The 54,075-nt window shown below is 66.4% G+C and carries 56 protein-coding genes and 1 tRNA gene (1 of these 57 cut by a window edge); 33 read left to right on the plus strand and 24 right to left on the minus strand.

Annotation, left to right across the window (positions count from 1 at the left end; translation table 11 throughout):
- Positions 1-41: 41 nt before the first annotated feature.
- From ACQKLX_RS14325 to ACQKLX_RS14335, 3 genes are all read left to right on the plus strand, one after another.
- Positions 42-1,721, plus strand: a complete 1,680-nt coding sequence (locus tag ACQKLX_RS14325; RefSeq protein ID WP_427362237.1) for an electron transfer flavoprotein-ubiquinone oxidoreductase — start codon at positions 42-44, stop codon at positions 1,719-1,721.
- Between the two features lie 462 nt (positions 1,722-2,183).
- Positions 2,184-3,944, plus strand: a complete 1,761-nt coding sequence (locus ACQKLX_RS14330) for a tetratricopeptide repeat protein (RefSeq protein ID WP_427362238.1) — start codon at positions 2,184-2,186, stop codon at positions 3,942-3,944.
- A 3-nt stretch (positions 3,945-3,947) separates the two neighbouring features.
- Entirely contained in the window at positions 3,948-4,832 is an 885-nt protein-coding gene (locus ACQKLX_RS14335) for a 4-(cytidine 5'-diphospho)-2-C-methyl-D-erythritol kinase (protein ID WP_427362239.1), read from the plus strand.
- A gap of 15 nt (positions 4,833-4,847) precedes the next feature.
- Here ACQKLX_RS14335 and ACQKLX_RS14340 read toward each other — a convergent pair whose 3' ends face one another.
- The 3 genes from ACQKLX_RS14340 to ACQKLX_RS14350 all read right to left on the minus strand — a co-directional run bounded on the left by ACQKLX_RS14340 (position 4,848) and on the right by ACQKLX_RS14350 (position 6,487).
- Positions 4,848-5,132, minus strand: a complete 285-nt coding sequence (locus ACQKLX_RS14340) for a type II toxin-antitoxin system RelE/ParE family toxin (RefSeq protein ID WP_427362240.1) — start codon at positions 5,130-5,132, stop codon at positions 4,848-4,850.
- The gene (locus ACQKLX_RS14345; RefSeq protein ID WP_427362241.1) at positions 5,129-5,398 is read right to left on the minus strand and encodes a type II toxin-antitoxin system ParD family antitoxin; all 270 of its coding nucleotides are present in this window, start codon (positions 5,396-5,398) and stop codon (positions 5,129-5,131) included. The genes ACQKLX_RS14340 and ACQKLX_RS14345 overlap by 4 nt, the downstream gene beginning before the upstream one ends.
- Before the next feature lie 72 nt (positions 5,399-5,470).
- Positions 5,471-6,487, minus strand: a complete 1,017-nt coding sequence (locus ACQKLX_RS14350; RefSeq protein WP_427362242.1) for a polyprenyl synthetase family protein — start codon at positions 6,485-6,487, stop codon at positions 5,471-5,473.
- Positions 6,488-6,588: 101 nt separating this feature from the next.
- Between ACQKLX_RS14350 and ACQKLX_RS14355 the strand changes: the two genes are divergently transcribed.
- Positions 6,589-6,903 carry a putative signal transducing protein gene (locus ACQKLX_RS14355; RefSeq protein ID WP_427362243.1) on the plus strand — a complete coding sequence of 105 codons (315 nt, stop codon included), beginning with the start codon at positions 6,589-6,591 and terminating at the stop codon, positions 6,901-6,903.
- A gap of 11 nt (positions 6,904-6,914) precedes the next feature.
- Complete coding sequence (locus ACQKLX_RS14360) at positions 6,915-7,682, plus strand: tRNA1(Val) (adenine(37)-N6)-methyltransferase (RefSeq protein WP_427362244.1); 768 nt, start codon at positions 6,915-6,917, stop codon at positions 7,680-7,682.
- Between the two features lie 7 nt (positions 7,683-7,689).
- Here the strand turns inward: ACQKLX_RS14360 and ACQKLX_RS14365 are convergent, their stop codons facing one another.
- Positions 7,690-7,965 (minus strand): hypothetical protein, encoded by a 276-nt coding sequence (locus ACQKLX_RS14365; protein WP_427362245.1) that lies wholly within the window; start codon positions 7,963-7,965, stop codon positions 7,690-7,692.
- A 240-nt stretch (positions 7,966-8,205) separates the two neighbouring features.
- Here ACQKLX_RS14365 and ACQKLX_RS14370 point away from each other — a divergent pair, with 240 nt between their 5' ends.
- The 8 genes from ACQKLX_RS14370 (at position 8,206) to ACQKLX_RS14405 (ending at position 16,380) form a co-directional block, all read left to right on the plus strand.
- Positions 8,206-9,123, plus strand: a complete 918-nt coding sequence (locus ACQKLX_RS14370; protein ID WP_427362346.1) for a glycine--tRNA ligase subunit alpha — start codon at positions 8,206-8,208, stop codon at positions 9,121-9,123.
- Positions 9,123-11,588, plus strand: a complete 2,466-nt coding sequence (glyS, locus tag ACQKLX_RS14375) for a glycine--tRNA ligase subunit beta (RefSeq protein WP_427362246.1) — start codon at positions 9,123-9,125, stop codon at positions 11,586-11,588. Before ACQKLX_RS14370 ends, glyS begins: the two co-directional genes overlap by 1 nt.
- Positions 11,589-11,895: 307 nt before the next feature.
- Positions 11,896-12,057 carry a Thivi_2564 family membrane protein gene (locus tag ACQKLX_RS14380; RefSeq protein ID WP_427362247.1) on the plus strand — a complete coding sequence of 54 codons (162 nt, stop codon included), beginning with the start codon at positions 11,896-11,898 and terminating at the stop codon, positions 12,055-12,057.
- Between the two features lie 229 nt (positions 12,058-12,286).
- Positions 12,287-13,549, plus strand: coding sequence for a GTP cyclohydrolase II (locus ACQKLX_RS14385; protein ID WP_427362248.1), 1,263 nt, complete (start codon positions 12,287-12,289; stop codon positions 13,547-13,549).
- A 7-nt stretch (positions 13,550-13,556) separates the two neighbouring features.
- Positions 13,557-14,774: a URC4/urg3 family protein gene (locus tag ACQKLX_RS14390; protein ID WP_427362249.1), complete on the plus strand. Its 1,218-nt coding sequence runs from the start codon at positions 13,557-13,559 to the stop codon at positions 14,772-14,774.
- 34 nt (positions 14,775-14,808) lie between these two features.
- Entirely contained in the window at positions 14,809-15,450 is a 642-nt protein-coding gene (gene upp, locus ACQKLX_RS14395) for a uracil phosphoribosyltransferase (protein WP_427362250.1), read from the plus strand.
- Positions 15,451-15,517: 67 nt separating this feature from the next.
- Complete coding sequence (gene parS, locus ACQKLX_RS14400) at positions 15,518-15,946, plus strand: type II RES/Xre toxin-antitoxin system antitoxin (RefSeq protein WP_427362251.1); 429 nt, start codon at positions 15,518-15,520, stop codon at positions 15,944-15,946.
- Positions 15,946-16,380 (plus strand): RES family NAD+ phosphorylase, encoded by a 435-nt coding sequence (locus ACQKLX_RS14405; RefSeq protein WP_427362252.1) that lies wholly within the window; start codon positions 15,946-15,948, stop codon positions 16,378-16,380. The genes parS and ACQKLX_RS14405 overlap by 1 nt, the downstream gene beginning before the upstream one ends.
- Positions 16,381-16,478: 98 nt before the next feature.
- On the opposite strand, the gene ACQKLX_RS14410 is transcribed toward ACQKLX_RS14405, so the two are convergent.
- From ACQKLX_RS14410 to ACQKLX_RS14455, 10 genes are all read right to left on the minus strand, one after another.
- Positions 16,479-17,285, minus strand: a complete 807-nt coding sequence (locus ACQKLX_RS14410) for a class I SAM-dependent methyltransferase (protein WP_427362253.1) — start codon at positions 17,283-17,285, stop codon at positions 16,479-16,481.
- Between the two features lie 271 nt (positions 17,286-17,556).
- Positions 17,557-18,003 carry a DUF1236 domain-containing protein gene (locus ACQKLX_RS14415; protein WP_427362254.1) on the minus strand — a complete coding sequence of 149 codons (447 nt, stop codon included), beginning with the start codon at positions 18,001-18,003 and terminating at the stop codon, positions 17,557-17,559.
- Between the two features lie 103 nt (positions 18,004-18,106).
- Entirely contained in the window at positions 18,107-18,652 is a 546-nt protein-coding gene (locus ACQKLX_RS14420) for an ureidoglycolate lyase (RefSeq protein WP_427362255.1), read from the minus strand.
- 77 nt (positions 18,653-18,729) lie between these two features.
- On the minus strand, positions 18,730-19,701 hold the full coding sequence (locus ACQKLX_RS14425) for a tripartite tricarboxylate transporter substrate-binding protein (RefSeq protein WP_427362256.1): 972 nt from the start codon (positions 19,699-19,701) through the stop codon (positions 18,730-18,732).
- Positions 19,702-19,762: 61 nt separating this feature from the next.
- Complete coding sequence (locus ACQKLX_RS14430; RefSeq protein WP_427362257.1) at positions 19,763-21,265, minus strand: tripartite tricarboxylate transporter permease; 1,503 nt, start codon at positions 21,263-21,265, stop codon at positions 19,763-19,765.
- Positions 21,266-21,268: 3 nt separating this feature from the next.
- Positions 21,269-21,787 (minus strand): tripartite tricarboxylate transporter TctB family protein, encoded by a 519-nt coding sequence (locus ACQKLX_RS14435; protein ID WP_427362258.1) that lies wholly within the window; start codon positions 21,785-21,787, stop codon positions 21,269-21,271.
- Positions 21,787-22,776, minus strand: coding sequence for a LysR family transcriptional regulator (locus tag ACQKLX_RS14440; protein WP_427362259.1), 990 nt, complete (start codon positions 22,774-22,776; stop codon positions 21,787-21,789). Before ACQKLX_RS14440 ends, ACQKLX_RS14435 begins: the two co-directional genes overlap by 1 nt.
- A gap of 231 nt (positions 22,777-23,007) precedes the next feature.
- Positions 23,008-23,949 carry a DMT family transporter gene (locus ACQKLX_RS14445; RefSeq protein WP_427362260.1) on the minus strand — a complete coding sequence of 314 codons (942 nt, stop codon included), beginning with the start codon at positions 23,947-23,949 and terminating at the stop codon, positions 23,008-23,010.
- 197 nt (positions 23,950-24,146) lie between these two features.
- Entirely contained in the window at positions 24,147-24,809 is a 663-nt protein-coding gene (locus ACQKLX_RS14450; protein ID WP_427362261.1) for a glutathione S-transferase family protein, read from the minus strand.
- Positions 24,810-24,960: 151 nt separating this feature from the next.
- Positions 24,961-26,118, minus strand: a complete 1,158-nt coding sequence (locus tag ACQKLX_RS14455; RefSeq protein ID WP_427362262.1) for an acyl-CoA dehydrogenase family protein — start codon at positions 26,116-26,118, stop codon at positions 24,961-24,963.
- Between the two features lie 65 nt (positions 26,119-26,183).
- On the opposite strand from ACQKLX_RS14455, the gene ACQKLX_RS14460 reads away from it, so the two are divergent.
- Entirely contained in the window at positions 26,184-26,738 is a 555-nt protein-coding gene (locus ACQKLX_RS14460) for a GNAT family N-acetyltransferase (RefSeq protein ID WP_427362263.1), read from the plus strand.
- Positions 26,739-26,741: 3 nt separating this feature from the next.
- Here ACQKLX_RS14460 and ACQKLX_RS14465 read toward each other — a convergent pair whose 3' ends face one another.
- Positions 26,742-29,732 (minus strand): PAS domain-containing sensor histidine kinase, encoded by a 2,991-nt coding sequence (locus ACQKLX_RS14465; protein ID WP_427362264.1) that lies wholly within the window; start codon positions 29,730-29,732, stop codon positions 26,742-26,744.
- Between the two features lie 255 nt (positions 29,733-29,987).
- Here ACQKLX_RS14465 and ACQKLX_RS14470 point away from each other — a divergent pair, with 255 nt between their 5' ends.
- The 6 genes from ACQKLX_RS14470 (at position 29,988) to ACQKLX_RS14495 (ending at position 33,085) form a co-directional block, all read left to right on the plus strand.
- Complete coding sequence (locus ACQKLX_RS14470) at positions 29,988-30,383, plus strand: phasin (protein ID WP_427362265.1); 396 nt, start codon at positions 29,988-29,990, stop codon at positions 30,381-30,383.
- Positions 30,384-30,545: 162 nt separating this feature from the next.
- Positions 30,546-31,445, plus strand: coding sequence for a hypothetical protein (locus ACQKLX_RS14475; RefSeq protein ID WP_427362266.1), 900 nt, complete (start codon positions 30,546-30,548; stop codon positions 31,443-31,445).
- Between the two features lie 127 nt (positions 31,446-31,572).
- A tRNA-His gene (locus tag ACQKLX_RS14480) sits at positions 31,573-31,649 on the plus strand.
- A 99-nt stretch (positions 31,650-31,748) separates the two neighbouring features.
- Entirely contained in the window at positions 31,749-32,153 is a 405-nt protein-coding gene (locus ACQKLX_RS14485; RefSeq protein ID WP_427362267.1) for a RidA family protein, read from the plus strand.
- A gap of 138 nt (positions 32,154-32,291) precedes the next feature.
- Entirely contained in the window at positions 32,292-32,720 is a 429-nt protein-coding gene (locus tag ACQKLX_RS14490) for an Hsp20 family protein (RefSeq protein WP_091831716.1), read from the plus strand.
- A 110-nt stretch (positions 32,721-32,830) separates the two neighbouring features.
- Positions 32,831-33,085 carry a BQ00720 family protein gene (locus tag ACQKLX_RS14495; RefSeq protein WP_091831714.1) on the plus strand — a complete coding sequence of 85 codons (255 nt, stop codon included), beginning with the start codon at positions 32,831-32,833 and terminating at the stop codon, positions 33,083-33,085.
- 10 nt (positions 33,086-33,095) lie between these two features.
- On the opposite strand, the gene ACQKLX_RS14500 is transcribed toward ACQKLX_RS14495, so the two are convergent.
- Complete coding sequence (locus tag ACQKLX_RS14500) at positions 33,096-33,878, minus strand: alpha/beta hydrolase (RefSeq protein WP_427362347.1); 783 nt, start codon at positions 33,876-33,878, stop codon at positions 33,096-33,098.
- 126 nt (positions 33,879-34,004) lie between these two features.
- Here ACQKLX_RS14500 and ACQKLX_RS14505 point away from each other — a divergent pair, with 126 nt between their 5' ends.
- On the plus strand, positions 34,005-35,228 hold the full coding sequence (locus ACQKLX_RS14505; protein WP_427362268.1) for a glycosyltransferase family 4 protein: 1,224 nt from the start codon (positions 34,005-34,007) through the stop codon (positions 35,226-35,228).
- Positions 35,229-35,317: 89 nt separating this feature from the next.
- Entirely contained in the window at positions 35,318-35,860 is a 543-nt protein-coding gene (gene infC, locus ACQKLX_RS14510) for a translation initiation factor IF-3 (protein ID WP_092155826.1), read from the plus strand.
- Between the two features lie 57 nt (positions 35,861-35,917).
- On the opposite strand, the gene ACQKLX_RS14515 is transcribed toward infC, so the two are convergent.
- The 5 genes from ACQKLX_RS14515 to ACQKLX_RS14535 all read right to left on the minus strand — a co-directional run bounded on the left by ACQKLX_RS14515 (position 35,918) and on the right by ACQKLX_RS14535 (position 40,557).
- Positions 35,918-36,547, minus strand: coding sequence for an aspartate/glutamate racemase family protein (locus ACQKLX_RS14515; protein WP_427362269.1), 630 nt, complete (start codon positions 36,545-36,547; stop codon positions 35,918-35,920).
- Positions 36,547-37,569, minus strand: coding sequence for an amino acid ABC transporter substrate-binding protein (locus ACQKLX_RS14520; RefSeq protein ID WP_427362270.1), 1,023 nt, complete (start codon positions 37,567-37,569; stop codon positions 36,547-36,549). Before ACQKLX_RS14520 ends, ACQKLX_RS14515 begins: the two co-directional genes overlap by 1 nt.
- A 58-nt stretch (positions 37,570-37,627) precedes the next feature.
- The gene (locus ACQKLX_RS14525) at positions 37,628-38,965 is read right to left on the minus strand and encodes an aspartate aminotransferase family protein (RefSeq protein WP_427362271.1); all 1,338 of its coding nucleotides are present in this window, start codon (positions 38,963-38,965) and stop codon (positions 37,628-37,630) included.
- Positions 38,962-39,855, minus strand: a complete 894-nt coding sequence (locus ACQKLX_RS14530) for a MurR/RpiR family transcriptional regulator (RefSeq protein WP_427362272.1) — start codon at positions 39,853-39,855, stop codon at positions 38,962-38,964. The genes ACQKLX_RS14525 and ACQKLX_RS14530 overlap by 4 nt, the downstream gene beginning before the upstream one ends.
- 111 nt (positions 39,856-39,966) lie before the next feature.
- The gene (locus ACQKLX_RS14535; RefSeq protein WP_427362273.1) at positions 39,967-40,557 is read right to left on the minus strand and encodes a TetR/AcrR family transcriptional regulator; all 591 of its coding nucleotides are present in this window, start codon (positions 40,555-40,557) and stop codon (positions 39,967-39,969) included.
- Between the two features lie 129 nt (positions 40,558-40,686).
- Between ACQKLX_RS14535 and ACQKLX_RS14540 the strand changes: the two genes are divergently transcribed.
- The 3 genes from ACQKLX_RS14540 (at position 40,687) to rplT (ending at position 42,657) form a co-directional block, all read left to right on the plus strand.
- Positions 40,687-41,892 (plus strand): MFS transporter, encoded by a 1,206-nt coding sequence (locus ACQKLX_RS14540; protein ID WP_427362274.1) that lies wholly within the window; start codon positions 40,687-40,689, stop codon positions 41,890-41,892.
- A 161-nt stretch (positions 41,893-42,053) separates the two neighbouring features.
- Positions 42,054-42,254 carry a 50S ribosomal protein L35 gene (gene rpmI / locus ACQKLX_RS14545; RefSeq protein ID WP_091831700.1) on the plus strand — a complete coding sequence of 67 codons (201 nt, stop codon included), beginning with the start codon at positions 42,054-42,056 and terminating at the stop codon, positions 42,252-42,254.
- A 28-nt stretch (positions 42,255-42,282) separates the two neighbouring features.
- Positions 42,283-42,657 carry a 50S ribosomal protein L20 gene (rplT, locus tag ACQKLX_RS14550; protein ID WP_057187775.1) on the plus strand — a complete coding sequence of 125 codons (375 nt, stop codon included), beginning with the start codon at positions 42,283-42,285 and terminating at the stop codon, positions 42,655-42,657.
- Between the two features lie 214 nt (positions 42,658-42,871).
- On the opposite strand, the gene ACQKLX_RS14555 is transcribed toward rplT, so the two are convergent.
- Positions 42,872-43,633 carry an LOG family protein gene (locus tag ACQKLX_RS14555; protein WP_427362275.1) on the minus strand — a complete coding sequence of 254 codons (762 nt, stop codon included), beginning with the start codon at positions 43,631-43,633 and terminating at the stop codon, positions 42,872-42,874.
- Positions 43,634-43,855: 222 nt separating this feature from the next.
- Here ACQKLX_RS14555 and pheS point away from each other — a divergent pair, with 222 nt between their 5' ends.
- From pheS to pheT, 3 genes are read left to right on the plus strand one after another with little or no spacing between them, the layout of a single operon-like run.
- The gene (pheS, locus tag ACQKLX_RS14560; protein WP_427362276.1) at positions 43,856-44,938 is read left to right on the plus strand and encodes a phenylalanine--tRNA ligase subunit alpha; all 1,083 of its coding nucleotides are present in this window, start codon (positions 43,856-43,858) and stop codon (positions 44,936-44,938) included.
- 29 nt (positions 44,939-44,967) lie between these two features.
- The gene (locus ACQKLX_RS14565) at positions 44,968-46,155 is read left to right on the plus strand and encodes a glycosyltransferase (RefSeq protein ID WP_427362277.1); all 1,188 of its coding nucleotides are present in this window, start codon (positions 44,968-44,970) and stop codon (positions 46,153-46,155) included.
- Positions 46,152-48,575, plus strand: coding sequence for a phenylalanine--tRNA ligase subunit beta (gene pheT, locus ACQKLX_RS14570; protein ID WP_427362278.1), 2,424 nt, complete (start codon positions 46,152-46,154; stop codon positions 48,573-48,575). The genes ACQKLX_RS14565 and pheT overlap by 4 nt, the downstream gene beginning before the upstream one ends.
- A gap of 3 nt (positions 48,576-48,578) precedes the next feature.
- On the opposite strand, the gene ACQKLX_RS14575 is transcribed toward pheT, so the two are convergent.
- Complete coding sequence (locus ACQKLX_RS14575; protein WP_427362279.1) at positions 48,579-49,157, minus strand: hypothetical protein; 579 nt, start codon at positions 49,155-49,157, stop codon at positions 48,579-48,581.
- A 124-nt stretch (positions 49,158-49,281) separates the two neighbouring features.
- On the opposite strand from ACQKLX_RS14575, the gene ACQKLX_RS14580 reads away from it, so the two are divergent.
- From ACQKLX_RS14580 to ACQKLX_RS14595, 4 genes are all read left to right on the plus strand, one after another.
- Positions 49,282-50,184 (plus strand): alpha/beta fold hydrolase, encoded by a 903-nt coding sequence (locus ACQKLX_RS14580; RefSeq protein ID WP_427362280.1) that lies wholly within the window; start codon positions 49,282-49,284, stop codon positions 50,182-50,184.
- A complete protein-coding gene (locus tag ACQKLX_RS14585) occupies positions 50,181-51,260 on the plus strand; it encodes a tartrate dehydrogenase (protein ID WP_427362281.1) in 1,080 nt (359 codons plus the stop codon). Before ACQKLX_RS14580 ends, ACQKLX_RS14585 begins: the two co-directional genes overlap by 4 nt.
- A 71-nt stretch (positions 51,261-51,331) precedes the next feature.
- Positions 51,332-52,036, plus strand: a complete 705-nt coding sequence (locus ACQKLX_RS14590; protein WP_427362282.1) for a TerC family protein — start codon at positions 51,332-51,334, stop codon at positions 52,034-52,036.
- A 21-nt stretch (positions 52,037-52,057) separates the two neighbouring features.
- A complete protein-coding gene (locus ACQKLX_RS14595) occupies positions 52,058-52,801 on the plus strand; it encodes a TerC family protein (protein WP_427362283.1) in 744 nt (247 codons plus the stop codon).
- A 4-nt stretch (positions 52,802-52,805) separates the two neighbouring features.
- Here ACQKLX_RS14595 and ACQKLX_RS14600 read toward each other — a convergent pair whose 3' ends face one another.
- On the minus strand, positions 52,806-53,420 hold the full coding sequence (locus ACQKLX_RS14600; protein WP_427362284.1) for a 4'-phosphopantetheinyl transferase family protein: 615 nt from the start codon (positions 53,418-53,420) through the stop codon (positions 52,806-52,808).
- Between the two features lie 127 nt (positions 53,421-53,547).
- On the opposite strand from ACQKLX_RS14600, the gene ACQKLX_RS14605 reads away from it, so the two are divergent.
- A protein-coding gene (locus ACQKLX_RS14605) for an AzlC family ABC transporter permease (protein ID WP_427362285.1) crosses the window boundary here: on the plus strand, positions 53,548-54,075 show its 5' portion. The gene runs 201 nt beyond the window's last position; 528 of the gene's 729 nt are visible here — the first part of the coding sequence; its start codon is at positions 53,548-53,550; its stop codon lies beyond the right edge, outside the window.

The raw sequence follows: 54,075 nt of genomic DNA on the forward strand, positions 1-54,075 counted from the left end.
ATAAACTATCTAACGACGAAAACGCGCGGGTGGAGGGCAGCATGGATCTGAAGGAAGCGCAGAGCACGCCGCGCGAGAGCATGGACTATGACGTCGTCATCGTCGGTGCCGGTCCTGCCGGGCTTGCCGCCGCGATCCGGCTGAAGCAGCTCGACGAGAGCATCTCGGTCGTTGTGGTCGAGAAGGGCTCCGAGGTCGGCGCGCATATCCTCTCCGGCGCCGTGATCGATCCGATCGGCCTCGACAAGTTGCTTCCCGACTGGCGTGAGGACGAGGCCCGTCCGCTGCATACACAGGTGAGCGAGGACGTCTTCTACTTCCTCGGTCCGGCCGGCGGGGCGCGACTGCCCAATTTCGCCATGCCGAAGCTGATGAACAATCACGGCAATTTCGTCGGTTCGCTCGGCCTTGTCGCAAAATATCTCGCGGCGCAGGCCGAGGCGCTCGGCGTCGAGATCTATCCCGGCTTCGCCGCTGCCGAACTGCTCTACAACGAGAATGGCTCGGTCGCCGGTATCGCCACCGGCGACATGGGCATCGCCAAGGACGGCACCGTCTCGGACCGTTTCACCCGGGGCATGGAACTGCGCGGCCGCTACACCCTGCTCGGTGAGGGCGCCCGCGGCTCGCTCTCGAAGATCGCGATCAAGCGCTTTGCCCTGGATGAAGGCCGCGAGCCGCAGAAATACGGCATCGGCCTCAAGGAAATCTGGCAGGTCAAGCCGGAGAAGTTCAAGAAGGGGCTGGTCCAGCACTCCTTCGGCTGGCCGCTCGATATGGGCACCGGCGGCGGCTCCTTCCTCTATCATTTCGACGACAACCTGGTCTCGGTCGGCTTCGTCGTCCATCTCAACTACACGAACCCGACACTCTCGCCCTTCGACGAATTCCAGCGCTTCAAGACGCACCCGATGATCCGCGACGTCTTCGAGGGCGCCAAGCGCCTCTCCTATGGCTCGCGCGCCATCACCGAAGGCGGCTGGCAGTCGGTGCCGAAGCTGACCTTCCCGGGCGGGGCGCTGATCGGCTGCTCGGCCGGCTTCGTCAACGTGCCGCGCATCAAGGGCAGCCACAACGCCATCCTGTCGGGCATGCTGGCGGCCGAGCATCTCGTGCCGGCGCTGGCGGCGGGCAGGTCCCATGACGTGGTCGACGGGATCGAGGAGAGCTGGCGCTCCTCCGAGATCGGGCGCGACCTCAAGCCGGTGCGCAACGTCAAGCCGCTCTGGTCGAAGCTCGGCACGATCGGCGGCGTCATGCTCGGCGGCATCGACATGTGGCTGAACCAGCTCTTCGGCTGGTCGCCCTTCGGCACGCTGAAGCACGGCAAGCCCGACTACGCCACGCTGAAGCCGATAGGCATGGTCACGCCGATCGTCTACCCCAAGCCCGACGGCAAGATTTCCTTCGACAAGCTCTCCTCGGTCTTCCTCTCGGCGACGAATCACGAGGAGGACCAGCCGGCGCATCTGAAGCTGACCGACCCGAACGTGCCGGTGCTGCAGAACCTGCCGATCTATGGCGAGCCGGCGCGGCTCTATTGTCCCGCGGGCGTCTACGAGGTGGTCTATGCGGACCCGGAGAAGCAGTCGCTGCCGCGCTTCGTGATCAACGCGCAGAACTGCGTGCACTGCAAGACCTGCGACATCAAGGACCCCGCCCAGAACATCACCTGGACGGTGCCGGAGGGCGCGGGTGGCCCGAATTATTCGAACATGTGACAGTGTTCGGTAGCAACGCTGAATAATAAAGGCCGCGCCGGTCTGTCCGGCGCGGCCTTTGTCTTGGTGCCGGATCAGGCGACGAATCAGCCCTTGCGGACGATCGGAGCGGGCTTCTCCGGCTCCTTGGTGGCGCAGCCACCGGCGATGCCGGCGAGAGTCAGGACCGCAGCGAGCGCGAGCGAGACCTTCTTCATTTGAAGTGTCCTAAACGAATCGTCGCGAATATCCGCGACGGCCAAATTCTATGCCGATTTGCTTTGCGGAAAGCTAATGTTTCGACTGCTGTTCCAGGCAGTCGATGGCGCTTTTCACGTCAGCGTGACGCTGACGCACAGTGGCCGCGGTGCACTTGTCGGCAGGCCCGGAAACGGCCATGTTGAAGACCTAATCGTTCAGGTCACGGTCCCGTCCACGGACCAGTCCCCGGCGGCCGGGGCGGACCGAGGGAGAAAGTCGAACGTGACGTTTCAGATCAACGGCCGTAGCGCCGCTTTGGCGCTGGCATTTGTCGCAGGTTTGCATGTCGGCATGCCGGCGCTCGCGCAGGCGCGCCCGGTCGAGAAGTTCGAGCCGGCCGAGAGTCTCGAAGGCAACTATCTGGCCGCGGTCGTGGCCGGCTCTGCGCGTGATCTCGGCGCAGCCTCGATCTATCTGCGCGAGGCGATCAGGAACGATCCCCAGAACAGCGAATTGCTCGAGCGCGGCTTCGTCGCCTTCCTCGCCGACGGCGCGATGAGCGAGACTTTCCGTGCCGCCGAGAAGCTGATCCAGCGCGACGCCACCAACGGCCTCGCCCAGCTCGCCCTCGGTGTGCGGGCGTTGAAGCAGAAGAATTATGGTGCCGCTCGCAGCCAGTTGCAGCGCGGTGGCCGTGGCCGCTCTGCCGACATCACCGCGACCCTGCTCGCTGCCTGGGCTTATTCCGGCTCCGGCGAGACCAATCGTGCGCTCGACACGCTGGAGCGTCTCAAGGGCGAAGCGACCTTCGATCGTTTCCGTGATTTCCATGCCGGGCTGATCCTCGACATCGCCGGCCGCCGCAACGACGCGAATCGCCGGCTCAAGGCGGCCTATGACGCCGAGAAGACCAATCTGCGCCTGGTCGATCTCTGGGCCCGCCAGCAGGCACGCGCCGGCGACAGCGAGGCGGCTCTGGCGACGCTGAACGATTTCGAGCAGCGCGTGCGCCCGAACCACCCGGTGGTGCGCGACGCCATCGCCAAGATCAGCAGCAAGGAGCCGCTGCAGCGCATCGTCGGCAACACCCAGCAGGGTGCGGCCGAAGTGCTCTACGGCCTCGCCAGCGCCGGAATCCTGCAAGGGGACGAGGCGACCGCGCTCCTTTACCTGCGCTTCGCGGTCTACCTGGACCCCGGCCATGACCTCGCCGTGCTGACTCTGGCCGACATCCTGGAGCGCGCCAAGCAGACCGAGGATGCGGTCCAGGTCTATCGGCGCATGCCGGAGAACTCGCCGCTGCGGCCGGTCGCCGACATCCAGATCGGCCTCGGCCTCGAACAGCTCGGCAAGACCGACGAGGCGGTCAAGTATCTTGAGGGGATCATCGCCGCGCGCCCGGAGGATATCGACGCGATCTCCGCGCTCGGCAACATTTATCGTTCGCGCAAGCGCTTCGAGGAGGCGGCGGCGACCTATGACAAGGCGGTCGCCAAGCTCGGCACGGCCAGCCGCTCCAACTGGGATCTCTTCTACTCGCGCGGCATCGCCTATGAGCGCATCAAGAAATGGCCGCAGGCTGAGGCCGATCTGCGCAAGGCGCTGGAGCTGATGCCGGAGGCGCTCGGCCGCGAGCGCGCCCTCGTGCTCAACTATCTCGGCTATTCGCTGGTCGACCAGAACCTCAAGCTCGAAGAGGCGCTCGGCATGCTGCGCCGCGCCGTCGAGCTTCGCCCGCGCGACGGCTACATCATCGACTCGCTCGGCTGGGCGCATTACCGGCTCGGCCGCTATGACGAGGCATCGACGGAGCTCGAAAAGGCGATGGAGCTGCGTCCCTCCGATCCGGTGATCAACGACCATCTCGGCGACGTCTACTGGAAGACCGGACGCTATCTCGAGGCTCGTTACCAGTGGAACTATGCTCGCGATCTCGGGCCGGAGCCGGAAGATCTGGTCCGGATTCAGCGCAAGATCGAGAAGGGGCTGGAAGACCCGGCGCCATCGGCCAATGCGGCCGAGCCGAAGAAGGATGGCGGCTGATCCTTGCCTGCCAAGCTGGCGACCCGCGCCCCGGCCAAGGTCAATCTCACCTTACGCGTCCTCGGCCGCCGGGCCGACGGCTATCATGAACTCGACAGCCTCGTCGCCTTCGCCGGTGTCGGCGACGAGCTGAGTCTGATGCCTGGTGAGGCTGGCGGTCTCCAGCTCTCCGGTCCCTTCGCCGAAGGGCTGTCGACTGGTCCCGACAATCTCGTCCTCAAGGCCGAGCGCATCCTGCGCGAGGAGATCGCCGGCCTGCGCTCCGGCCGTTTCCATCTCATCAAGCGCCTGCCGGTCGCCTCGGGGATCGGCGGCGGCTCGGCCGATGCGGCTGCCGCCTTGCGGCTACTGGCGCGGCTGAACAAGCTGCCGCTTTCGCATCCGGCACTGCTCGCCGCTGCCGGCCGGATCGGCGCCGACGTCCCGGTCTGCCTTGAGGCGCGTGCCCGCGTGATGCGCGGCATCGGTGAGCAACTCGGCCCACCCTTGCGCTTGCCGCGGCTGTTCGCGCTGCTGGTCAATCCCGGTATCGCGGTCGAGACGGCGCCTGTGTTCCGCGCGCTGGGTCTGCAGGCAGGGCAGGGGCATGCGGGTGGTGTCGAGGCGTTCAAGGCGAACGACCCATCGCCAGCGACCTCAGCGTCGCTGATCGCCGCCCTTGCTGCCGCCGGCAACGACCTCGAAGCGCCGGCTCGTGCGGTCGCCCCGGTCGTCAGCGAGGTTTTGTCAGTGCTGTCGGCTTTGCCGGGCTGCCGGCTGGCGCGCATGTCCGGCTCGGGCGCGACCTGCTTCGCCCTCTTCGACGATTGCCGCGCCAGCGCTGCGGCCGCCAAGCTTCTGGCACATGGCCGGCCGGATTGGTGGGGGAAGCCGACCGTGCTGAAGTGATCTGTCAGAGCCGGATCAGAGCAAGTCCTGCCATCTGCGGCGGCTGTCCAGCACGCGCACGACCTCGATGCCGTCGCTGCCTCTCCGATAGAGAATGACATAATTGCCCGCTGGCATCATCCGCAGGCCTAGCCGGATTTCATCCCTCGCAACACCAATCTCCGGCATGTCCGCAAGCCGTTCGCATTGAATAAAGATCATCTCCGCCCACCGATGGGCTGCGGCCTTGCTGTCATAAGCGATGTAAACGGAGATCTCGGCGATATCGGATTCGGCTTGGGGGAGAAGCCGAAAGCTCATCGGGTCGCCGCAGCGTCGATCTTGGCCTTGATCCGGGCGAAGGCATCTTCGCTTTTCACGGGCTCACCGCTGGCAAGCCCCTCGTCCCAGAGCCTACGCAGCTCTGCGACGGCCTCGTTGCGGAGCGCCCGGCGTTCCTTCCAGTCTCGCAGCGCTTCGCGCACCACCTCGCTCGACGAGGCGTAGTCGCCGCTGGCGACAGCGCGACGCAGCATAGCCGCCATTTCCGGCGTGACCGCGATGCTGACCTTCTCGACTTGCGACATGGCATGCCCTCCGACGACATGATGGTAGTAAGCCTTACCACCATGCACAAGCGTTGGCAGAGCTAAGGCGCCTCAGTGCGCCCGCGCGACGCAGAAGTCGACGGCGTCGTTGAGAGCCTGCTTCATCGGCGATGACGGGAACAGGCCGAGCGCATCCTTCGCCATCTTGGCATAGTGGCGGGCGCGTTCGATCGTGTCGGCCAGCGCCTCATGCCTGCGCATCAGGGCCTGCGCCTCTTCGAGATCGCCATCGCGGACTTCGCCCTGCTGCAGAGTGCGGCGCCAGAAGGCGCGCTCTTCCTCATTGCCACGGCGGAAGGACAGCACCACAGGCAGCGTGATCTTGCCCTCGCGGAAGTCGTCGCCGACATTCTTGCCGAGCTGGCCCGAGGAACCGCCATAGTCGAGCGCGTCGTCGACGAGCTGGAAGGCGATGCCGAGATTGAGCCCGTAGCTGCGGCAGGCGGCCGCCTCGCCCTTGGATGAGCCGGTGATCACCGGCCCGACCTCGCAGGCGGCGGCGAACAGCTCGGCGGTCTTGCCGCGGATCACGGCGAGGTACTCATCCTCGGTGGTCTCGGTGTTCTTGGCGGCGGCGAGCTGCATCACCTCGCCCTCGGCGATGACAGCCGCTGCCGTCGAGAGGATGTCGAGCGCGCGCAGCGAGCCGACCTCGACCATCATCTTGAAGGCCTGGCCGAGCAGGAAGTCGCCGACCAGCACGCTCGCCTCATTGCCCCAGAGCATGCGGGCCGCGGCCTTGCCACGGCGCATGTCGCTCTCGTCGACGACGTCGTCGTGCAGCAGCGTCGCCGTATGCATGAACTCGACGCTGGCCGCGAGCTTGACGTGGCCTTCGCCGCGATAGCCGCACAGCGCTGCCGTCGCCAGTGTCAGCATCGGCCGCAGGCGTTTGCCGCCGGAGGAGATCAGATGGTTCGCGACCTCCGGGATCATCGTGACCTCGGACCCGGTGCGCGACAGGATCATCGCGTTGACGCGCTCCATGTCGGCGCGCGTCAATCCGACCAGCGGGTCGATCCCGCCCTGGCCGGTATCCTTGTCTTCGAAAGCTACGACGACGCCCACGCGCAAACTCCGGCCCTGTTCTCGCGCATCCGCGCGCTATGCCCTTGCCACAAAGCTCGCATGCGTGGCCAGCCCCGGCAATCCTGCCGCGACGCAGCAGATTGACGCTGCGCTGCCGCACGGGGCCGGACGAGGCGATCTTTCCTGTTGCGCTCGGCCGGCCTCGCGGGCTCCATGGCGGCATGCACGAACTCGTCCGCTCCAACGATATCGTCCTGCTCGGCGCCATCGAGGCGCTGCTGGCCTCGGCCGATCTGGGTTGCCTGATCGCCGACCAGCATATCAGCGCGCTCGAAGGCATGATCGGCGCTTTTCCGCGCCGCTTGCTGGTGCGCGAGCAGGATAGCAAACGGGCTCGCGCACTGTTGATCGAGGCGGGCTATGGCGGCGAACTTCGCCCCGACGCTGTGCGATGAGCGGTATGCCAGTGGCTGACGTAAGGTTAGGTCTTGGCGAAATCGCCGAGGACCGGCTGCTCGGCGGACGTTTGCGCCTGCTGCAGCCGGTGAAAGGACATCGCGCCGGTTCCGATGCGGTGCTGCTCGCTGCGGCGATTCCCGAGCTCGGCGAAGGGGCTCTCGCCGATTTCGGCGCCGGGGTCGGCACGGTCGGTCTTGCCGTCGCGCTGCGTCAGCCGGCACTCGACGTGGTTCTGGTCGAGCGCGATCCGGAACTCGCTGCGCTCGCGGCCCGCAATGCCGGGTTCAACGGCCTGGAGGAGCGAGTGCGGGCCGTGGTCGGCACGATCGGCGAGCGCAATGGCGATCTCGCCCGCGAAGGGCTGAAGGCAACCTCGATGACCTGGGTCGCGATGAACCCGCCCTTCTTCGAAGCGGGCGAGGTGCGAGCCTCACCGGTTGCCAACCGGCGCGCGGCGCATGTCACGGGGCAATCGCTCGGTGATTGGCTGAAGGAGGCACGTCGCGTGCTGAGGCCGGGCGGCGGCGTCAGCGTCATCCACCGCGCCGAGGCGTTGGGAGGGATTCTCGCCGGCCTGGAGACCGGGTTCGGCGCGGTCGAGATCCGTCCTGTCCACGGTCAGGCGGAGCGGCCGGCGATCCGGGTGATCGTCTCCGCCCGCCTCGGCAGCAAAAAGCCGGCAGCGTTGCTGCCGGCTCTGGTTCTCAATGGCGCCGATGGGCGCTTCACGGCCTTCAGCGAGGCGCTCCATCGCGGCGAGGCTTGGCTCGCCTAGGGCTGCCTCAGCGGCAGACACGCACCGGGCGGATCACCCAGCGCCAGCCATTCCAGACACGACGGTCGACGAAGTAGCAGCGCGGACGATAGACCGGGCGGCCATAGTAGCGGCGCGGGCCGTAATGGGGCCGGCCGTAATACTGGACCTGCTCGATCTGGCCGGTGGCGGCCGGGACGCTGCCCGCGGCAATCGGCGCGGCATTGGCCGGGGCGACGGCGAGGCTGGTGAAGAGGAGAGCGCCGGCACCGAACAGGGCGGCGGTGATACGGTTCGACAGCATGTGTAGACTCCTGCGTGTCGCGTCGGCCCGTCTCAAGCACTCGCCCCGAATGCCGCGGTCCGTTCGATGAAGCGACGATAGCCGCCCCTATATGAATGCGATCCTTGCCGAAGGGTTCACGCGGCGTTCATAGCCTGAACCATGCCGGCGCTTGACCATCAGCGCTGCCAGCCCCTAATCACGCCGCACGTTTTTCGACAGTTTAAAAGGCTGATGCCCTTGGCCGCGTCCTCCGATCCACTGAACCCGACCCGCTCCTTCCAGGGACTGTTGCTGACCTTGCAGCGCTTCTGGGCCGAGCGAGGCTGCGTCATCCTCCAGCCCTACGACATGGAGGTCGGCGCCGGCACCTTCCATCCGGCGACGACGCTGCGCGCGCTCGGTCCCAAGCCCTGGAAGGCGGCCTATGTCCAGCCCTCGCGCCGGCCCAAGGACGGCCGCTACGGCGAGAACCCTAACCGGCTGCAGCATTACTATCAGTTCCAGGTCATCCTGAAGCCGTCGCCGCCGGACCTGCAGCAGCTCTATCTCGACTCGCTCAAGGCTATCGGCGTCGACCTGGCCTTGCACGATGTCCGCTTCGTCGAGGATGATTGGGAAAGCCCGACGCTCGGCGCCTGGGGCCTCGGCTGGGAATGCTGGTGCGACGGCATGGAGGTCAGCCAGTTCACCTATTTCCAGCAGGTCGCCGGCGTCGAATGCGCTCCGGTCGCCGGCGAGTTGACCTACGGGCTCGAACGCCTCGCCATGTATGTCCAAGGCGTCGAGAACGTCTACGACCTCAACTTCAACGGCCTCGAAGGCGAGGACCGCATCTCTTATGGCGACGTCTTCCTGCAGGCCGAGCAGGAATTCTCCCGGCATAATTTCGAATATGCCAACACCGAGACGCTGTTCCGGCACTTCAGCGATGCCGAGGCCGAGTGCAAGGCGCTGCTCGCCGCCGGCGAGGCCGATGCCGGCAGCAACGACCCGAGCCACAAGCTTGCCTTGCCGGCGTATGACCAGTGCATCAAGGCGAGCCATGTCTTCAACCTGCTCGATGCGCGCGGCGTGATCTCGGTCACCGAGCGCCAGAGCTACATCCTGCGCGTGCGCGAGCTCGCCAAGGCCTGCGGCGCCGCCTGGTTGAAGACCGCCGGCGGGGGAGCGAACTGATGCCCGATCTCCTGCTCGAACTCTTCTCGGAAGAGATTCCCGCCCGCATGCAGCGCAAGGCGGCGGAGGACCTGAAGAAGCTCGTCACCGATGCGCTGATCGAGCGCGGCCTGACCTATGAGGGCGCCAAGGCCTTCGCGACGCCGCGCCGGCTGGCGCTGACCATCGCCGGCCTGCCGGTGCGCGGCCGCGATGTCCGTGAGGAGCGCAAGGGCCCGCGCGTCGGCGCGCCCGAGGCCGCCGTGCAGGGCTTCCTCAAGGCTGCCGGGCTGACCTCGCTCGCTGAGGCGACCATCGTCAGCGATCCCAAGAAGGGCGATTCCTATGTCGCCGTGATCGAGAAGCCCGGCCAGGAGACGGTCGCGGCCATCGCCGAGATCGTACCGGCCATCATCCGCGCCTTCCCGTGGCCGAAGTCGATGCGCTGGGGCAAGGCCTCGGCCGAGACCGGCTCGCTGCGCTGGGTCCGCCCGCTGCACTCGATCCTCTGCACCTTCGGCGCCGAGACCGAGGACCCGGAGGTCGTGCCCTTCGAGGTCGACGGCATCAAGTCGGGCAACGTCACCTATGGCCATCGCTTCCATGCTCCCGGGCCGATCACGGTGAAGCGCTTCGACGACTACGTCCCGAGCCTGGAGCGGGCCAAGGTCGTGCTCGACGCCGACCGCCGCAAGGAGATCATCCTCGCCGACGCCAAAAACCTCGCCTTCGCCGCCGGCCTCGAGCTGGTCGAGGACGAGGGTTTGCTGGAGGAGGTCGCCGGCCTCGTCGAATGGCCGGTCGTGCTGATGGGCGATTTCGAAGAGCGCTTCCTCGATATCCCCGGCGAGGCGATCCGCGCCACCATCCGCGCCAACCAGAAATGCTTCGTGCTGCGCGACCCTGCGACGGGCGAGCTCGCCAACCGCTTCATCCCGGTCTCGAACCTGATGGCGAGCGATGGCGGTCTGGCGATCACCGCCGGCAATGGCCGCGTGGTGCGGGCGCGCCTCTCCGACGCAGCTTACTTCTGGCAGACCGATCGCGGCCCGCTGCCCGATCTCGATACGCTTAAGGAGAGCGCCGAGAAGCTCGGGCTCGATCTCGCCAAGCCGCTCGACCAGCGCATGGCCAAGCTCGACAGGCTCGGCGTCGTCTTCCATGCCAAGCTCGGCACGCAGGGTGAGCGTGTTGAGCGCATCGCCGCGCTGGTGAAGGAACTCGCCCCGATCGTCGGGGCCGATCCTGAGTTGGCCGAGCGTGCCGCCAGGCTCGCCAAGGCCGATCTGCCGACCGAGATGGTCGGCGAGTTCCCGGAACTCCAGGGGCTGATGGGCCGCAAATACGCGGAGCTGCAGGGCGAGAACGCCTCGGTCGCCGCCGCGGTCGAGGAGCACTACAAGCCGCTCGGCCCCTCCGACCGCGTGCCGACCGATCCGGTCTCGGTGGCGGTGGCGCTCGCCGACAAGCTCGACACGCTGGTCGGCTTCTGGGCGATCGACGAGAAGCCGACCGGAAGCAAGGACCCCTATGCGCTGCGTCGCGCGGCGCTGGGGGTGATCCGGCTGGTGGTCGAGAATGGGGTGAGGCTACCCCTGTTGACTACGGTAGCGGACTTTCTTGCGAAGCAAGTGCACGACACTTGGGATAGCCGTGGAACAGTTTTGGTTATCTCGCCGCCTGCGGACGTCGTGTGGAGCGAAGATCGCGCGGATGAGCTTGAGTCGTTCGGCTATCAATCGGATGATGAAATTCAGGAATATGAATGCATTGCTATCAGCGATGTCGCTGATATCAAAAATATAGATTTTGAAATTTGGTCAATAATTGGCCTGAGATACGATCTTAAAGGGTCGATGGATGGAAGATTCTACGCTCGTGATGTTAACAACGAGCTTTCGAATTCGGATTGGATGTGGTTTTCCAATCCGATAAATCTGCCAGCTGATCTCCTCTCCTTCTTCCACGATCGCCTGAAGGTCATGCTGCGCGACCAGGGCGCACGGCATGATCTCGTCGATGCGGTGCTGGGCGAGGGCGCGTCGGCCAATGACGACCTCCTGCTCATCACCCGACGCGTCGCGGCGCTCGGCCGCTTCCTCGATACCGAGGACGGCAAGAACCTGCTCGCAGGCTTCCGCCGCGCCGCCAACATCCTCAAGGCCGAGGAGAAGAAGGACGGCGAGGGCGCTTTCGCGGCCAAGGCCGATCTCCAGCTCATCGCCGATGCCGGGCTGATCGAGGAGAAGGCGCTCGCGGTCGCGCTCGCCCAGGCGACGCCGAAGGCCGAGGCCGCCATCGCCGCCGAGGACTATGAGGGCGCCATGGCGGCGCTCGCGGAGCTGCGGCCGGCGGTCGACGCCTTCTTCGACAAGGTTACGGTCAACGATCCCGATCCGGCCCTGCGTGCCAACCGCCTCAAGCTGCTGAACCAGCTGCGCGAGGCGACCCGCGCAGTCGCGGATTTCTCGCGGATCGCGGGGTAAGGCGCGGGATGCACGACGCAGAACCCTCTCCTGTAAGGAGAGGGCAGGGTGAGGTGTAGGCCCTCCGACCAGCTCCGCGAGCGCTCACCGCGCAGTTGGGTTCAGGCTTGCGTTTGCAGTCCGAACACCTCACCCCTACCCCTCTCCTTCCAGGAGAGGGGATCCGCGCCCAACCCCTCAGCCAACTACCCTTCCGGAACTTTTTCCCAGGACTCCACGTTCTCTTTCCCGAGATCGCCGCTTGCGAACGCGTCGCAGCGAGCGCCTCGGGGGGCCGGCTTTCGGCCGCGATAAGAGGATTTGAGCTATGGGTCTTTTGATTTCGCTCCTGATCACCGTTCTGGTGATCGTGCTGGTGCTCTATCTGGTGCGGATGTTGCCGGTCGACGGCAACGTCAAGAACATCATCCAGATCATCGTCATCATCATCGGCATCCTGTCGCTGCTGCGTTATCTTGCGGTCTTCTAGCCAAAGGGGCCGCCGTCATGCCCGCCCCGTGGCGAGCATCCATGCGAACATCGCCCGTGACCGGCGAGCGCATGGATGGCCGGGACAAGGCCCGGCCATGGCGGTGGTGGCGCTTTCAACCGGCAATTGACGAAAATCACGCGCTGATCCAGAATCCCATCGGTCCAGAGGGCCCCGGACGTGACCCGTCCCGGGGCCCTTTCCCGTTCGAGACCGAGCGATCGCCGCGATGACTTCGCAGAACCGCACCAGCCATATCCGCCTGACCTCGCATCCCGAGCCCGGCAGCGCCGCCGCCCGCTTCCCGATCCAATGGGGCGCCGGAACGCCGGAGGAGCGAGGCCCGGTCATCGCCTCGACCACCAATCCGGCCGACCGCAACGTCATCGGCGCCCATGGCGGCTCCTATTCGGTCTATCGTGCGCTCGCCATCTCCGCCCGCGCCATGAACCCGGCGCAGCGGCCGGACCTGACCAACACCCATCCGACCTCCGACATCCCTACGCAGCCGCAATGGTTCGAGCCGGGCCGGATCGTCTCGCTCGATCCGTTCGGCCATCGCGTCGCCCAGGATTTCGGCAAGTGGATCGGCGAGGGCATCGACATCCGCCCGACCATCGCGGTCACCAAGGCACGGCTCAACCTGCCCGAGATCCTCGCCGCCATGGCCGGCCACCGGCTGGCGGCTGATGGCGCCATCCTGCACGGCTCCGGCGACATCAGCGTCACCAAGATCGCGGTCGATCCCGTCTGGCATCTGCCGGGGATCGCCGATCGCTTCGGCACCACCGAGAACGAGTTGCGCCGCACATTGTTCGAGCAGACCGGCGGCATGTACCCCGAGCTGGTGACGCGGCCCGACCTCAAGGTCTTCCTGCCGCCGATCGGCTCGATCACCGCCTATGTCATCGGCGAGGTCTCGGCGATCTCCAACCCGAAGAAGACGCTCGCCTGCCGCGTCCATGACGAGTGCAATGGTTCCGACGTGTTCGGCTCCGACATCTGCACCTGCCGTCCCTATCTCGTGCATGGCATCGAGGAAGCCGTGAAGGAGGCGCAGAGCGGCGGCGTCGGCCTGATCGTCTACAACCGCAAGGAAGGGAGGGCGCTCGGCGAGGTCACCAAATTCCTCGTCTACAATGCCCGCAAGCGCCAAGAGGGCGGCGATTCCGCCGCGACCTATTTCGAGCGCACCGAATGCGTCGCCGGCGTGCAGGACGCCCGCTTCCAGCAATTGATGCCGGACGTGCTGCACTGGCTCGGTGTCAGGAAGATCGACCGGCTGATGTCGATGTCGAACATGAAATACGACGCCATGGTCGAGAGCGGCATCGAGATCGGCGAGCGTGTCGCCATCCCGCCCGAATTGATCCCGCCGGACGCCTCGGTCGAGATCGAGGCGAAGAAGGCGGCGGGCTATTACTCGCCCGACGGCACGCCGGGCGACAACGCCCTCAAGGCCACCGTCGGCCGCGACCTCGAGAAGTTCTGATCCGCTTATGCCTGACTCCAATCCCGAAGCCGTCCGCCAGTTGCTCAAGCCGGCTGCCGTCCGCGAGCGTGCCCATGAGATGCTGCGCCTTGGCCTCGAAGGCCGGCTGGCGCATTTCAGCGTGCATCCCGAGCGGCTGCCGGCCTGCGCGGCCTATGTGCTGGAGACCATCAGCCAGAACTATCCGGCGCTCGACATCCCCTTCCATGCCCGCTGGCGCCATTTCGTCATCGCCGGCATGGATCGCTGGCAGGTTCTCGACGCCAAAGCGCATTTCGTCGACGTTCGGGCGAGAGGCCGCGCGGCCTACGACCTCGCCGTCGTCAGCGTCCTGCTCGATGCCGGCGCCGGCGCCGACTGGCGCTATCGCGATGCGGTGACGGGCCAGAGCATCGGCCGCTCGGAAGGGCTGGCTTTGGCGTCGCTCGACATGTTCGCTGCCGGAGCCTTTTCCAGCAATCCGGCCGATCCGCTCCGGGTGGACGTCGCCGCGCTCGAACATCTCGATGCCGAGGCATTGGCGGCGGGCTTCCAGGCCTCGGATACCAATCCGCTGGTTGGCCTCGAAGGTCGTGCCGCGCTGCTCAACCGCCTCGGCGAGGAACTGGAAAAGCATGGGCTGACCCGGCCGGGCGACCTGTTCGACCGTCTGGTCGAGGCGGCGGAGGGACGTTCGATCCGCGCCGCCTATATCCTCTCGCAGGTGCTGGAAGTGCTCGGCGGCATCTGGCCATCGCGCTTGAGCTATGCCGGGATCGCGCTCGGCGACAGCTGGAAGCACTCGCTGATCGCGCGAGGCGAAGTGACCGCGGGCATCGTGCCCTTCCACAAGCTCTCGCAATGGCTGAGCTATTCGCTGATCGAGCCGCTGCAATGGGCCGGCATCCAGGTCGTCGGCATCGACGATCTCACTGGCCTGCCGGAGTATCGCAATGGCGGGCTCCTGCTCGATCTCGGCGTGCTCGAGCTGAAGGACCCTGCCGATGCCGTGCGCGGCCATGAGGTCGGCTCGCAGCTCGTGGTGGAATGGCGGGCACTGACGGTTGCGCTGCTCGACAGGATCGGCGAACTGGTCCGGGCTCAACTCGGGCTTAGCGCCGAGCAGTTGCCGCTGGCCAAGGTGCTGGAGGGTGGCACCTGGGCTGCCGGTCGCCGCATCGCTCGCGAAAAGCGCGAAGGCGGCGGTCCGCCCTTGACCATCGTCAGCGACGGCACGGTATTCTAAAGAACGACAAGAAGACGAAGGGGATCAGGACTGCATGGCCACGAGCGCTAACGGCGTCACCGTCGTCGACCACCCGCTGGTGCAGCACAAGCTGACGCTGATGCGCGAGAAGGACCGCTCGACCAAGAGCTTCCGCCAGCTGCTGAATGAGATCGGCATGCTGCTCTGCTACGAGGTCACGCGCGACCTGCCGACAGAGATGATCGAGATCGAGACGCCGCTGCAAAAATCGATGCAGCCCGTGATCTCCGGCAAGAAGCTGGTTTTCGCCCCGATCCTGCGCGCCGGCGTCGGCTTCCTCGACGGCATGCTCGAGCTCGTGCCCGCGGCCCGCGTCGCCCATATCGGCCTTTATCGCGATCCGGAAACGTTGCAGGCGGTCGAATACTACTTCAAGGCGCCCTCCGACATCGCCGATCGCATGATCGTCGTGATGGACCCGATGCTGGCGACGGCGAACTCGGCGGTCGCGGCGGTCGACCGGCTGAAGGAGCGCGGCGCCAAGGATCTGCGCTTCGTCTGCCTGCTGGCGGCACCGGAAGGCATCGCCCGCATGCGCGATGCCCATCCCGATGTCCGAATCTGGACTGCAGCGATCGACGAGCGCCTCAACGACCATGGCTATATCGTCCCCGGCCTTGGCGATGCCGGCGACCGGATGTTCGGCACGCGCTGACGCCCGAGTCTTGTCTCTCCGGCGATATGCCTCTATCTTATAGGCATATCGCCAAGGAGTATGCGAGATGGCGAGCGTTACCGCACTCGATGTCGTCGGCGGCCAGGCTGCGCTCGGCCGCCCTGCCGCCAGCAGCCGCGAACTCATCGCTGCCGTCCGCCATGGCTTTCCGGTGCGCACGATCGAACATGTGATCGAAAGCGGCCGGATGACGCTGGCCGAGATCGACGAGCTGGTGCTGCCGCGCAAGACGCTGAGCCACCGCCGCAAGATCGGGACATTGACCACCGAACAGTCCGACCGATTGATGCGCGCCGCGCGCGTCATCGCCGAAGCGGAGGTCACCTTCGGCTCGCAGGGCAAGGCCGCCGCCTGGTTGCGCCGGCCGACGACGGCACTCGACGGCGAGAAGCCGCTGGACCTGCTCGATACCGGGGAAGGCGCGGCGCAGGTCGAGGCATTGCTCGGCAGGATCGCCCACGGCATCGCCGCTTGATGCGCTTATGGCGCGTCGCTCGCGCCGCCTTCGCCGATCACAGCGGCGAAGGGGCGAGGCTCTATGGCGGACGCTGGAATTCGCCCGGGCGTCCGGTCGTCTACGCTGCCGAGAATCCGGCGCTCGCCATCCTGGAGGTCCGCGTCCACCTCGACCTCGCGCCTGAGCTGATCCCGGACGACTACGTGCTCATCGAGATCGAAACCGGAACCGCATCGATCAGCGATGGCGAAGATCCGCGCGAGCCGAGAGCGCTCGGCGATGCCTGGCTGAGTACCGGCGAGACAGCTCTGCTCAGGGTGCCGTCCTTCATCGCGCCGCGCAGCACCAATGTGCTGATCAATCCGCGTCATCGCGATGCCGCTGCGATCACGGCCGTCGGAACGCAGCCCTTCGATTTCGACCGGCGCCTCTGGCTGCCACTCACCCGTTGAGCGATGGACATGAAAAAGCGGACGTTTAGCGAGTTTCGATAGACGCCGCAGTTCGGCCCGCAGGGAATTCCGCAGGTCCCACGGCAGGGCGTCCAGGATCAGGCCGGGACCAAGCCGCGCACCACACGGAACATCATGGGGAACGATCGAGGCCCATCCGGCTGCCCCACCAGATATCCGGCACGAACGTGCTGCTCGATCGAATCGCGGACGTCGTTCGACAGGGCCATCAACATGCCAGTGACGCTGCCCGGGCCGTCGATGAATGTAGCCCAGTAATCCGCGAAGCACTGATATTCGCAATCCACGACAACGGGAACTTCCGTCACATCGACGAGGCCGATCTTCCGCCACAACGCAGCCTGGCCGTTGGGCCAGAACTGCATGCGTCCTGCCCGTACGGACCTTACCCGGGCAACCTCGGCATCAAGAGCGGCACCGGTATTGTAGACGAGATCGAAGGCGGGCATGCCGCCAAAGAACTGAGTCACAGCGGACGCTACTACGCCACCCGGACGGGTCACGCGCTTCATCTCCGCAACGACCTGTTCAATCTCCGGGATGACGTCGAGGGCCAGCGAGGAAACGGCCGCATCGAATGCTTTGTCGCCGAACCGCATGTGCCGGGCGTCGCCGTGTTCATATTTGATGTTGGGGTGGGATCGACGATGGCGGGCCCCTTCCAGATATCCCTCCGACGCATCGACACCGATCACATGTGCGCCGGTTTCGGCCAGCGCTTTCGCCAACACACCTGTCCCGCAAGCTACATCAAGGACCTGACCGCCCGGAGTGACATTGATACGGGCAAGAAACAGGCTTGCCAGGCGTTCGCTCCAGCGCCCCATGAAAGCTTCATAGACGTCGGCATCGGACCAATTATACCGAAGCTGTGCGGTTTCCACGGCTTGCGATCCCGTCGATCAAGGATGGACCTTAGCATGGTCGGGTTGGCCCTGCGTATCGCAGCTGCGCCGGACAATCCAGTTATGGCGCGAGGCGGGCGAACCTTCCTCTCGCGGCAGCAGCCGCGGCCTACACAACTCAGGTAATCGCTGCACCCGCCGTCCTGCTGCGTGCGGCCAGACGAAAAAGCCCGCCCCTTTCGGGGCGGGCCTGCGATCCGGATGGTCACTCAGGCCTTGATGGCGCGAGCGGCAAGCGGCTCGACTACGATCATTCGATGATCTGGACGACGCGGCGGGTCTGCGGCTCGACCAGCACGGCGCGGTTGTTCACCACGGTGTAGCGATAGCCGCTGGCGCGCTCGCCGAACTCGGCCGGCACCTCGCGATAGACCACGCCCTGCTGCGGCAGCACGGTGCCGACCGCTACCGGCTCGGCATAGGTGTAGGACGGCACGCGCTGCTCGACCACATAGGTGCGGAAGCGCGGGGCGTTGTCGCCGATCACCGCGCCGGTGAAGCCGCCGACCACCGCGCCACCGACGCCGCCGACTACCGCGCCGACCGGTCCGCCGACCACGGCACCGCCGACAGCACCGGCAGTCGCGCCGCCGACAATGCCGCTGGCCGCGCCGCCCTGGGCGCCATCGGGATTCTGGGCGAAAGCCGCCGCCGGAACGATGGCGAGGGCGGTGACGAGAGCAAGCTTCTTGAACATGTCCGTTCTCCTTCCAGAGTGGAAACCTCGGCAGAAAGAACGGGAAGCACGGCCGGTGGTTCCGCCGAGGCGGTCACGAGCTGTGTACGATCGTGAACAGAGCTCAACGGTTCTCGTTTGTCGTCAATGGGTTGGTTTCGATCACGAGCTCGATGCCGGCGGCGCGAAAATCATGGACCCGCGTGCGTTCGGGCGGCCGTTCGGGGTGTTCGAACAGCTCGTTCACCGTCGCTTCCTCAGACAGGAAGAGGAAATCGGCGTGGCTGCCGTGCTCGGGATAGGCGTCGATCGCGTGCCAGGTGCCGCGATGGAACAGCACGCCTTCGCCATCGAGCCGGAAAGCCCGGAGCGCTTCGGGCTCGGGCGGCGTTTCGGAGGCCTCGGCGACCACGATGATGGCGGGCGGGCCACCGAGCGGCTGACGCGCTTCGGTGACATGCAGATGCCGCTCGACCAGCGCAACGACGAAGGGCCGCGCATGATAGCGCACGATCTGCAGCCGCGGCCGGCTTTCGGCGGCGAAAGGCTGGATCCAGATGTCATAACCCTCGCGGCCGGTATCGCGCTCGCCTGCAGGAGACAGGACACGGCCATAGGGTGCAAAGGCTTCAGGGGAGATCGGTGAGACGGGCAGGGTGATGCGGCGCATGTCGGCATCGTAATGCGCCGTGGCCAAAAGAAAACGGCGGGCCTTGCGACCCGCCGTCCGTAGCATGCGTCTGGCGCTTACTGCTTCGGCGCGGCCGACAGCACCGGCGAGAGCTTGTCGGCGTCGCGCTTGATCAGAGCGGCGAAACCGGCTGGTGTGCGCTCTTCCTTGGTCGGCAGCACGGTGCCGAGGTCGAGCAGGCGCTTCTTGACGGTCTCGTCGTTCAGCGCCTTGTCGAGCGCGTCGACCAGCTTGTCGACGGCCTCCTTCGGCAGGCCCTTGGGCGCGGCGATGCCGTTCCAGGCCTCGATCTGGTACTCGGGCAGCCCGGCTTCCTTGGTGGTCGGGACGTCGGGCAGGGCGGGCGAGCGCTCCGCCGAGGCGACGGCGTAAGCCTTGATCGTGCCCGCCTTGATCTGCTCGGCGACGCTGACGATCTGGTCGCACATGAAGTCGACCTGGCCGGAGACGAGGTCGTTCAGCGCCGGACCGGTGCCGCGATAGGCGACCGAGTTCAGCTTCGGCACGCCGAGCTGGCCCTTGAGCAGGGTGCAGGTCGTCCACGACACCGAGCCGACGCCGGCATGGGCCTCGTTCACCTTGTCGGAGTTCGCCTTCACATAGGTGACGAACTCCTTGAGGTCCTTCGGCGCGAAGGCCTTCTTGGCGACGATCAGGATCGGCGTGCCGCCAGCGAGGCCGATCGTCTGCATGCCGTTGATCGGGTCGTATTTCAGGCCGGGATAGGTCGCGGGCGCGGCCGAGAAGGTACCTAGATGCCCCATCGCGATAGTGTAGCCGTCCGGTGCTGCGGTGACCGCGCGGGTGATGCCGGTGGTGCCTCCGGCGCCGGCGACGTTCTCGACCACGATCTGCTGGCCGAGGGTCTTCGACATGTTCTCGCTGACGATGCGGGCGATGATGTCGGTCGGTCCGCCGGCGGCGAAGGGCACGATCATGGTGATCGGCCGCTCCGGGTATTTGGACTGGGCCTGCGCCGGCAGCGCCAAGGCGAGCGCTGCGGCGAGACTAAGGGCGAGTGTTTTCATGGGTAGTCCTCCCTGACGCAATACACTGAAGATGGGGAAACGGGGTTGGGCGACAACCCCGTCATTCGGTGAAGACCTCGTCGCGCTTCTTCGACATCGACGGCAGCAGCGCGATGACGAGGATGGCGACGGCGACGAGCAGCAGGCCGGCCGAGATCGGCCGCTCGATGAAGGTCATGAACGAACCGCGCGAGATGATCAGGGCCTGGCGCAGCTTCTCTTCCATCAGCTTGCCGAGCACGAAGCCGAGCAGCATCGGAGCTGGCTCGAACCCGAGCTTGATCAGGAGATAGCCGAACAGGCCGAACAGCGCGGTGAAGGCGACGTCGACGGGCTGGTTGTTCACCGAGTAGATGCCGATCGAGCAGAAGATCAGGATCGCCGGGAACATCAGCCGATAGGGCACCTGCAGCAGCTTCACCCAGACGCCGACCAGCGGCAGGTTGATGATCAGCAGCATCAGATTGCCGATCCACATCGAGGCGATCATGCCCCAGAACAGATCGGGGTTCTTGGTCATGACCTGCGGGCCGGGGATGATGCCGTGGATGGTCATCGCGCCGACCATCAGAGCCATCACCGCATTCGGCGGGATGCCGAGGGTGAGCAGCGGGATGAAGGCGGTCTGCGCGCCGGCGTTGTTGGCCGATTCCGGTCCGGCGACGCCCTCGATCGCGCCCTTGCCGAAGCGGGAGGGGTCCTTGGCGATCTTCTTCTCCAGCGTGTAGCTGGCGAAGGGGCCGAGCACCGCGCCGTTGCCGGGCAGGATGCCGAGCGTCCCGCCGATCAGCGTGCCGCGCAGGCACGGCGCCGCCGACTGCTTGATGTCGTTCCAGTCGGGCAGCAGCTTGCCGATCTTCGACTTGACGACGTCGCGCGCTTCCGGGTTCTCCAGGTTGCGCAGAACCTCGGCGAAGCCGAACACGCCCATCGCCAGCACGGCGAAGTCGATGCCGTCGGAGAGTGGCGGGAAGCCGAAGGTCATGCGTTCCTGGCCGGTTTCGAGGTCAGTGCCGACGGTCGAGAGCAGCAGGCCGAGCATGATCATGCAGAAGGCCTTGAGGATCGAGCCGCGCGCCAGCACGACGGCGAAGCACAGGCCCATCACCATCAGCGAGAAGTATTCGGCCGGGCCGAACAGCAGGGCGAGTCGGGTCAGCGGCGCGCCGAGCGCGGCGATGATCAGGGTCGCGGCGCAGCCGGCGACGAAGGAGCCGATGGCAGCAGTGCCGAGCGCAACGCCGGCGCGGCCTTGCTTGGCCATCTGGTGGCCGTCGAGCGTGGTGACGACGGCGGTCGCCTCGCCGGGAATATTGACCAGGATGGCGGTGGTCGAGCCGCCGTACTGGGCGCCGTAATAGATGCCGGCGAGCATGATCAGAGCGCCGACCGGATCGAGCCCGAAGGTGATCGGCAGCAGCATCGCGATGGTGGCGACCGGGCCGACGCCGGGCAGGACGCCGATCAGCGTGCCGACCAGGCAGCCGGCGAAGCAGAGTGCGATGTTCTTCAGCGTCAGCGCGACGCCGAAGCCCAGCGAGAGATGGGCGAGCATTTCACTCATGGTTCAGATTCCCAGCAGCCAGGGCGCCAGCGGGATCGGCAGACCCAGCGCGTATTTGAACAGGAGTGCGCAGCCGATCGTCATGGCGGCGGCGAAGATCAGGAGTTCCTTGATCTTCACATCCTCGGCCGCGAGGCCGGAGATGATCACGACCAGCGGGCCGGAGACGAGCATGCCGAGCTGCGGCACCTTGAGCGGGCCGATCTCGAAGCCGCGGATGGTCAGGCCGAAGACCACTGCCGCGCCGAGCACAAAGAGGACGCCGCGCCAGGACCAGCCGGACAACTTTTCGCCGTTGTAGCGCAGCGAGTTGAAGGCGAGCAGCGCGCCGAGCCCGGCGCAGATCACCGCGAAGCTCTTCGGCAGCATGCCTGGGCCGATCTGGCGCAATGTCCCGGTCGGCAGGTCGCTCGACAGGAACAGGGCCAGTCCGGCAAGCGCTATCATGAACAGGCCGGCGGCCAGGTCCTGCGTCGAGCGGACGCGCCAACCCCGCGCGGCCTCGATCTTGTTCAGACTCATCAATGTCCTCCGGCTCGGGTGGTTGCTGTGCGCGCGGCAGGCTTTCTGCCGTGCCCGGTTACGCTGAACGGCAGGACGTTGCCGTCGTCGATCAGGGTTACGCTCTCGCGCAGGATGGCGAGGAAGTCGTCGCGGGCGGCGAGCTTCTGGTGCGGGCGCCAGGCGACGCCGACGAGGGCACCGGGCGGCGGCGGATCGAGCAACGCGCCGCGCAGGCGGCGCATGGTCACGCCCGGAAAGCTCAGCCGCGAGACCCAGTCCGGCGCCAGCGCCATGCCGAGCCCGGCCGCGACCGCCGACATCATCGCCGGCTTCTCGGTCGCCTCGATGGTGACGTTGGGCACCGCGCCGACGCTCTCGAAATAAGCCATGACCAGGTCGTAGGCGAAGGGGCGGATGCGCTTGGAGGGCACCACGAAGGGTTCGCCGACGAGGTCCTGCATGGTCAGGTGTTCGCGCGCGGCGAGCGGATGGCTCTCGCTCAGCACCACGATCGGCCGCTCGACCCGCAGGATCTCGAAGGCGCAATCGGTCGGCTTGCGCGGCGGACGCAGCAGCGCGAGATCGAGCTTGCCGGCCTCCAGCATCTGCACGAGCGGCGCCGTCATCGCCTCGACGAACTTGATCTCGATGCCGGGATGGCGCGAGCGGAAGGTGACGAGTGCCTCAGGAACGAAACTCGAGGAGGCGGCATCGATCGCGCCGACGCGCAGCACCTTGCTCGAGGCCAGCGAAGCTTCCCTCACCGAGCGCGAAGCCCGCTCCATCCGGACCAGGATGGCCTTGGCTTCCTCCAGCATGATCAACCCGGCACGGGTGAGAGCGACCTGGCGCGTGGTGCGAGTCAGTAGGCTGACGCCGAGCTCGTCCTCAAGCGCGCTGATCTGGCGTGATAGGGCTGGTGGTGCGAGGCCGAGCCGCTCGGCCGCCCGGCCGAAGTGCAGCTCTTCCGCCACCGCGATGAAACATCGCAGTTGCCGCAGGTCCATGGTTGTCGCGCTCCCCTCTGGCGTATCGCTTTTTGTGATATCTACCAGTTGTTTCGGTTATGCCCTTTAGCGCCTGACGCCAGTTTTGCGACCCTAGAGCAATTCATAATTTTTTGGCAACAAAGCTCGTCGCCGCAGGAGCGGCGTCCACAGGGTGAAGGCCTCTCTTGCAGTCCGACAATGCTGTAGTGGGTTGATTCTTCGGAGCTTATGGACGTCCGCCGAACCTGGTCAAGCGGTCGGAGCGCGGGTTCGCCCCACGCTCCACAGCCCGGCGACCCGGCCGTCGATCAAGGCGAGCCCGACGAAAATCGCGGCCATGCCGGCGAAATGGCGCGGCAGCAGCTCTTCGCCCAGCAGGCCGGAGCCGAGCAGAATGGCGCTGACCGGGATCAGGAAGGTCACCAGCATGACATTGCTCGGCCCGGCAGCGCGCATGATCCGGAAGAAGATGATGTAGGCCAGTGCCGTCGAGATCAGCGCCAGGCCGACCGCCGCGAGGACAGCCTGCTGCGAGGGAATCGGCAGCGTCCAGGGCGGATGCAGGAAGAAGACGATCGGGACGATCATGATCGTCGAGGCGGAAAGCTGTCCCGTGGCGGCGACGAGCGGCGGCAGACCACGGAAGCGCCGTCCGAACAGGCCGGAGAACGCATAGGAGATCGCCGCGAGGACACAGGCGAGCTGCGCCGCGAGGTTCGTGCCGAGGCCGCTCAGCGCATCGGGGCCCATCAGTATGCCTACGCCGACGAGACCGGCCAGAACACCGCCGAGCTTCAGCCCGGTCGCCTTCTCGCTGGCGAAGCAGTGCATCACGAGCACCGAGAAGATCGGAGTGGTCGCGTTCAGGATCGAGGCGAGGCCGCTGGCGATCTGCTGCTGGCCCCAGAGGAACAGGCTGAACGGGATCAGATTGTTGAGGATGCCCATCCCGAAGAAGGCGAGCCAGAGGCTGCGCCCCACCGCCATGGACTGCCCTGTGATCCGCACCACCAGCAGCAGCGCCAGCGCCGCCAATCCGACGCGCACCTGCACGACGGCGAAGGGCGGCCATTCCGCCACGGTGAGCTTGTTGAAGAAGAACGAGCCGCCCCACAGGACCGAGAGGACGATAAGCAGGAGCCACTCGGTGGGGCCCATGCGCAGCGAAGGGACGGAGGTCGGCTGTGTCATGGCAGGATCTGTCCTCCGAGCGCGCTTTCCGTTCGATCGCATCGATCGAACGACGAGAATTCGCGCTCATCAAAAAGCTGAGCATGTTCTGATCGCAAAAGTGGCATCCACTTTTGCGGAACATGCTCTGGCGCGGGTCATCCTGCGTCAGTAGGCAGCCGGGCCAGGCCCGGCCACCCGTTTCCCGTGAGCGGGGCTCAGGCCGGTTCAGACTCGCGCGCTGCCCACATCGCCTTGAAGGCCGGGCGCTGGTGCAGCTTGTCGAGCCAGGCCTTGACGTTCGGGGCGGCGTCGAAGAGCTGCGACGCCGGCTTGGCGTAGCGGATGACCTCGGCGACGTTGATGTCGGCGACCGTGAAGCGCCCGCCCATGACATAGCCGCCGCCTTCCGCCAAGGCCTTGTCGAGCACGGCGAACGGGGCGGCCAGCGCCTCGAGCGCCTTGCTGACGAGGGCCGGATCGCGCTTCTCCGGCGGATAGGCGGCGAGGTGATAGGTCAGGTTGAGCGCGTTGGTCTCGCATTCGGTCGCAGCCCAGAGCGCCCACATCGCGGCGAGCCCTTCCTCCTGCACGTCCTTCGGCGCGACCGGCCCGCCATGCTTGCGGGCGAGATAGAGATTGATCGCCAGCGACTCGTGCAGCACGAAGCCGTCATCGTCGATCGACGGGATATGGCCGTTCGGGTTCACTTCGAGGAATTCGGCGCTGCGGGTATGCACCGGCGCATCGGCCGCCTTCGGGTCTGCGACGCGGTAAACCTGGATCACAGGCACATGCTTGAAGGTGATGCCGAGTTCGTTGGCGAGCCAGACATTCCGCGTCGCGCGCGAGCGATAGCAGCCATAGATGGTCAGGGGCATGGGCGTTTCCGGTTGTGGTCGAGGTAGACGATTCTTCTCCTCGTCATTCCGGCCGTAGCGCAGCGGAGCGCCGGAATCCATCGCAGGGTACGGAGCGCTACAATGGATTCCGGATCTGCGCTTCGCTTGTCCGGAATGACGGGGGCGGGCTTCAGCCAAGCTGGCGCAAGGTCTCGCGTGCGATGATCAGCCGCTGGATCTCGGAGGTACCCTCGTAGATTCGGGTGATGCGGGCGTCCCGCGCATAGCGCTCGACCGGGAAATCGCGGCAATAGCCGGCGCCGCCATGGATCTGGATCGCCGCATCGGTGCAGCGATGCGCTGCCTCGGAGGCGAAGAGCTTCGCCATCGAGGCTTCCTTGGAGAAGGGCTCGCCGCGATCCTTCTTCGCGGCGGCATCGAGGATCAGCAGGCGCGCCGCGTGCAGGTCGAGCTCGCGATCGGCGATCATCCATTGCAGGCCCTGGAACTCGGAGATCGCCTGGCCGAACTGCTTGCGCTCGCGGGCATAGGATTTTGCGGCGTCCATCGCGGCGCGGGCGATGCCGAGCGAGACCGAGGCGACGCCGATGCGCCCGCCGGCGAGCTCGCCGACCGCGACGCGGAAGCCGTCATTCTCCTTGCCCATCAGATTGGCGGCCGGGATGCGGGCACCGTCGAAATGGATGGTGTTCGTCGCCGAGCCGGTCTGACCCATCTTTGTCTCGGCCTTGCCGATGCTGACGCCGGGCGTATCTGCGGGCACCAGGAAGACCGAGATGCCCTTGCCCTTCGGCGCGTCGGGATTGGTCACGCCCCAGACGACGAAGAGCCCGGCATATTCGCCGGAGGTGATGAAGATCTTCTGGCCGTCGAGAACATAGTCATCGCCGTCGTGTCGGGCGCGCAGCTTCATGCCGGCCGGGTCGGAGCCCGCCCCGGCCTCGGTCAGGCAGAAGGCGCCGGCCGGATAGGTGCCGTCAGCCAGTTTCGGCAGATAGGCTGACTTCTGCTGCTCGTTGCCGACGGCCTGGATGACTTCCCCAACCATGTTGGTCACCGAGGTCGTGACCGCCGTCGAGGCGCAGGCAGCGGCGAGTTCCTCTAGCGCCAGGGCAAAGGAAACGGTGCCGGCTTCGGTTCCGCCGAACAGTCCCTTGACGTTGAGCGCCATGAAGCCGTTCTCGGCGAGCAGCTTGAGGTTGGCGAGGAATTCCTGCCGGCCTTCGCCACGGTCGAGCTGCTCGGCCAATGGCGCCAACCGGTCCGCCGCGAGCTTGCGCGCACTCTCGCGGATGAGCTCTTCCTCCTCGGTCAGGGCAAAATGCATGGCGGCCGGCTCACAATCGGGATAGGAGCCGAAACTCTAAAGCCTGCGATCGTAGCCGCCAATGCGTGGCTGCGCCCGTCGCGCTGTGCACGGGCGGGCGCGATTCTTGCTTCACCGCATCGATGAACATCCTAACCGAGCGGCTCTCGCTGCGTCCCACCAAGCTCTCTGACGTACCGGCGCTTTTTGCCTTTCTCGGCGACGCCGGAGCGATGCGACACACCTCTCATTTCGAAACGCTGCGCGCTTGCCGCCGCCACGTTGCCGGGCATGAGTGGCAGCGCCGTCGGCTAGGCTATGCGCCCTGGACGATCAGGAGCCGTGCAGATGGCACCGTTCTCGGCTGGGGAGGGCTGTTCGAAGATCCGTTCGATCCCGGCTGGGGTGTCGAGCTCGGCTACTGGTTCGCGCCCTCGGCCTGGGGCAGGGGCTATGCGAGCGAGCTGGCGGCGGCGAGTGTTGCCGAAGCCCGCGACCGCCTGCGCTTGCCGGAGTTGCGGGCCTTTGCCAAGCCAGACAACGCCGGCTCTTGCCGGGTGCTCGAAAAGGCCGGTTTCCTGCGCCAGCGCTATGTGCCGGAGCTGGAGCGCAATCTCTACCGGCATGCGCTCGATCGATGACACTCAGCTCGCCAGCACGCGCTGCGGCGGGAAGGTGACCTCGACCAGCGTGCCTTCCTTCTTGGCGCTGGTGATGGTCAGCGCCGCCCGGTTGGCTTCGACCAGCGCCTTGGTCAGCGGCAGGCCAAGGCCCGTGCCGCCGGACTTTCGCGTCGTCGGCACCTGCCGGAACGGCTCCAGCGCCAGCTTGATCTCGTCATCGTCCATGCCGATGCCGGTGTCGCGCACCCGCAGAATGGCTTCGCCCTGGTCGCCGAGCGCGGTCGAGACGATGACCTGCCCGCCGGCATCGGTGAATTTCACCGCATTGGAGAGCAGGTTGATCACGATCTGGCGCAGCGAGCGCTCGTCGGCGACGACCGGCGGCAGCTTCGGCGCGAGGCCGGAACGCAGCACGACGCGGCCGCGCTGCGCCTCCGGCTGCAGCAGGTTCACAGCGGACAGCGCGATGTCGTTGAGGTTGACGCTGCCGAAGTCGAGGTCGAGCTTGCCGGCCTCGATCTTCGCGAGGTCGAGCAGGTCGTTCACCAGGCTGATGACATAGCCGCCCGACTGGTGGATGTCGCGCAGGTATTCCTTGTAGCGCTCGTTCTCGATCTGTCCGAAGCGCTCCTCAGCCATCACCTCGGCGAAGCCGATGATGGCATTGAGCGGCGTCCTGATCTCATGGCTGATCTTGGCGAGCACGTCGGATTTCTGCGCGCTCGCCTTCTCGGCCGCCTTGCGCGCCTCGACCAGCTCACCCTCGGTCTTCTTCCAGGCGGTGATGTCGCGCAGCACCGCGCAGAACTTGCTGTCCGGCCCCTCGGCGATGCGGCCCATGGTCATGAAGAGCGGGATGCGCCCGCCCTGGCGCACGCGCCCGATGACCTCGCGGCCATCGTTCATCAGTGAGGCGACGCCGCCGCCGATCAGCCCCTCGAGATAGTCGAGCGCCGGCGAATGGCTCTCCGGCGCAAAGAGCAGGGTGAAGAGCTCGCCGGCGACCTCGCGCTGGTCGTAGCCGAACAGCGCCTCGGCGCTCTTGTTGAGCGCGAGGATCCGCCCGCGCCCGTCGACGGTGACGACGCCGTCGGTCGCGGTGTCGAGCATCGCCGAAAGCTCGGAGACGCGGGCATCGTTCGCCTGCCCCTCCAGCCGGAGCTGCGCGACGCGAGAGGCTGCCTCTTCCTCCTCCGCCTCAAACTCCGCGGCGAGCTCCTGCTCCTCGGCCTCCTCTGGCGTCAGCATCTTGAGATCGCCGCCAGGGACGCTGTTGCGGAAGGCCATCAGCGTCGCGGGCTCACCCTGCCAGTTCACGCTGGAGAGCCGGCCGTCGACACTGATCAGCCCGCCCTTGCGGTCGACCAGGATCATCGCGCCGTCGCTGCTGGGGCTGAGGCCCCGGATCAGCGTGCTGACGCCGCCGGCCGCGGAGAGGTCGTCGAGGTCGGCATAGTCCAGCAGGTCGAGCAGGGTGCGGTTGGCGTAGAGCGCCGTCTCGTCACGATTGACCAGCACGGCGATCGGCAGCCGGTCGAGAATGTCGGCATGCGCGTTGGCGGCACGCTGGCGCGGTTCGGCCGGGACGAGCGGCGGTGGCGCAGCGGTGGTCGGAGCTGAAGCCTCTTCCTTGTCACGAACGCGCAGCGGAGCGGCGGCGGGTAGGCGCGGTTCGCCGGGCTCGTCCTCCTCGCCGGCGATGCGGGCGCCGAGCGCCTTGGCGATCTCGCGGAAGGCGTTGCGCTCGGCCGAGGAGAGCAGGGTCTTGGACGGCTCGAGCACTGGGCGCACCGCCGCCAGATGGCCGTTGCGCAGCGGCACGACATTGGCCGGCGGCGCTGTCGGAGCTGGTTGCTTGGGCTCGCTGGCTTCCGGCGCATTGCCCTTATCTTCGGCTTGCTCCACCGCCGCTTCGTCGTCGGAAGCCGCCGGCTCGGGATCAGCCTCTTGGGCTTCTAATGGCGCAACTGGTTCTGCCGGCGCTTCCGTCTCAGCCGGAGTGTCGGCTTCAACTCTGTGCTCGGCGCTGTCGGCTTCGGCCTGCGCGATGGGGTTGGCCTCGACAATGCTATCCGGAGCGCGCTCAGACACAGGCTCGTCGGTAGCGCTGACTTCCGGATGTTCGATCTCGGGAGATTCGACCGCCGGCGCGGCCGAAACGGTCTCCTCCTGCGGAGCCTCTCGTTCAGGAAAGGCTTCGTTTTCCGGCGAGCGGGCGAGGCCGAAGCCGCGGAAGCCGGCCGGGTTGCGCTCGCCGTCGAACAGCGGAAAGCCGGAAAGCTCGACGCGAGCGCCTTCGCCGGGGGACACGCGCCAGAGCACGGCCCGGCCGCTCCAGGTCGAGGAGGTCGCGAGCCGCTCGGCCAGGTCGCCGTCGAGATCGAGCACGTCATCCGCCAGCAGGGCTTGCCAGCGACGTCCTCGCGTCGCCTTTGCAGCGTCCTGGCCGACGAGTTCGGCGAGATCCTGCGACAGGCTGATCAGCGTTCCGCCGAGATCGCTCTCCCACAGGAAGCGCAGATTGGCGCGGCGCTGTTGCCCGACTGATTCGATCGGAGCGCCTGTGTCCGCGGAGGCGGCCAGGGAGGGCGCGGCGGCCGGAGTGATGGAAGCGCGCGGCTCTTCCTTCGGCACGGCGATGCCGAGACGCCGCAGCTCGGAGGCGGTGACGCCGACGGCCAGCGCCGGACCATAGCCGGTCTCGATGCGCTTGCAGCCGCAGGTCACGAGGCCGGTCAGCGAGGCGCCTAGCCTCAACCTTTCGAGCCTGAGCGCAGTCGGCGAAGCCAGTCCGCCGGCAAGCAGGCGCAGGCGTTCACGGGTCGCCGTCGGCAGCTTCGAAGCGCCGCCGAAGGCGTCGAGCAGCGCTCGTCCGCCGGCATTGGCGAAGGCCGGCGCGTCGGCGCCGGCTGGCCAGAGCAGCAGCGCGCCTTCGCCAGCGAAGCCCGCAAGTGCGGGATCCTGCGCCAGCGCGCCGGCCGTGCCGTTCCAATCCTGTCCGGATTCGCTCATCCCGCTCCGCTCACCTGCTGGCGACTCCAGCCCGCGCGAATATGCCTAACAAATCTTTAATAACCGCGCGAGCAGGGCGAATCCATGCGGGAACCTGGCCTCTCCCCTGACGTTTCCAAACAGCGTTAATATGGCTCGCGCCGCCTTTGCAGCGGCGGCGTTGTCATTGCACTGCAATAATGATATTGCAGTGCACAATAGCGGCGTGACGTCGGAGACGGCGAAGGCGCTGGGCTCGGTCGCAGGAGGACCACCATGGACGGCAAGAACCCCTACGAAGTCCCCACCGAAATGCGCGAATTCGCCGAGAAGAGCGTCGATCAGGCCCGCAAGGCTTTCGACGGTTTCATCGGCGCCGCCCAGAAGGCCGTCGACAGCGCCCATGGCTCGGCCGAGTCGGCCCGCGTCAACGTCCAGGACATGACCAAGAAGGCGATGTCCTATGCCGAGAACAACATCGCCGCGGCCTTCGACCTCGCCGACAAGCTCGTCAAGTCGAAGGATATGAACGAGGTGCTCCAGCACCAGTCCGAGTTCCTCAAGGCCCAGATGGCCGCGCTGCAGTCGCAGCTCAAGGATGTCGGCACCAGCGTGCAGGACGCCGCCAAGAAGGCAGCCGAGACCGCCGCCAAGGCGACCAAGCTGAAGTGAAGCCTTGAGCGCCGCGGGCGCGGAGCGGGCTTTCACGACGAAGCGGCCGGGCGCCAGTGCATGAGAACCGGAGCGGGGTGAGACATCCCGCTGGGACATGCCCGGTCCCGGTTTCGTCGATCGCGCAGGTCAGCCCTGCCGGAACCGTGAAGGAGAGATCCGATGGCTAAGCAGACTACTCCCGGCAAGGCGCCGATCAGCCTCGCGCCGGTCAAGGCGCTGAGCGAGCCGAAACCGGCCGTAGCAGCTGCGCCGGTCAAGGCTCCCGAGGTCAAGCCCGTGGAAGCCAAGCCCGTGGTGGCGGTGAAGCCTGTCGCCGCCCCGCTTGCGCCTGTGCCCGCCGCCAAGATCGAGGCCAAGCCCGCTACTCCCGTGCCGGCCGCTCCCAAGGCTGCCGCTGCTGCACCGGCGGCCCCGCGACCCGTCGCCCAGCCGGTGGTGAAGCCCGCTGCTGAATCCGTCAAGCGCGTCGCCCCGGTGAAGCTCAAGGTCGCCAAGCCGGCCGCCAAGGTCTCTGCTCCGGCGGTGAAGATTGATGCCGGCAAGGCAGCGGCTGCAAAGCCCGCGCCGGCCAAGCCGGCATCCGTGCCGGCGCCGGCCAAGCTTGCCGCCGAGCCGGTCAAGGCGACGCCCGCTCTCGTCAAGGTCGAGCCGGCCGCGCCAAAGCCGGTGGCTCCTGTTGCGGCGAAGCCTGTTCCCGCTCCGGTCAAGCTCGTCGAGGCCCTCAAGCCGATTGTGGCGCCTGCCGCCGCTGCGCCCGCCTTCACCAAACCGGTCGAGGCGCCGAAGCCGTTTGCCGTTCCCGCCTTCTCCGCCGCCGTCTGGCTGGAGCCGACCCTGGCGCTGACGCGTGCCTTCGGCGCCGTCCAGGCCAAGGTGCTCGACCATGCCTGCGCCGAACTGAAAGCGACGCTGGGCGAGGTCGAGAGCCTGGCGCGCACGCAGAGCACCGCCGATGCGGTCGCGCTCCAGGCCAAGGCCTTCCGCCGCAGCTACGAATCCTTCGCGGCTCATCTCGGCGATCTCGCCGCGACGGCGCGCCAGGAGCTGCCGCGCCGCTGATTTTGGAGCCGGCGCGGTTTTCCACGCGCCGGCTTGCATTTCGCCGTTGCATTCGGCGAGGCGTGGCACTAGGTTCCGCGCCGTCGCCGGATCGCTTCCGAGCGCCGCGACATCAGGCGCAAGCCGTGCAGCCATAGCTCAGTTGGTTAGAGCGCTAGATTGTGGATCTAGAGGTCCCCCGTTCAAGCCGGGGTGGCTGTACCATCTTTCTCTTCCATACCGATCCTTCCCGAGATTGCGTGCCTGCCCTGCGCTGGCCTAGCTTGCCGCGCGGCTTGGAGCCGCAAGCCTCGGGAGTATTCCATGCCCAGCAAGATCGATCTCCTCAACCCGGCCTCGCTCTCGCCGCCGACCGGCTATTCGCATCTTGCCATCGTCAAGGCGGAGCGGCAGGTTCATGTCTCCGGCCAGGTCGCCTACGACCCGATGGGCAAGGTGGTGGGGGAGGGCGACATCGCCGCCCAGGCCGAACAGGTCTACGCCAATCTCGCCGCGGCCCTGGCTGCTGCCGGCACCGACTTCACCAAGGTGTTCAAGCTGGTGACCTATGTCGTCGATCTCTCGACCGAGAAGGCTGTCGCCGTGCGCAAGGTGCGGATGAAGTATCTCGGCGACGGCCCGTTTCCGGCGAGCACGATGGTCGGCGTCACCGCGCTCGTCGATCCGCGCCTGTTGATCGAGATCGAGGCGATCGCTGCGCTGGACTGAGGCGCCGGTCCGCAGGACTTGCGGCCGGGTAAGCTACTCGCCATATCTCAGTCACGCGGTTGGGTTCGCCTTTCGCGTGCGGGGCGCTGCGCAAGCGGGCTCCGATAGTTCCAGAGGCGCCTTTCAAAGGGCTTCGTGATGACGCGTCCGCCTAGCCTGTCGCATCCCTTCCTGCTCGGCTTCGACGATATCGAGCGGGCACTCGACCGTGTCGCCAAAGGCGCCGGCGATGGCTATCCGCCCTACAATATCGAGCGCATGCCGCGCACGGAGGACGAGCCCGACAAGCTCAGGATCACGCTCGCGGTGGCCGGGTTCTCGCGCGACCAGCTTGAGATCACGCTGGAGGAAAACCAGCTGACCATCCGCGGCCGGCAGGTCGACGACAAGACGCGGCATTTCCTGCATCGCGGCATCGCCGCGCGGCAGTTCCAGCGCTCCTTCCTGCTCGCCGACGGCATGCAGGTCCTGGGGGCTGATCTCTCGAACGGGCTGCTCGCGATCGATCTCGCCCGTCCGGAACCGGAACGGCTCGTCCGGCGTATCGATATCATGAGCCGCGACTAGGCCCCTGAGGGCTACAGAAGGTCTTTACGGGAAAGGCATGCGGTTTGCCTTCCGTTCATGATCAAGGATGCACAATCAAACCGCCTCGCACTGCTCTGAAGGAGGGCGCGATGACTGAGACCAGAAACAACCCTCTGACCACGGCTGAATTCGCCGCGCTCGGCAACGGCCAGGTCGCCTATCTCAAGCCGATCATGTCGGACGAGTTGGCCCGCATCTTTCCGCAGGCGCCGGATATCGAACCCGGCCTGCAGCTCTTTGCGCTGCTGGCGGCCGACGGCGCGCCGATCCTGGTGACCGATTCCCGCGAGGCCGCTACGGCCAACGCCTGGGAGCACGATCTCCGCATGGTCAGCCTGCACTGACCCGAATTGTCTATGCCGTCGTGGGCGCGATGCCCTCGACGGCGGCGACGAGGCGCGCGATGTCCTCCGGCGTCGACAGGCGGTGGTCGCCATCCTTGATCAGGGTCAGCACGGCCGGATCGTGCGGCAGATGCTCGACCAGCTTCAGCGCCTGGCCATAGGGTACGTCGGGATCCTTCATTCCCTGCAGGATATGGACGGGGCAGCCGGTTTCGAGCGGGTGCCCGAACAGGAGATGGCGCCGTCCATCCTCGATCAGTGCCCGCGTGATCGGCATCGGCTCCGGCGAGTATTCCGAGGGCCGCTGCCAGACGCCGTCCCTGATGATCGTCTCGCGAATGGCCTCCGGCATCTGCGCCCACATCAGCTCTTCGGTGAAATCGACGGCCGGTGCGATCAATACGAGGGCGGCCGGCTGCAATTGCGGCGCGGTCTTGCGCAGCTTGAGCGTCGTCAGCAGTGCGACCCAGCCGCCCATGGATGAGCCGACCAGGACGGCCCGGCCTTGTGCATAGGCGGCCAGTACCGTCTGCGCGTCCTCGATCCAGTGCGACATCGTCCACTGGGCGAAGTCGCCGCTCGATTCGCCGTGGCCGCCATAGTCGAAGCGGATGAACGCGCGGCCCGAGCGCTCCGCCCAGGCCGCCAGCGCCTCCGCCTTGGTGGCGCGCATGTCCGACCGTAGGCCGCCGAGCCAGACCACCGGCGGACCCTTGCCGGCCTGCGCCAGCACCGCGATCTCGCGACGCTCTGCACCGGTGCCGACGCTCAGAAATTGCGGCTCAGGCCTCATCACTCTAATCTCTCCTGTGATGAACCAGGCGAAAGCAGGCATCGCATGCTGCATTCCCGCCCGATTTTGTGATCATCAGAACCCGATAGCATCGGCGAGTCGCCAAGCAGAAGGCCCTTTCGAGCAGTGAACACCTCCCTGCGTTCCGGCGCGCAACTGTCTCTGCCGTCGACCGAGACGCATCCGCTGGCCGGTCGCACCGTGCTGCAGATCATCCCGGAGCTTGAGGCCGGCGGGGCGGAGCGTACCGCGGTCGATATCGCGGCCGGGCTGACCGAGGTCGGCGCGCGGGCGCTTGTCGCGACGGAGGGGGGGCGGCTCGTTGCCGAATTGCAGGCCAAGGGCGGAATCTGGCTGCCATTCCCGGCCGCGGCCAAGAACCCGCTCTCGATGCTGCTCAATGTCCGGACCTTCGCGCTGCTCTGCAAGCGTGAGCGCGTCGATCTCGTCCACGCCCGCTCGCGGGCGCCGGCCTGGGTCGCGCTTGCGGCGACCCGGGCGCTGAAGCTGCCCTTCGTCACCACCTATCACGGCTCCTACAACGCCCGTTCGTCGGTGAAGAATCTCTACAATTCGGTGATGGCGCGCAGCGATGTCGTCATTGCCAATTCCGGCTACACCGCCGATCTGATCCGGGCCCGGCATGGTTTTGCCCGGGACCGCATCCGCGTTGTCCACCGCGGCACCGATTTCTCGGCTTTCGCCCCCTCGGCGGTGAGCCCGGAGCGGATCAGCGCCCTGCGCAGCGCCTGGGGCGTCGAACCGCATCAGCGCATCGTGCTGCTGCCGGGTCGCCTCACCGGCTGGAAAGGGCAGAAGGTGTTGATCGAGGCGGCGCGCCAGTTGCGCGATGCCGGCGATGCGGACACCGCCTTCATCCTCGCCGGTGATGCGCAGGGCCGCGACGGCTATGTCCGCGAGCTCGACGACGCCATCGCCAGGGCTGGGCTCGAGGGCCGGGTCCGCCGCGTCGGCCATTGCTCGGACATGCCGGCCGCTTTCCTGGCTGCAGCCGTGGTCGCCGTGCCCTCGACCGAGCCAGAGGCCTTCGGTCGTGTCGCCGTCGAGGCGCAGGCCATGGGCACGCCGGTCGTCGTTTCCAATCTCGGTGCCGTGCCGGAGACGGTGCTGGCGCCGCCGCAGGTCACGCCGCAGGAGCGTAGCGGCTGGCATGTCCCGCCCGACGATGCGGCCGGGCTCGCCGAAGCCTTGCGCGAGGCGCTGGCGCTGCGGCCCTCCGCGCGCGATGCGCTGGCGCGGCGTGCCCGGTTGCATGTCGAACGCCATTTCTCGCTGGCCTCGATGGTCAACGAGACGCTCGACGTCTATTGCGCCCTGCTCGGACGCTGAACACTGCTCTGATCCATTGACAACGCTTCGCGTTGTGCAATGTGTCTCACCAACGGCGCGATGCGCGCCATTCACAGGAGAATACAGCCATTCGTCGTCCCTTCCGTGCCGCACCAGCCCCCGTCAAGGACGGTCCCCGCGCCAACCGTGACATTCGTGGCGTCCGCGACGTCCAGCTCATCGACGATACCGGCGCCAACCGTGGCGTGGTCTCGTTCTTCGAGGCGCTCAAGATTGCCGAGGATGCCGGACTCGACCTGGTCGAGATCGCCCCCAATTCTGTGCCTCCGGTCTGCAAGATCCTCGATTACGGCCGCTTCCGCTTTCTCGAGCAGAAGAAGGCGTCCGAGGCGCGCAAGAAGCAGCGCACCATCGAGATCAAGGAAATCAAGCTTCGCCCTGGCATCGACAAGCACGACTACGATGTGAAGATGAAGGCGATGCACGGCTTCTTCGAGGAGGGCGACAAGGTGAAGGTCACCCTGCGCTTCCGCGGCCGCGAAATGGCGCACCAGGACCTCGGCGTTAAGGTGCTGGAGCGCGTCAAGGCCGATACGGTCGAGGTCGCCAAGGTCGAGAGCGACTGGCAGCTCGAAGGTCGCCAGATGGTCATGGTGCTCGCCCCCCGATAGGGCGCGGGTGTCACGAAGGCGTGAAAAAGGGCGCACCGGCGGTGCGCCCTTTTTCGTTCACTCCAAGAGCCGCTTCAACTTCCTGACCGCGCTGTCGGGTGTCGTCAGCACCGGTTTGCCCGTTGCGGCGGCGACCGCCGGCTCGGCCCGCGCCAGGCTGAACTGCGCCAGCGCGATCGCGTCGCAATCCGCCAGATCGCCGGCCGCGAGCGCCGCCAGCCGGTCGTGCTCGGCCCCGTCGCCTCGGTCGAGCGCGGCGAGCGCTCCGTCCGCCAGCTTCGGCCTGACCGTCAGCGAGCCCGGGAACTCCGGCGGCATCGACTGCAGCGTCGGCGCGAAGCTGGCGAGGAGGCCGATCCGGCCGCCGATGGCCATGGCTTCCTCGATCATCGCCTCGTTCGGCTTCAGCACCGGCAGCGGCGACAGTGCGCGCTGCACTGCCTCGATGCAGGGCCCGAAGGCCGAGCAGGTGAAGAGGATGCCGTCGGCGCCGGTCGCCCGCGCATAGCTGGCGAGGCTCAGGAAGCGCCCGGTCATCGCCTCGGTGATCCGCCCGTCGCGTGCGAGGTCGGCCGATAGGCTGTCGTCGAGCAGGTTCATCAGTGTGGCCTCAGGCCACAGCCGCGCGAACGCCGCCTCGATCGGAGGCGGCGAATGGCGCAGCGCGTGGATCAGTGCGATCCGCATCAGCGAATGGGGTGCGGATATTGCAGCCCGCCTTTCGAGGCGAGGTCGTTCAGCCCGCGCTTCAATTGCAGCTTGGAGCCTGCACCGACATTGCGCTCGAAGCTCTCGCCGTAATTGCCGACATGCTTGATCACGCGATAGGCCCAGTCATTGGTCAGGCCGAGGCCCTCGCCGAACTTGCCCTCGACGCCGAGCAGTCGCTTGATCTCGGGATTTCCCGATTTCAGCTGTTCGTCGACATTGGCCTTGGTCACGCCGAATTCCTCGGCGTTGAGCATGGCGTAGTGCACCCACTTCACCAGCGCGACCCAGCTCTCGTCGCCACGCTTGACCGCCGGGCCGAGCGGCTCGCGCGAGATCAGTGTCGGCAGGATCACGAAATCGTCGGGCTTGGAGAACTTCAGGCGCTCGGCGGCAAGGCCCGAGGTGTCGGTGGTGAAGGCGTCGCAGCGCCCGGCCTCCAGCGCCTTCACGCCCTCCTCGTTGGTGGCGAAGCCGATGATCTCGTATTTGAGTTTGTTGGCGCGGAAGAAGTCGGCGAGGTTGAGTTCGGTCGTCGTGCCCTGCGTCACGCAGATCGAGGCGCCTTCCAGCCCCTTCGCCTCGGTGACCCCGAGCGACTTGCGCACCATGAAGCCCTGGCCGTCGAAATAATTGATGATCGGCCAGGACATGCCGGCCGAGGTGTCGCGCGACATCGTATAGGTCGCGTTGCGGGCGAGCATGTCGACCTCGCCCGATTGCACGACGACGAAGCGCATCTGCGGCGTCGTCGGCACGAACTTGACCTTGTTCGGGTCGTTGAAGATCGCCGAGGCGACGGCGCGGCAAAGATCGATGTCGAGCCCGTCCCAGCGTCCGTCCGGGCCCTGCAGGCCAAAGCCGGGCAGGGCGATGTGGTTGCCGCAGATCAGCTCGCCGCGTGCCTTGACGCGTTCGAGCGTACCGGTCTGAGCGGCGGCCGCCCCGGCGAAGCCGAGTGTGGCGAGTCCGGCGAAAAGCAGGTGTTTCAGTTGTTTCATGGTGGTTCCCCTGTTGTGGAAATACCGGGCTCTTGTCGGCCCGGATCGTGGTTGGACCTCAGGCCGGTCGGACCGAGGCCAAGCTCGCATCGAGCGCGTCGCCCAGCCGCTCAACGATGGTGTCGACGGTCGCCGCATCGATGATGAAGGGTGGAGCGAGCAGGATATGGTCGCCGGCGGTGCCGTCGGCCGTGCCACCCATCGGATAGATCAGCAGCCCGCGCTCCTGCGCCGCCTGCTTGACCCTGGCGTTGAGCTTTAGGGCCGGATCGAAGGGCGTCTTGGTCGAGCGATCGGCGACGATCTCGACGCCCCAGAAATGGCCACGTCCGCGGATGTCGCCGACATGATGGTGGTTGCCGAAGCGCTCGCGCAGGCGCTGCTCCAGCCGCGCTCCCTGCCTGCGGACATTGGCGAGGAGGTCGTCGCGTTCGATCACCTGCTGCACCGCGAGCGCGGTGGCGCAGGCGAGGGGATGGCCGACATAGGTTTGGCTGTGCGGGAAGACGCCGGAGCCCTGCCTGACCGCCTCGACGACCCGCTTCGAGGCCAGCATCGCGCCGATCGGCGCATAGCCGCCGCCGAGCCCCTTGGCGATCGCCATCAGGTCGGGCGCGATGCCTTCCTGCTCGCAGGCATGCAGCGTGCCGGTGCGGCCCATGCCGCTCATGACTTCGTCGAGGATCAGCAGCACGCCATGGCGATCGCAGATTTCGCGGATGCGCTTGAAATAGCCGGGGGCGGCAGGCACCGCGCCGAGCGTCGCGCCGACGACCGTCTCGGCGACGAAGGCGCAGACCGTTTCCGGTCCGAGCTCCAGGATCTTCGCTTCCAGCTCATCGGCGACGCGCAAGGCATATTCTTCGCTGGTTTCGTCCGCCCGCCGGCCTCGATACTCGTAGCAGGGCGAGATGTGATGGCCCTGCATCAGCATCTCAGCGAACGGCGCGCGATCCTTCATCCGCCCACCGACCGAGAGCGCCCCCAGGGTGATGCCGTGATAGCTCTGGAGCCGCGAGATGAAATTGACGCGCTTCCGTTCGCCCCGCTCGACGAAATAGTGCCGCGCCAGCTTAAGGCAGGCCTCGATCGCCTCCGAGCCGGAACTGCAGAAATAGACCGACTCCATCCCCGCCGGTGCTCGCGCGATCAGATGGTCGGCGAGTTCTTCCGCCGCGTCGGTGGTGAAGAAGCTGGTATGGGCATAGGCGAGCTTGTCGATCTGCGCATGCATCGCCGCCAGCACGTCGGGATGGCCATGGCCGAGGCAGGAGACGGCGGCGCCGCCCGAGGCGTCGATATGCTCGCGCCCGTCGCGGTCGCGCAGCACCATGCCTTCGCCGCCGGCCGCGGTCGGGTAGGTCTTGCTCAGCATGCGGTGCAGGATGTGGCTCATCGATGGCCTCGCCTGGATGATCTCGGGTTGAGGAAGGTGCCGGCCGCGTCGAGCGCGGCCTCGTGGCGGGCGATCGCGTCGAGCGCGGCCTTGCCCTTGCGTGCCGTCATCAGCGCCGCCAGGCATTCGACCGCGGCGAAGGCTGGCGTCATCGTATGGAAGAAGGACGGCGTCTCGGTCCTGACCAGCAGCGCCACATCGGCGATGGCGGCGAGGGGAGAAAGCGCGCTGTCGGTCAGCGCCACCACCTTCGCGCCGCTCTCCCTGGCGATCTCGGCAGCCTGGACGGTCTGGCGCGTATAGGGGGCGACCGAAACGGCGAAGAGCGCATCGCCCGGGCCGATCCGGCGCAGCGCATCGATGCCGCGTCCGCCGGCGCCGTCGGCGAGGACGGAGCCCGCGCCGATCAGGTCGCGGATATAGTCGAGCATGAAGGCGGCCGGAAAAGCCGAGCGCAGGCCGAAGCAGAACACGGTCTGCGCTTCGCTCAAGAGGTCGGCCGCCTGCTCGAAGCGGGCAAGCGCCTGCGGTTCGCGCAACGCCTTCAGATGCTCTGCCAGCGCCGCGAACATGTCCTGAGCAATCGCGCCCGGGCCCTCCTCGCCATGGCGCTGCATCAATTCGCCAGCGCGGCCGGCAAAGCCTTCCGGCCGCCGCCGCAGCGCTGCCGCATGCGCGGCCCGGATCTCGTCATAGCCCTTCATGCCGAAGCGCTGCGCCAGCCGGGTGAGGGTGGCCGGGGCCAGGCCGGCGCGCTTGGCCTGCTCGCGCGTCGTCAGCAGCGCGACGTCGGCCGGATGGTCGAGCACCCAGCGCGCTGCAGCCTGCAGTTGCTGCGGCAATTGCTCGAAGCTCGCGCTGAGGCTCGCCGTCAGGCCGGGCTTGTCCATGCGCGGACCTTAGCAGGGCGACTTGGAATATGAAACAGATTATATAATTTTTACGATATGAAACACTTGTTTCTCTCGCGGGTCTGACTGCCGCGCCGTCCGGAGCTTCGCTCAGCGCCGAATCAGCAGTCCGTCGAGCATCAGGTTGAAGGCGTCGATCGCCTTGTGCGAGGTCGCTTTCGGATCGGGCGCGTTCGCGATCCACTGCGCCGCATATTGTGTTGCTCCGGCAATCAGGCGTGCGGCCGCTTCGGGGTCGATCGGGGCAATGACACCAGTCTCGGCCAGCTTGCTCAGGCTCTCGGTCATCGAGCGGATGCATTCGCTCAGGGTCGGCCAGTCCCAGGGATCGCCGAGCGCGGCGGGACCGTCGCGCAGCATGATGCGCTGGATCTCAGGATCGAGCGCCAGCTCGATATAGGCGGTGCATTCGTCGCGAAAGCCGGTCCAGGGATCGGACGCCTTCGCGGTGACCTCCCGCATATGCGCGTTCATCTCGCCATCGATCTCGGCGATCACCGCGACCAGCAGGCCCTTCTTGTCGCCGAAGTGGTGGTAGAGCGCCCCGCGCGTCAGTCCGGCCGAGGCGGTGAGATCGTCCATCGAGGTCTGCGCATAACCGACCGTGCCGAAGGCAGCGCGTGCCGCGGCGATCAGCTTGGTTCGGGTCTCGGCGATCATCTGGCTGCGCGGCTTGCGCATCGTCCATGCTCCTTTCGCATACGAAGCGTATGTGAATTGACATACGCGTCGTATGTAGTTATTCATGTCACATACGCAACGTATGTCAATTGCGCTTCCAGATTGCGCTTCGATGTGACGGAGACGTCCATGCCTAACCCCTATCGCGAGATTTTCCGGGCTCCTGGCTCGGTCGGCTTCTCGGCCGCCGGCTTCCTCGCCCGCATGCCCTTCTCGATGCTCACCATCGGTATCGTCACCATGTTGTCGCAGGCCCGCGGCGAGTACTGGCTCGCTGGGGGTGTCGCCGCGACCTTCGCGTTCTCCAACGCGTTGATCGCGCCGCAGATCTCGCGGCTGGTCGACCGTCACGGTCAGAGCAAGGTGCTGATCCCCGCCACGCTCGCGACCATCGTCGCGCTGATCGGGCTGATGCTGGCCACGCGCTTGGAGGCGCCGATCTGGGTGCTCTTCCTCTTTGCCGCTCTCGCCGGGCTGGAGCCGAGCATGATGGCGATGGTGCGTGCCCGCTGGACCGAGATTTATCGGGGCACGCCGCATTTGCGCACAGCCTTCGCCTTCGAGTCGGTCGTCGACGAGGTCATTTTCATGCTCGGTCCGGTGATCTCGATCGGCCTCAGTGTCATCTGGTTCCCGGAGGCCGGGCCGCTCGCGGCGACGATCCTGCTCGCCGTCGGCATGGCCCTGTTCGTGGCGCAACGCGCGACCGAACCGCCGGTGCACGCGCAGGGCGTCAGTGAAGGTGGCTCGGCGATCCGGCTGGTGCCGATGCAGATCATCGCGCTGCTGATGGTCGCGCTCGGCGTCGTCTTCGGCACGGCCGAGGTCACGGCGGTCGCCTTCGCCGAGGCGCAAGGCAACAAGGCGGCGGCGAGTCTCGCCCTCGCGGCCTATGCTGCCGGCTCTTTCATCACCGGCCTTGTCTTCGGTGCGCTGCGCCTGCGCCTGCCGCTCGCCACACAATTGCTGCTCTCGATCGGCCTGGCAGCGGCGACGACCTTGCCGCTGCTGTTCGTATCCTCGCTCTGGATGCTCGGCACCGTGCTCTTCATTGCCGGCGCCTCGATCTCGCCGACCGTGATCGTCGCCATGGCGCTGGTCGAGCGGCATGCTCCGGCCGCGAAGCTGACCGAGGGCATCACCTGGGTGATGACCGGCATGGGCATCGGCATGGCGGCGGGCTCGGCCGCCTCCGGCTGGCTGATCGACGCCTATGGCGCGAACACCGGCTTCTACGTCTCGGTGGCCGGCGGTTTCTCGGCTCTGGCGATCGTCGCGGTCGGATTCTGCCTGATCGCCGAGCCGCGGCGCGCAAGCGAGCCGGCGCTGGCCTGAGGCGAAAAGGAAAGCCGCGCTTGCACGGGCGCGGCTTTTCTGTCATAGGCCCCACCTTCGATCGCCCGGCTGATAAGGGCTGCCGTGGCGATCGTTCTTTGCTTCCCAAAGCAAAATTGATGCGGCGCATTGTTCGCGCTCGCGACCTATGAGGAGCTGAAATGCCCAAGATGAAGACTAAATCGGCCGCCAAGAAGCGGTTCAAGGTCACCGGAACCGGCAAGGTGCTCTACGCCCAGGCCGGCAAGCGTCACGGGATGATCAAGCGGACCAACAAGCAGCTCCGCAATCACCGTGGGACGAACGTTCTTTTCGAAGGCGATGCCGCCAACGTGAAGAAGTACTTCCTCCCCAACGGCTGACGTCCCCTAACTTTTCCGGAGATCTATCATGGCTCGCGTGAAACGGGGCGTTACGTCCCACGCCAAGCACAAGAAGACATTCAAGGCCGCCAAGGGCTTTTATGGCCGCCGCAAGAACACGATCCGCGCCGCCAAGGCGGCCGTCGATCGGTCGATGCAGTACGCCTATCGCGACCGCAAGAACAAGAAGCGCACCTTCCGCGCGCTCTGGATCCAGCGCCTGAACGCTGCGGTGCGCGAGCATGGCCTGACCTACTCGCTCTTCATCGGCGGCCTCGCCAAGGCGGGCCTCGAGCTCGACCGCAAGACCCTGTCGGCCCTCGCCATCGACGACGCTGCTGCCTTCGCCGCAGTGGTCGAGACGGTCAAGGGTGCCCTGGGCGCCGAGGCCAAGGCCGCCTGAGCGGTCTGACCTCAACGGAATACGAAAGGCCGGCGGAAACGCCGGCCTTTTTTTGTTTGTCAGTTTTGTACGCCGTCAAGAGTTTGGTCGTCCCGGACAAGCCGCAAAGCGGCGCCGATCCGGGACCCATGCCTGAACCGTTCCGGAATGGGTCCCGGGTCTGCGCTTCGCTCCGCCCGGGACGACCGGGAGAGGAAGCAGCAAGCGAGGGACTTCAGGTTTGCACCTTGCTCACCGCCTTCGGCGTCCAGCTCTCGCCGGCGCCGTCGACGATGCGCTGATAGGCCTCCTCGGGCGTATCGGCATAGCAGAACAGCTTGAGGTCCTCCGGCCGGATGAAGCCGGCCTCGGCCATCCGCTCCAGGTTGATCAGCCCCTGCCAGTAGGCGCTGTCGTAGAGCACGATCGGCACCGGCGGCATCTTGCCGGTCTGCACCAGCGTCATGATCTCGAAGAGCTCGTCGAGCGTGCCGAAGCCGCCGGGAAAGACCACCAGCGCCGCCGCCCGCATGGCGAGGTGCATCTTGCGCATCGCGAAATAATGGAAGCGGAAGGTCAGGTCCGGCGTCGACCACGCGTTCGGCTCCTGCTCGTGCGGCAGGGTGATGTTGAAGCCGATCGAGACCGCGCCGGCTTCGGTCGCGCCGCGGTTGGCCGCCTCCATGATGCCAGGCCCGCCGCCGGTTGCGATGACATGATGCTTGCCGCCATCCTTGCCGTCGAGCGCGCCGCCGCGCTCCGAGGCGATCCTGCCGAACTGCCGCGCCGCCTCGTACCAGGGATTGCCCTCGCGCACCCGTGCCGAGCCGAAGACGACGATGGTCGAGACGACGCCGCGGGCGCGCAGGGCGTCCTCGGCCTTCTGGTATTCGAGCATGAAGCGCGCCCCGCGCGTCGAGTCGCCGAGGAGAAAGTCCTGGTCGAGCGCAGCGATCCGGTAGGAGGGCGAATTCTTCTGGGCGGTATTGTCGGGCATGCTCGTCGTCTCCGTCGTCGGTACTGCATAGCTGCGCCGGACCTCTTCTGTCGCCCCTTGCGTCCAAGGTTAAGGATGATTGCGACGGGATTGTCATGAAGCCGTGGCTAGAGTGGCGACAGCGTCGAGAACTGCGTGAATGGGATGCTTTGCCAGCGTGATTGGACTGGCATCCGCTTGCCTGACCCCCTAGAAGGTGGCTCGCAAACAGGCTGAATTGGCATGAACGACATCAACACCCTTCGCGATTCCCTGATCGGGGAGATCGAGGCGGCCGGCGACGAGGCGGCGCTGGAGCAGCTGCGCATCGCGGCGCTCGGCAAGTCCGGCTCGGTCTCAGGCCTGCTGAAGACGCTCGGCACGATGACGCCGGAGGAGCGCAAGGAGCAGGGCCCGCGCATCAACGGCCTGCGCGATGTCGTCCAGCAGGCGCTCACCGCCCGCAAGGACGCGCTTGGCGAGGCGGCGCTGGAAGCGCGGCTGGCGAGCGAGCGGCTCGACATCTCGCTGCCGGTGCGCGAGGGGCCGGAGGCGCGCGGGCGCATCCACCCGATCAGCCAGGTCATCGACGAGATCACCGCAATCTTCGGCGATATGGGCTTCTCGGTCGCCGAAGGCCCGGATGTCGAGACCGACGACCTCAACTTCACCAAGCTCAATTTCCCGGTTGGCCATCCCGCGCGGGAGATGCACGACACCTTCTTCTTCGCGCCGGATGCCAATGGCGAGCGCAAGCTGCTGCGCACCCACACCTCGCCGGTCCAAGTGCGCACGATGATGTCGCAGGAGCCGCCGATCCGCGTGATCTGCCCGGGCCGGACCTACCGCATGGATTCCGACCAGACCCACACGCCGATGTTCCATCAGGTCGAAGGCCTCGTCATCGACAAGAAGACCCATTTCGGCCACATGAAATGGGTGCTGGAGGAGTTCTGCAAGGCGTTCTTCGAGGTCGAGGGCGTCAAGATGCGCTTCCGGCCGTCCTTCTTCCCGTTCACCGAGCCGTCGGCCGAGGTCGACATCCAGTGCTCGCGCAAGGATGGCGAAATCCGTTTCGGCGAAGGCGAGGACTGGCTTGAGATTCTCGGCTGCGGCATGGTCCACCCGAACGTGCTCAGGAATTGCGGGCTCGATCCTGATGTCTACCAGGGCTTCGCCTGGGGCATGGGCATCGACCGCATCGCCATGCTGAAATACGGCATGCCGGACCTGCGGCCTTTCTTCGAGGCCGATATCCGCTGGCTGTCGCATTACGGCTTCCGTCCGCTCGACCTGCCGACCCTGACCGGCGGTCTGACCTCCTAACCTCCAAGGCTGTCCGAAAGGGGAGACGCATGAGCGCGGCGCAATGGGCAGGGTTGATCGCGGCGCTGATGGTCGCCGCCAATCTGGTCTGCATTGCCATCGCCTTCGCGCGCCTGCGCCGCCGGCAATCGCCGTCGCGCCTGCAGAAGCTCGCTCCGCCGGTGACGATCGTGCGCCCGGTGCGCGGCATCGAGACTTTCAGCCGGGAGACGCTGACTTCCGGCCTCGAGCTCGATTATCCCGAGTACGAGACGATCTTCTGCGTCGCCGACGGCCACGACCCGATCGTGCCGCTGATCGAGGAGCTGATCGCGACCCATGGCGCCGATCGCGTTCGCCTGATCGTCGGCGACGTCGCGGTCAGCGCCAATCCCAAGCTCAACAACTGCGTCAAGGGCTGGGATGCCGCGCGCCACGACTGGGTGATCCTCGCCGACTCGAACGTCCTGATGCCGAAGGACTATGTCCAGCGGCTGATGGCCTCCTGGCGCGAGGATACCGGGCTCGTCTGCTCGACGCCGGCCGGCTCGCGGCCGGGCTGCTTCGGCGCCGAGGTCGAGTGCGCCTTCCTCAACACCTTCCAGGCGCGCTGGCAATATGCCGGCGAGGCGCTCGGCTTCGGCTTCGCCCAGGGCAAGTCGATGCTCTGGAACAAGCCCTTCCTCGACGCCAATGGCGGCATCGCCGCGCTCGCCGCCGAGATCGCCGAGGATGCGGCGGCGACCAAGCTGGTGCGCAAGGCCGGCAAGCATGTCCATCTCGTCGGCCAGCCCTTCGAGCAGCCGCTGGGGCCGCGCAATCTGCGTGATGTCGTGCAGCGCCAATTCCGCTGGGCGCGCTTGCGCCGCGTCACCTTCCTGCCCTTCTTCGCGCCGGAGATCCTGGTCGGGCCGCTGGTGCCGACTGTGCTCGCCGCCATCGCCGCGCCGGCCTTCGGCTTTGCCCCTTGGCTGGGCGCGCTCGCCGTGCTCGCGCTCTGGTATGCCGGCGAGATCGTGCTGGCGAAAGGCGTCGGCTGGTTCGTCAACTGGCGTACGCCGCTCGCCTTTTTGGCGCGCGACCTCGCTTTCCCCGGTATCTGGGCCTATGCCTTCGTCGCGCGCGAAGTCAGCTGGCGCGGCAATGCCATGAAGATCAAGGCCGATGGCGAGGACGAGCTGAATCAAGCCGTCCCGGCGCTGTCGGCAATCAATATGCGTAGCGACGGAAGACCATGAAGTTCACCCTCTCCTGGCTCAAAGAGCATCTCGACACCACCGACTCGCTCGACGCGATCACCGAGACGCTGACCCGTGTCGGCCTCGAGGTCGAAGGCGTCGAGGACAAGGCCAAGGCGCTCAGCGCCTTCACCATCGCCTATGTCATCGAGGCCAAGCAGCACCCGAACGCCGACCGCCTGCGCGTCTGCATGGTCGACACCGGCTCGGGCGAGCCGGTCCAGGTCGTCTGCGGCGCGCCCAACGCCCGTACCGGCATGAAGAGCGTCTTCTCGCCGCCGGGCACCTACATCCCGGGCAAGGACATCACGCTCGGAAAGGGCGTGATCCGCGGCGTCGAGTCGAACGGCATGCTCTGCTCGGCTGCCGAACTGCAGATCTCCGAGGATCATGACGGCATCATCGACCTGCCGGAGGATGCCCCGCTCGGCCAGCCCTACGCGACCTATGCCGGCCTCGACGATGCGGTGATCGAGATCGCGGTGACGCCGAACCGGGCCGATGCGCTCGGTGTCGCTGGCATCGCCCGCGACCTCGCCGCTGCCGGCCTCGGCACGATCAAGACGCCGCCGGTCCAGCCGGTGCGCGGCGCCTTCCCGTGCCCGGTCGCGCTCAAGCTCGATTTCGCCGAGGAAGACCGCAATCTCTGCCAGGTCTTTGCGCTCAGGCTGGTGCGCGGCGTCAAGAACGGCCCGTCGCCGGAATGGCTGCAGGCAAGGCTGCGCGCCATCGGCCTGCGCCCCATCAATGCGCTGGTCGACATCACCAACTTCATGACCTTCGACCGCAACCGGCCGCTGCACGTCTTCGACGCAGCCAAGGTCAAGGGCGATCTCGTCGTGCGCCGCGCCAGGGACGGCGAGGAGGTGCTGGCGCTCGACGGGCGGACCTATGCGCTGACCTCGGAGATGGTCGCGATCTGCGATGACAACGGCGTCGAATCGATCGCTGGCGTGATGGGCGGCGAGCATTCCGGCTGCGACGAGAGCACCACCGATGTGCTGATCGAGAGCGCGGTCTGGAACACGCTCAACATCGCCCGCACCGGCCGAGCGCTCGGCATCAGCTCCGATGCGCGCTATCGCAACGAGCGCGGCATCGATCCGGACTTCACCCGCCCCGGCCTCGACATGGCGACGCAGATGGTCATGTCGCTCTGCGGCGGTGAGCCTTCCGAGGTCGTCTTCGCCGGCGAATTGCCCGAGAGCCCGCGCGCCATCGACTTCCCCTGGTCCGAGGTCAAGCGTCTGACCGGGCTCGACCTGCCTCAGGTCGAGATGAAGCTGGCGCTGACCTCGCTCGGTTTCCACGTCTCGGGTGCCGGCGATCGCGTCAAGGTCGCGCCGCCGTCCTGGCGCGCCGATGTCGAGGGCAAGGCCGATCTGGTCGAGGAGATCCTGCGCATCGCCGGCATCGACCGCGTCGCCCCGGCGCCGCTGCCGCGCATCAAGGGCGAGGTGATCAAGCCGGTACTGACCGTGCTGCAGAAGCGCACGCGCGCGGCCAAGCGCCTGCTCGCCAGCCGCGGCCTGGTCGAGGCGGTGACCTGGTCCTTCATCTCGCACAGCGCCGCCAAGCTCTTCGGCGGCGGCTCGCGCAAGCTCGTGTTGGCCAACCCGATCGCAGCCGATCTCTCCGACATGCGGCCGTCCTTGCTGCCGGGGCTGATCCGTTCGGCGCAGGCCAATGCCGATCGCGGCTTCGGCGATGTCGCGCTGTTCGAAGTCGGCCAGGTCTTCCAGAGCGATGAGCCGGAAGGACAGCTCATCGCCGCCGCCGGCCTGCGCCGTGGGACCGCGAAGCTGGAGGGCGCCGGCCGCCATTGGGACGGCGCTGCCAAGACCGTCGACGCCTTCGATGCCAAGGCCGATGTGCTCGGCCTGCTCTCCGGGCTCGGCGTGCCGGTCGGCGGCCTGCAGATCGTCGCCGGTGGCCCGGCCTGGGCCCATCCTGGGCGTTCAGCCACGCTGCAGTTCGGTCCCAAGGGCGTGATCGGCGCCTTCGGTGAGGTCCATCCGCGTGTACTTAAGGCGCTCGACGTCAAGGGCCCCCTGGTCGCCTTCGAGATCCACCTCGATGCATTGCCGCTGCCGAAGTTCAAGCCGACCAAGGTCAAGCCGAAGCTGGCGCTCTCCGACTTCCAGCCGGTGACGCGCGATTTCGCCTTCATCGTCGACAAGGCGGTGGCGGCCGGCGAGATGGCCAAGAGCGCCCAGAACGCCGACCGGGCGCTGGTCTCCGACGTCGGGGTCTTCGATCTCTACGAGGGCACGGGCGTCGAGCCGGGCAAGAAGTCGGTCGCGCTGGCGGTGACCTTGCAGCCGACGCAGAAGACGCTGACCGACACCGAGATCGAGGCCGTCGCGGCCAAGATCGTCGCCGAGATGGCCAAGCGCTACGGCGCGGTGCTGCGCGGGTAAGGCTCAGGTTGGCACGGCCATTAGCGGCCGCCAGACTGCATCCTCCGGGCGTTCGTCCGATGGTCCCCAACTGTAGTGACCATCGGCCCGGTAGGTGAAAACATCGCCGGAGCTGCGATAGACGAACCACTGCTCGTCTTCGCCGTCGTCATATGGCGACGTTTCCAGCGATCCGCCGAGATCGAATGTGAAGGTCGACCTGCCTATAAGCGGTTCGACTTTCACTGCCAGAAGGCGCTGGCCATCCAGCTCTGCAGCCGCGGTTGCGATGTCGGTGCTGGCAGAATCGGAATGCGCGATCTCCACGCCATTGGCGGCGCATCGCCAATTGCAGCAATAGATCCAGAGATGCCACTCGCCGCGCGGTACGACCCTTCGCCGAGCTAGAGACGCCCTGATATGGGCACTTGCGCCTGCGCTCGCTTCGATCGGCTCTCTAACTTGGAGCGACGGCTTTCCGAACTCGAAGGTCAGCATCGCGCCTTGCCCGTTTTGAACACCCCATGCGGGTAGTCCAATAAGCGGTGCGAACAGGTGCTTGACCGGATCGCTCCCGCCCCATCCACTGGAAGATGTGGCCATTCGCTGCGGCTCCGTCCCAAATGTCTCCAGTCGCCGTTATTGACCAGAATTATGAAATAATCGACGCAAGAAATCGTTTGAAAATCCGGGTATCGGCTCTGATTGTTGCAATCCGAGAGGCCTGATGTCGCTGACCGAGCTCCCTGTCGCGGACGATCTGTTTCCCGGCTTCCGGTTGCTCGACGTCGCGACGACCGGTGCGCGCGTTCGCGTTCGCACCGGCGGGGAGGGGCCGCCGCTGCTCCTGCTCCACGGCTACCCGCAGACGCACATCATGTGGCGGCGGGTCGCTCCGCAACTGGCTGAGCGTTTCACCCTGATCTGCCCGGACCTGCGCGGCTACGGCGATTCCGAAAAGCCGCCGAGCGCGGCCGATCACGCACCTTACTCCAAGCGCGCGATGGCGCAGGATATGGCCGAGGTCATGAGCGCGCTCGGGCATGGGCGCTTCCTCGTCGGTTCGCATGATCGCGGCGCCCGTGTCGGGCACCGGCTGGCGCTCGATCATAGCGAGCGGGTGCTGAAGCTGGCGACGCTCGACATCGCGCCGACGCGCGAGATGTATCGCGACACCACCGATGCCTTCGCTCGCGCCTATTGGCACTGGTTCTTCCTGATCCAATCGGCGCCGATGCCGGAGCGCATGATCGAGGCCGATCCGGAGTTCTACTGGACGAGCCGGCGCGCCTCCGACATGAAGCTGTTCGAGCCGGCGGCGCTCAATGAGTATCTCCGCTGCTTTCGCGATCCCGCGATGATCCATGCCAGCTGCGAAGATTATCGCGCGGCGGCGACGATCGACATCGCCCATGACGATGCCGATGGCGGCAGAAGGGTCGCGTGCCCGCTGCTGGCGCTGTGGGGCGAGCGCGGCGCTGTGGGAAAATGCTTCGATGTGCTGGCGCTCTGGCGTGAGCGCGCGGAAAACGTCCAAGGCCGAGCCCTGCCGGGCGGGCATTATCTGGCGGAGGAGATCCCCGATCTCGTCGTCGCCGAATTCTCGGCCTTCTTCGGAGAACACACATGAGCCGCACCAATCGCGTCTACCGCATCGCCGCCATCGCCGGCGACGGCATCGGCAAGGAGGTCATGCCCGAGGGCCTGCGCGTGCTCGAGGCGGCCGCGAAGAAATACGGCTTCGAGCTGCGGTTCGACGAGTTCGATTTCTCCTCCTGCGACTACTACGCCAGGCACGGCAAGATGCTGCCGGACGACTGGAAGGAGAAGATCGGCGGCCACGATGCGATCTTCTTCGGCGCCGTCGGCATGCCCGCCCAGGTGCCGGACCATATCTCGCTCTGGGGCTCGCTGTTGCTGTTCCGGCGCGAGTTCGACCAGTACGTCAATCTGCGTCCCGTGCGGCTGATGCCGGGCGTGCCCGGGCCGCTGGTCGGCCGCCAGCCCGGCGATATCGACTTCTTCGTCGTGCGCGAGAACACCGAGGGCGAGTACTCCTCGGTCGGCGGGCGCATGTATGCCGGCACCGAGCGCGAGATCGTCATCCAGGAGACGGTGATGAGCCGCGTCGGCGTCGATCGCGTGCTCAAATACGCCTTCGAGCTTGCGCAGCGCCGGCCGCGCAAGAAGCTGACCTCGGCGACCAAGTCGAACGGCATCTCGATCACCATGCCGTATTGGGACGAGCGGGTGAAGGAGATGGCCAAGAGCTATCCCGACGTCACGGTCGACCAGTACCATATCGACATCCTGACCGCGCATTTCGTGCTCAATCCCGACCGCTTCGACGTGGTTGTCGCCTCGAACCTGTTCGGCGACATCCTCTCCGATCTCGGCCCGGCCTGCACCGGCACGATCGGCATCGCGCCGTCGGGGAACATCAACCCGACCGGCGAATTCCCATCCCTGTTCGAGCCTGTGCACGGTTCGGCGCCGGACATTGCCGGGCAGGGCATCGCCAATCCCGTCGGTCAGATCTGGTCGGGGGCGATGATGCTCGACCATCTCGGCGAGCACGAGGCGGCTAAGGGGATCGAGGCGGCGATCGAGCGGGCGCTCGGCGACGCGCGCACCCGCACGCGCGATCTCGGTGGCAGCCTGAATACCGAGGCCGCCGGCAAGGCGATCGAGCAGGCGCTGGGTTGACGACAAGGCCGGCGCTGACCACAAGCAGTGGTCGGCGCCGAAAAAGACGTAAGACTTAAGGGGGAGGCAAGGTGCCCGATCTGACGTTTTCGCTGCTCGACCCGGCGCTCTGGGGCAAGCTCTTCGAGATCATCGCGCTCAACATCGTGCTGTCGGGCGACAATGCGGTGGTGATCGCGCTCGCCTGCCGGGCTCTGGCTCCCGAGCAGCGCGCCAAGGGCATCGCTCTCGGCGCAGGCGTCGCGGTGCTGCTGCGCGTCGTCTTCACGGTGCTGATCGCCTCCCTCCTCAACATGCCGTTCCTGCACATCGTCGGCGCGCTCCTGCTCGTCTGGATCGCGGTCAAGCTGATCATCGAGGATGGCGAGGGCGACGAGAACGCGGTCGCCGCCAGCAGCAAGCTCTGGAAGGCGGTGCAGACCGTCGCCATCGCCGACATCGTCATGAGCCTCGACAACGTGCTCGCCATCGCCGCGGTCGCCAAGGATTCGATCCCTCTGCTGGTTGGCGGCCTGATCATCTCGATCCCGCTGATCGTGCTCGGCGCCTCGCTGATCACCTCGCTGCTGACGCGCTTCCCGGTGCTGGTCTGGGCTGGCGCCGGCCTGCTCGGCTGGGTCGCTGGCGAGATGTTCGAGAGCGACCCGTGGCTGATCGGCAAGCTCGGCGAGACGCTGTCTCACCAGCTCGAATACCCCGCCGCGATCCTTGGCGCCGTCCTGGTGCTCGGGCTCGGCTACTTCCTCAAGCATCGCCGGCCAGATCCGGCACACTAAAAACAAGGGGCCGACCGACCTATGGACTTCTCATCTTCCGCATTCTGGACGTCGCTGCTCCAGATCATCTGGATCGACCTCCTGCTTTCCGGCGACAACGCGGTCGTCATCGCCCTCGCGGTGCGCTCGCTGCCGGAGAAGCAGCGCAAGGTCGGCATCCTGCTCGGCGCTGGCGCTGCCGTCGGCCTGCGCATCATCTTCGCGGTGGTCGTCACCTACCTGCTCGCCGTTCCCTTCCTGAAGGTGGTCGGCGCGCTCCTGCTGTTCTGGATCGCGATCAAGCTCGCCAAGGGCGAGGAAGAGGCGCATGGCGACATCGAGGCCTCCGACAACCTGTGGAAGGCGGTGCGCACCATTGCGATCGCCGATGCGGTGATGAGCCTCGACAACGTCCTCGCCATCGCCGCCGCGGCGCGGGGGCATTTCGAACTCTTCATCTTCGGCCTGCTGCTGACCATCCCGCTGATCGTCTACGGTGCCCGTTTGCTCTCGACGGTTCTCGAACGCTTCCCGATTCTGATCTGGCTCGGCGCGGCGCTGCTCGGCTGGATCGCCGGCGAGATGCTGCTTGGTGACCTGGCGGTGCTGCAATGGCTGCAGGCGAACATGCCGAACTGGGTCGTGAGCGTGCCGGTCTCCGACACCAACCCGATCGGTCTCCTGCCCGCCAAGGTGCCGTTCTATACGGCAGCGACGCTCGGCGCACTGATCGTCGTCGTCGCCGGCTACCTCCTGAAGAAGAAGCCGGTCGATCAGCCTGGCTGAAAAATCAGGCTTGATCGAGAACGATGAACGCGGCGGCCATGGTCTCATGGCCGCCGTTTTTCGTGAGCCGGATGACGCCAGCGGCTCGGCGGCCATTCTTCTCGTCGGTGACGGTGAAACGCTCTGCGCCGTCGAGTTGCACCGAAAAGCTCTCGGGCGCACGGGAGAAGCCGGTGCCGAGCGCCTTCACATAGGCTTCCTTCGCACTCCAGAGCCGAGCGAATGCCTCGGGTCGCGTGGCTACGGCCAGGTTCTCCAGCTGGCGCCGCTCATCGGGATGCAGCACGGCGAGCGGTGGCTCGCTGCCGGTGGCGAACCGCTCGACATCGATGCCGACGGGGCGATCCGCGATTGCGACCGCGACGAGGCCCGAGCGCGTCGCGAGCGACAAATGCAGATCGGAGCCGCAAGGGCGAAGGATCAGCGGCCGTCCCGCCGGCTCATGCCCGATCTCGACAGCATCTTCGGCTAGAGCGAACTGGCGGGCCAGCAGCTTGCGCGCCAGCGAACGTCGCAGCTTCGAGCGCTCCGGCAGGCTCGCGGGCTGCGCGTCGGTCGCGATCAGCCAGGCGGCCGGCAGGGCGGGGGCGGTCTCGTCGACGGAGGAGAGCCAGAGCATGTCGCGGTTCTAGTGCAGCAGGCCCTTCTGCGGAAGGAGAGGGCCCGGCCCGCCCTGCGCCAGGCTCATGCAGGCCCGGAGCTTGCAAGGCGTTGACGCAACATCAGGAAACCGGTTCGAGGACGATATGGCTTCCGAAGCGAAATCCGAACCACATCCTGCAGCCCAGCTCACCCTTGCCGGCATGCTGCTCGGCCTGCGCCGCGTCTCCGTGCTGATGCCGGGCGTCGTCGTCTTCGCGGTCGCCTTCGGTGCTGCCGCCTCGGCCAAGGGCCTTAGCCTGTTCGAGGCGGTACTGATGAGCGCGCTGGTCTATGCCGGCGTCTCCCAGCTCGTCGCCATGGAGCTCTGGCGCCCGGAATGGACCTGGGGAGCCATCGTCGCGCTCGCCTTCGTCACCGCGACGGTCAACGCCCGCACCATCCTGCAGGCTGCATCGCTGCAGCCCTGGTTCTCGCGCTATCCCTGGTTCGTGACCGCCTTCCAGCTCTCCTTCTTCACCGACGCCAACTGGCTGGTGGGCACGCGCTATCACGGCGAGGGGGGACGCGATGTCGGCGTCGTGCTTGGCGCTGGCCTCGCGCTCTGGGTCGTCTGGGTTCTGATGACGATTCCTGGCCATCTGCTAGGCGCCCTCGTCACCGACCCGCGCAAA

This window comes from Allobosea sp. NPDC003192, assembly GCF_050275675.1.
In the GTDB taxonomy this organism is placed as follows: domain Bacteria; phylum Pseudomonadota; class Alphaproteobacteria; order Rhizobiales; family Beijerinckiaceae; genus Allobosea.

What these genes read in the sequence shown, in the direction of transcription:
- ACQKLX_RS14485 (WP_427362267.1), top strand. Translation starts at nt 31,749, where the DNA reads ATGCCCAGCAAGATCGATCTCCTCAACCCGGCCTCGCTCTCGCCGCCG.
- ACQKLX_RS14390 (WP_427362249.1), top strand. Translation starts at nt 13,557, where the DNA reads ATGCCTGACTCCAATCCCGAAGCCGTCCGCCAGTTGCTCAAGCCGGCT.
- ACQKLX_RS14420 (WP_427362255.1), bottom strand. Translation starts at nt 18,652, where the DNA reads ATGCGCCGCATCACCCTGCCCGTCTCACCGATCTCCCCTGAAGCCTTT.
- upp (WP_427362250.1), top strand. Translation starts at nt 14,809, where the DNA reads ATGGCCACGAGCGCTAACGGCGTCACCGTCGTCGACCACCCGCTGGTG.
- ACQKLX_RS14470 (WP_427362265.1), top strand. Translation starts at nt 29,988, where the DNA reads ATGGACGGCAAGAACCCCTACGAAGTCCCCACCGAAATGCGCGAATTC.
- parS (WP_427362251.1), top strand. Translation starts at nt 15,518, where the DNA reads ATGGCGAGCGTTACCGCACTCGATGTCGTCGGCGGCCAGGCTGCGCTC.
- ACQKLX_RS14455 (WP_427362262.1), bottom strand. Translation starts at nt 26,118, where the DNA reads ATGCATTTTGCCCTGACCGAGGAGGAAGAGCTCATCCGCGAGAGTGCG.
- ACQKLX_RS14425 (WP_427362256.1), bottom strand. Translation starts at nt 19,701, where the DNA reads ATGAAAACACTCGCCCTTAGTCTCGCCGCAGCGCTCGCCTTGGCGCTG.
- ACQKLX_RS14490 (WP_091831716.1), top strand. Translation starts at nt 32,292, where the DNA reads ATGACGCGTCCGCCTAGCCTGTCGCATCCCTTCCTGCTCGGCTTCGAC.
- ACQKLX_RS14465 (WP_427362264.1), bottom strand. Translation starts at nt 29,732, where the DNA reads ATGAGCGAATCCGGACAGGATTGGAACGGCACGGCCGGCGCGCTGGCG.
- ACQKLX_RS14600 (WP_427362284.1), bottom strand. Translation starts at nt 53,420, where the DNA reads ATGCTCTGGCTCTCCTCCGTCGACGAGACCGCCCCCGCCCTGCCGGCC.
- ACQKLX_RS14415 (WP_427362254.1), bottom strand. Translation starts at nt 18,003, where the DNA reads ATGTTCAAGAAGCTTGCTCTCGTCACCGCCCTCGCCATCGTTCCGGCG.
- ACQKLX_RS14580 (WP_427362280.1), top strand. Translation starts at nt 49,282, where the DNA reads ATGTCGCTGACCGAGCTCCCTGTCGCGGACGATCTGTTTCCCGGCTTC.
- rplT (WP_057187775.1), top strand. Translation starts at nt 42,283, where the DNA reads ATGGCTCGCGTGAAACGGGGCGTTACGTCCCACGCCAAGCACAAGAAG.
- ACQKLX_RS14585 (WP_427362281.1), top strand. Translation starts at nt 50,181, where the DNA reads ATGAGCCGCACCAATCGCGTCTACCGCATCGCCGCCATCGCCGGCGAC.
- ACQKLX_RS14440 (WP_427362259.1), bottom strand. Translation starts at nt 22,776, where the DNA reads ATGGACCTGCGGCAACTGCGATGTTTCATCGCGGTGGCGGAAGAGCTG.
- ACQKLX_RS14525 (WP_427362271.1), bottom strand. Translation starts at nt 38,965, where the DNA reads ATGAGCCACATCCTGCACCGCATGCTGAGCAAGACCTACCCGACCGCG.
- ACQKLX_RS14365 (WP_427362245.1), bottom strand. Translation starts at nt 7,965, where the DNA reads ATGCTGTCGAACCGTATCACCGCCGCCCTGTTCGGTGCCGGCGCTCTC.
- ACQKLX_RS14565 (WP_427362277.1), top strand. Translation starts at nt 44,968, where the DNA reads ATGAGCGCGGCGCAATGGGCAGGGTTGATCGCGGCGCTGATGGTCGCC.
- ACQKLX_RS14500 (WP_427362347.1), bottom strand. Translation starts at nt 33,878, where the DNA reads ATGAGGCCTGAGCCGCAATTTCTGAGCGTCGGCACCGGTGCAGAGCGT.
- ACQKLX_RS14540 (WP_427362274.1), top strand. Translation starts at nt 40,687, where the DNA reads ATGCCTAACCCCTATCGCGAGATTTTCCGGGCTCCTGGCTCGGTCGGC.
- ACQKLX_RS14520 (WP_427362270.1), bottom strand. Translation starts at nt 37,569, where the DNA reads ATGAAACAACTGAAACACCTGCTTTTCGCCGGACTCGCCACACTCGGC.
- ACQKLX_RS14555 (WP_427362275.1), bottom strand. Translation starts at nt 43,633, where the DNA reads ATGCCCGACAATACCGCCCAGAAGAATTCGCCCTCCTACCGGATCGCT.
- pheT (WP_427362278.1), top strand. Translation starts at nt 46,152, where the DNA reads ATGAAGTTCACCCTCTCCTGGCTCAAAGAGCATCTCGACACCACCGAC.
- ACQKLX_RS14435 (WP_427362258.1), bottom strand. Translation starts at nt 21,787, where the DNA reads ATGAGTCTGAACAAGATCGAGGCCGCGCGGGGTTGGCGCGTCCGCTCG.
- ACQKLX_RS14380 (WP_427362247.1), top strand. Translation starts at nt 11,896, where the DNA reads ATGGGTCTTTTGATTTCGCTCCTGATCACCGTTCTGGTGATCGTGCTG.
- ACQKLX_RS14515 (WP_427362269.1), bottom strand. Translation starts at nt 36,547, where the DNA reads ATGCGGATCGCACTGATCCACGCGCTGCGCCATTCGCCGCCTCCGATC.
- ACQKLX_RS14325 (WP_427362237.1), top strand. Translation starts at nt 42, where the DNA reads ATGGATCTGAAGGAAGCGCAGAGCACGCCGCGCGAGAGCATGGACTAT.
- glyS (WP_427362246.1), top strand. Translation starts at nt 9,123, where the DNA reads ATGCCCGATCTCCTGCTCGAACTCTTCTCGGAAGAGATTCCCGCCCGC.
- ACQKLX_RS14450 (WP_427362261.1), bottom strand. Translation starts at nt 24,809, where the DNA reads ATGCCCCTGACCATCTATGGCTGCTATCGCTCGCGCGCGACGCGGAAT.
- ACQKLX_RS14345 (WP_427362241.1), bottom strand. Translation starts at nt 5,398, where the DNA reads ATGTCGCAAGTCGAGAAGGTCAGCATCGCGGTCACGCCGGAAATGGCG.
- ACQKLX_RS14430 (WP_427362257.1), bottom strand. Translation starts at nt 21,265, where the DNA reads ATGAGTGAAATGCTCGCCCATCTCTCGCTGGGCTTCGGCGTCGCGCTG.
- rpmI (WP_091831700.1), top strand. Translation starts at nt 42,054, where the DNA reads ATGCCCAAGATGAAGACTAAATCGGCCGCCAAGAAGCGGTTCAAGGTC.
- ACQKLX_RS14575 (WP_427362279.1), bottom strand. Translation starts at nt 49,157, where the DNA reads ATGGCCACATCTTCCAGTGGATGGGGCGGGAGCGATCCGGTCAAGCAC.
- ACQKLX_RS14475 (WP_427362266.1), top strand. Translation starts at nt 30,546, where the DNA reads ATGGCTAAGCAGACTACTCCCGGCAAGGCGCCGATCAGCCTCGCGCCG.
- ACQKLX_RS14535 (WP_427362273.1), bottom strand. Translation starts at nt 40,557, where the DNA reads ATGCGCAAGCCGCGCAGCCAGATGATCGCCGAGACCCGAACCAAGCTG.
- ACQKLX_RS14385 (WP_427362248.1), top strand. Translation starts at nt 12,287, where the DNA reads ATGACTTCGCAGAACCGCACCAGCCATATCCGCCTGACCTCGCATCCC.
- ACQKLX_RS14495 (WP_091831714.1), top strand. Translation starts at nt 32,831, where the DNA reads ATGACTGAGACCAGAAACAACCCTCTGACCACGGCTGAATTCGCCGCG.
- pheS (WP_427362276.1), top strand. Translation starts at nt 43,856, where the DNA reads ATGAACGACATCAACACCCTTCGCGATTCCCTGATCGGGGAGATCGAG.
- ACQKLX_RS14405 (WP_427362252.1), top strand. Translation starts at nt 15,946, where the DNA reads ATGCGCTTATGGCGCGTCGCTCGCGCCGCCTTCGCCGATCACAGCGGC.
- ACQKLX_RS14340 (WP_427362240.1), bottom strand. Translation starts at nt 5,132, where the DNA reads ATGAGCTTTCGGCTTCTCCCCCAAGCCGAATCCGATATCGCCGAGATC.
- ACQKLX_RS14530 (WP_427362272.1), bottom strand. Translation starts at nt 39,855, where the DNA reads ATGGACAAGCCCGGCCTGACGGCGAGCCTCAGCGCGAGCTTCGAGCAA.
- ACQKLX_RS14445 (WP_427362260.1), bottom strand. Translation starts at nt 23,949, where the DNA reads ATGACACAGCCGACCTCCGTCCCTTCGCTGCGCATGGGCCCCACCGAG.
- ACQKLX_RS14595 (WP_427362283.1), top strand. Translation starts at nt 52,058, where the DNA reads ATGGACTTCTCATCTTCCGCATTCTGGACGTCGCTGCTCCAGATCATC.